Raw genomic sequence first — 44,892 nt, 5'->3', positions numbered from 1 at the left:
GAACCTTTCCGTTTCTACGAATGGGATATTTTTGATTTCATGATTTTCTCGGTCGACAACCCATAGTTTAGAACCACTAAGTAAAACACCTCGCACTGATTTGAGATTTGTCTTTATGGAACCTGTGATCTTACCCGATTTTACATCATACCGGTAAATGCTATTATCCGATGAATCGGATATCCAGAGTGAATCTCTTCCATAACAAATATCACGTGGTCGTGTACGATCCGTAAAAAAACCACCAACTAAGATTGAACTTCCCTTATCAAAAATTTGAACTTTAGATGTTTCTAAATCTAATAAGTAATAAAAATTTCCAACACTGGCAATTCCCGCAATATTTGGAATCGGAATCGAAATTTTATCTGTGATTCCACCAGTATTTGGATCAATCTTTAGTATTAATTTTGGTGCAACAACAAGCAAACGTCCCTCTCTCTGGTCGAAACTAATCCCCCTAAGATTTGCTAAACCTAAATTGAATATTTCTTGTTCCCCAATCTCATTGATTTTAATTAATGCACGTCGGCTCGTATCAATGAACCAAAAATTTACGCCGTCCCATGCTAGACCGTATGCTTTGTCCGTTAGTTTATATTCTTTGCTTTCCTGAGAAAATATAGGAAGCGTAATCAATAGAATAAAAATCGTTATTAAAATTTTTGTATGGAACATAGGTTTACCTCGAAAAAAAACTAATTAAGGAATTAAAAATCGTCTCAAGCATAGTCGGATCGTTCATTTCATTTCCTATCATGATAGGTCTCGGAACAAAAATGAAAATTAATGAAAATATGATTAGGTAACCAAACCATTTTCTCTTTTTACCAATTCCATCCGGGCTATCCATAATGAAGGGATGCTCGATTTTCAGAAGATAATAAATCAAGAATGCCCAAATGAGCCAGGTAAAATGTACTAAGGCAAGGAAAATAAATCCTACAAATAACCAGTAAATCCAGTTTCTATATTTTTCACCAAACACGGCATAAATAATATGACCGCCATCCAATTGACCAAAGGGAAGTAAGTTGATTGCAGTTATCAGTAAACCAACCCAGGCAGCTCTAGCCAGTGGATGAATGCTAACATCCATAAGATGAGAATCGAAAGGACCAAGAATCCATTGGTTTGAGTAATACGTAAAGATACTTTCACCAAAGATAGTATAGTTTTCTAGGTTAGCCATTTTGTCTAAAGGAACTAACTCGGAAAGATAAATTCCGATGATCCAAGCAACCATTGACAATACTAGACTTACGAAGGGCCCCCCGATCCCGATATCAAATAACGCTTTCTTATTTGGTATTGGTTCTTTGATCTGTATCACGGCTCCCATAGTTCCAATAGGTCCAAGGGGAAATGGTATGAAATAGGGGAGAGTGGCCTTTACACCATAATACCTAGCTGGTAAATAATGTCCCATTTCATGTCCCAAAAGAATAGCGAGCAAAGAAAGGGAGTACGGCCATTCAGACTGGAAAAGCAAAACGAAACCTTTCCAATCAAATGTAAAAAGTCCAAAAAATAAAAATTCTCGAAAGGTAAGCGTTAGAAATGTAAGGACAAACAAAGATATATGTAACGCGTAATTGTTTTTCAATGGGGAAACTTCTTAAGGAAAATTGCTATTCTGTAGAATGGACGAGCAGAAACATGGAATCAATTCAATTTTGTAGATGTTTTTACTATTTTCAAATCTTAAAATTGTAATGAATCGTTTGTTAAATCAAAGTTTGCCATGTTTGAAAATATAAAAGTTATCAGAAAATATGATCCAGCAGCGAAATCCTACTTGGAGATCATACTCTGCTATCCTGGACTACATGCCCTTTGGCTGCATACGATAGCCCATATTCTATTTCGTTGTGGTATCCCTCTTCTGCCGCGTATGATCAATTACTTTACCCGATTTCTCACTGGAATCGACATCCATCCTGGTGCTCAGATCGAAAAGGGAGTTTTCATTGACCATGGCACGGGAGTTGTCATAGGCGAAACCGCTATCATTGGAAAAGGATCATTGATCTTCCAGGGTGTGACTCTAGGTGGAACAGGTAAAGAATCTGGTAAAAGACATCCAACCATCGGTAGGCATGTAGTAATCGGAGCAGGCGCTAAAGTTCTCGGAAACATAACGATAGAAGATCATGTTCGGGTAGGTGCAGGTTCTGTCGTGATGAGAAATGTACCAGCTGGTTCGACGGTCGTAGGTATACCAGGAAAAGTGGTAAAAGGTCTAGACACTCAAGATTCCATTGAACAGATGTTAGATCACAATCAAATGCCAGATCCGATCGCAAAAGTATTTTCTGTTTTATTGGAAAAAGTGGAAAGCCAACAAATGCTGATCAATCAACTGATCGAGAAACAGAGAAAGTTTGAACAACCAACCACCATCGAAACCAATTCAAGTGAAGACTTTGACAATAATCGAATCATCCAAGAATTTATCAATGGTGATGGCATCTAAAGATCCTTTAAGATTTCTTTTTTTTTATCTCTATATTCCTCGTCCGTGAGCAACTGATTTCGTTTTAATTCTTCTAAAGTTTTTAATCTTTCGATTACGTCGTTTTTTTGTTTTTTAGTTTCGATCTCATCTATATCGGGTGTTCTGAATAGCAATGGATTTGATAAGTATTTTAAATCCTCAAATATGATGATACGATCGTAAAACTTTACATTATCTCCAACTTCTTCACGATAAATACTGAGATTGATTTGATTTGGTTTTATTTTAATTTCCTGCTTAATAGAAGAGCGAATTTTTGGAATTTGGTACAGTGACCAATCATCAAATTTGTATTGTGTGTTAAATGTTAAATTCTGGTTTAAATCCGGAATGGCAAATATATATCCTCCCTCTGTTTTTATGATCAAAAAACTGCTACGTAAAATTTTAAGCAAAGGTGAAAGTGGATCTTCCCGTTTTAGCAAAACTAGATATCCATAAGCGGGGTCAGCTAGAATCGATTTTGACAACAAATTTTGAATTTCACTCAGTTCCTCTTCTTTGATCAGTTGATCCCAATTTTCTGAGGACAGAACACTCTTTTTATAAGAGAGTAAAGGAACAAAAGTAGATAAATCGATGTTTTTTTCCCATTTTACGGCTGCTTTTGCGAGAGGAGCTGGTAAGATCGAGCCGTAGTCTTTTTCATGAATAGAAAAAACAGCAATTGAATCCGTTGATGAAGTGAGTCTTAGGTCTAAATTTTTATAATTTACTGATTTACATGTAAAAAGAAAAAACATTCCACCGATGCTTATTCTAAGGAACAGAAGATAAAACATGATATCGATTCGTCTCATTCTCTTGTTTTTCATTCCGATAGGCATCCTACCCAACAGTCTTCCTACCTTTTCTTTTCTAGATCAATATGAAAACAGAATCACTTCTAAAAATCTATTAGGAGGTCCTGTTGTCCTATTAGGATGCCAAAAAGAAGATATAGAAATTTGCCGCAAGGTTGGCAGAAAATTATATTGGAAGCTTCAAAATTTACTTTGGAATAATGCATCTAGAGTCAAATATGTAGCCTATTTGAATCTCAAAGAATCAAATGCACTGATTGAAAAATTCATTACTGATTCGAAAAATAGAGAATTCGAAAGTATTTTTTTAGATAGGAAGGGGGAATTAGAATCAGGACTGAAAACTGATTTTGCATTTTTACGAGTATTCAATGCAAAAGGATATGAAATTTATAAAGACTATCTCGATCAAATGACAAATGAAAATATCAATACCATACATGAACTACTTAAAAAAGAACTTAAAAAATAAATTCTTTTTACTCCTTTCTTTGCTTTTGTTATGCTCTTGCTTACAGAAGAATGACAAACAATTCAGATACTGGAAAGACTTTTACTCACTCCAATCCTCTATCAAATCCTCCACTAATTTCAGCCAATACTTAGCACTATCTGGAAATTTAACAAAAGAACGGGAAAAGGATTTAAAAGTGAATGAGGAAAGAAATTTTTATATTGAAATCGGCGGGAAAAAAAACTTAGAAAACTGGAACTTTCAACTATACCCAGCTAAATACGAAAAATTAGATTATCATTCAAAAGTAATTTTTACTCCCGCCAAGTGGGAAGACAAAGAAATCTATACCATCGAGAGAGAAACAAAAAGTAATTGGAATGGGTTCTTTCCTAGAGATTTTTTTACCTGGTTGAATTTATTTTCCTTAAGTGTGGTAGACCATCAGAAATTGCTCCAGCTTAAAAACTCTCTGCCAAGCTTTGTGTTTCTATGTAACACATTCTCTTGTCAGACGACGGAAGAAGCAAAATCAATCTTGCTAGAATTTGCATTCAATGAAATGACAGAATCCAAGTTTCCAAATTTTGCAGAGAGATTTGGAAATCGGCTAAACAAAACCCAATTGGAGATGAGAATTTTCGATGAAGACCATCCCGAAGACCAGATACTCATTTCAAACCAAGGAAAAATTTTACAATTCAGATTTCCCGTTTCACCTCGAAAGGAAATTTTTAAGAATCCAAGATCCCTTCTAGTATCAACGAACATCACGATCAAATCCTATGGTGTTACGTTAAATATCCAAGAAATCAAGTACAGACTCCATCTTATTTCCCAAAAGGATAAGGATGAGTTAAATGGGAAATTTCTAAGTTTTAAATCGCGTAAATTTACCGGAAATTTTTTATACTTTATACCAACTGGAGTTATCGATTTCTTTATTCCAGGCAATATAGATGAATATTTAAGTGACGCGTTAAAATTGTTAATTTACGGAACGCAAGGTAAAGGTGGCTCGCAATTTAAAGTTATTTATAAACGAATTGGAAATTCACAGACCAATATTCTGACCACATATATGGAAAGTCTAAGAAATCGATTTTCTTTGTTTGGCGCTGATGCAAGTCAGATGGATAATCCTGATCAAGATTTTTTTACACAATGGGAAAAAAATTTACTGCTGGATTTAAATTAACTAATTTGTTAAAAAATTCCGCAGCAGAAGTTTTCCTTCTTCCGAACCAAAAGACTCCGGATGAAATTGAACACCTTCAATGCTTAGAGTCTTATGCCGAAGTCCCATGATTTCGCCGAATTTAGTTCCATCGTTCACTCTAGCAGTCACCACCAATTCACTAGGAAGACTCTCTTCTTCCGCAACGAGCGAATGGTAGCGCATAATCTCTATGTTTTGCGTTAGTCCCTTAAACACTCCCAATCCATCATGCACGATTGGAGAAAGTTTGCCGTGCATCGCAATCTTGCCTCGAACAACTTTGCCACCAAATGTGGTCGCCATTCCTTGCATTCCCAAACAAATACCTAGTATTTTAATTTCTTTCCCTAAATGGAGGAGAATGTCACTAGAAACACCAAAATATGCGGGATCTGCTGGATGACCAGGACCTGGTGAAATGATAATTTTATCATACTTACCGTTGACGATATCCGAAAAGGGTTTCTCATCATTCCGAACTACATCCAAAACGAAAGGAATCTCTAAATCCTCTAAAATTTCGCCAATATATTGATACAGATTATAGGTGAAGGAATCGTAATTATCTAATAACAAAACTTTCATTTCTGTGCTTCCTTCATATGCGCCTGCAACGCTTTTTTGACAGAAGCCATCTTACTTATTATTTCGTTATATTCATTTTCGGCTAACGAATCGTAAACGATTCCCCCGGAAGCCCTTGCAAATCCTTTTCCATTGCATACATAAAAACTTCTAATTGGAATGGCAAATGTACAATCTCCGTTGAAACCAAAGCTTCCCACGGCACCACCATACGGTCCTCTCGGGGATTTTTCGATTCTTTCAATTATCTTCATAGATTCAATTTTAGGGGCACCAGATAAGGTACCCGCTGGAAAAGAAGCCGCTAAACCTGAAAACATATCCTCTTTCGATTTTAAAATGCCTACTACTTCGCTAGATATATGTTGGACGTGGCTAAATCTTTTGATATCAAATCTTCGTCTAACTTTCACTGTTCCAAACTTTGCTACGCGCCCAATATCATTTCTATGCAAGTCGATTAACATGTTATGTTCGGCAATCTCTTTGGGATCTGTTAGAAGTTTTCGAGCAAGTTCCGTATCTTCCTCCGCATTCTTACCCCTTCTTATTGTGCCAGCAAGAGGAAAAGACTCCATCTCACCTTGTCTCAATCTGAAGAGTAATTCAGGGCTAGCTCCAAGAATCACTCGATTTTCAAATTTCACATAGAACATATGCGGTGACGGATTAATTTTTCTCAGTGTTTCATAAATAGCTAAAGGATTTCCATCTACATCAAACGTTTCCTCAAAGCCAATCTGACATTGGAAAGTATTGCCTGAACGTACTTCTTCCAAGGTCTCCGCAACCATTTCACTATGTGTAGCCTGAGATACTTTAGTGCCCGTTGATTTTACGACGACCTCCGGTGATCGTTTTTTCGCTGTGGAAACTTCTTCCAAAATTTGTTCCAAAACGTTAGTTCTGTCTTCGCCATTTGTAAAATAAATAAGTTCACCAGTAAATTTATCATAGATCAAGCCATCGAGATAAAGACCAAACTCCATGGAAGGAAAATCTGGATGAGGATCTATCTTGATTTTTGGTTCAAAGAATGTCATCGAGTTATAACTTAAATAACCGACAAACCCTCCCGCATAACTGATACTTAACGAATCAAAGTTTGCCAAATCTCGCAGGGCATAGTATGGGTTTTCAACAGGGTAATTGACTCCATCTATGATCAAATGATTCTTATCACCTATGATTTTATGATTCGGATCAAAACCAATGACGGAATAACGAGAATCATATTGATTATCCCCGGCAGATTCTAATAAAAAGCAAGTTTCAAATTTTAAATCGAAAAATCTAAACAGTTCCCAAAATTCTATATCTTTCGGTAAGTCTAGATGGATGTATTTTGGTTTTTTAGGAATCTCAAATTTTGGTAATTTCATTCAAAATTAGTTTCTGCTAACAGAGGATCTAACAGTTTTCAGCAAATTTAAGATTTCATTATGAATGATTCCATTTGATGCAATTAATTCTGGTAAGCCGGTATAATAGTGTTTTCCATTCAAATCAGTAAGTTTTCCACCTGCCTCCGTTAGGATGACGGAAATAGCTGATATGTCCCAATGTTTGACACTCTTTTCCCAGATAGCATCCATTAACCCCTCGGCAATCCAACAACAGTCTAGTACAAAGGATCCAGTTCTGCGAAAGGATCTTGCGTAAGTTAAAAAGCCTGAGAGATCAGCCATAATCTCTTGGATCATGTGTGCTCTTTTGGTGGGTAGATTGGGGCTAAATATCGCCCGGTTCAATTCAGAAACGGAAGATGTAAATATGGTTTCTCCATTTTTTACCGCCCCTTCGCCTAGCACTGCCGAATAGACAGAATCTTGCGGAGGGATGATCACAACGCCGCCAACGGGTGTTTCACGATGTTCGACACCAAATGAAATGGCATAAAGAGGTAAGCCTCGAACAAAGTTCATAGAACCATCTACAGGATCTATGACCCAGCGAAAATCATTGCTCCCTTCAATCAAAGGTTTGTCCTCACATAGGATGCTATCTTTCGGAAACGCTTTTTGTAAAAACTTAGTGAATATATCACCTAGCACTCTGTCTGCGGCATGTATGCGTTCAAGCTCATCTGCGTCTGATTTGGAACGGATTCCAGACATTTCCTTTTGAATTTTTTTAGCTTCAAGGATAATTCCGTTTGCATTCGATTTGATAAATTCAACACGTTTGATTGTTTCATCGACGGGAAAATTAAGTGTGGGAGAGGAAATGCTCATGTCTTATCTCATTCCCTTGCATCATTAAATTCAGTAAAGTGGATTTTCCAAAGCATATTGCCTGATCTCGAAAGAGTTCTGGAAGTTTCATGCTTGAATAGATATTGGTGGTAGGCTTTGGTAATTTCTGGTGAAACGCCCTCTGTCCCCGGACTCAATATCCGGTAGTATTTGCGAAATTCTCGCATGATTTTAGGTAGAGATGGCTTTAAAAAACGCATTGAGAGAGCAAGATAGTCAATTCCGATGGGACTGTACACTCGGCCCATGGGCCAAATTTCTGAATTGATGCCGAGCTCTTCTCGAATTTTAGATTCTAAATCGGAAAAGTCTAATTCATCAAAGATTTCAGAAAACTTCCTAGGTTTATTTTCTGCCTCTCTGTCACTCTCGATACGAAAAACACCACCTTGGAATCTAACGGACTGAAAATCAGAAACTTGGTCTCCCTCTTCAATAAAACTTTCAACGGGAAATACTTTTGCCTGGAAATAAATGCGATCAGAAATGACACTCGGTGATAAATTTTGAGCGGCCGCTTTTTTAATTTCCTCAGGCTTAGCACCGCCTAAATATTGCATGTCTGTAGAAAAAACATACATAAACTTTTTATCTTCAAAGAGTATCGGTCTTACAAAGAATAATTTTCCCGTCTCCTTTTTTGGTCGGGGCTCAGGCAATAGACTTGTGCCTTCAATTGCTTCCGGTATAAATTTTACTAAAATTTGGACAAAATCAACAATCGCCGAAAATTCAGGTTTCGTTATGGAAGAAGCAGGTATAACAAACTCCTCACTAAATTTTATGTAAGGCGAATGAAGGTTATCAACATAAACCTCGCCTTTTTTATTTTTCCCTTCGAGATTCTGAAGTTGATGATTCAGGGATTTTAGGTCTTTAATTTGCATTGATTTTTTTAATCTTAAATTCAAAAGGCTGCATGCGTGTAAACCCTAACCATTTTATTTGATTCGAATGGTTCATGGTTATTTGGTAATTATATTTTTTTCCCGTTCGATAATGGCGTTCGATATTTTTACCTAAAAAACGGAAAGGAATTCCTGCCTCTTTCAAGACCTTACGGTAGAATAAAACCTGACTAAAGGGATCCAACGAAGTTCCTAGATAATATACCTTTCCCTTGCCAAATGAATTCACGGTGATCATCGGCTTGCCTTTATAAAACTTTTTAGAATCGGAATATCTAGCCACGACTCTTGCTGTGGTCGGCTCTAAGATTTCACAAAATTTTTTAGCAATCAGAGGAAAGAATCCCATTTTGGCTTTCACTTCGCCATTTCCAATTGCTTCAAATTGGTACACTTCCACCCCCGCCATTTCCTGAAACATTCCTGGAACGGGAGTTTCCACCATCCAATGGTCCTTATCTTTGATACCGGCTCGATATCCTAATACGAGAGTACCACCATTTTTAACATACTCACGTAACTTTAAAACGATGCGTTCCTCATACATGGTATAAAGTGGGAGAGACAATAGCTTGTATTGTGTCCAATCCATCTCTGATTCAATGGGTAGAAAATGGGTGTTCACATTCAATACATTTGTCCCAGCAAACCAAGTAGCCATTTCTATATCGTATCCCACCTTTGCAAACGGAACTGGTTCAAATTTTAAACCATCTGAAAGAGGTTGGTGCTTATAATTTCTCGAATTTTCGATATCATGAAGGAGAGCGACTTCTGCTTTATAAGGCACATCTTGAATGTCTTCTGCAAATTCACGAATCTTTTGGATCGTATCTTTTAGTTCATAAAATTTATGGGTCTTCTTTTTTCCATGATCGAGGATACCATAACATAGTTGCTCCTGTCCGAATCGAGCCGTTCGGTAGCGAAAAAAATAAATTTGATCGGCACCATTGACAACCGCTTGCGTTAACCAAAGTCCTATCAGACCTGGAGGAGGTAGGTATCCCAGTGTATCATGGCCCTGTACTCCAGAAAATTGTTCCATGATCGTATACGCTTTGTTTTTTAATCCTCGAGAATATTGCAATGTCGCAGACACTAAAGGATGTGGGTAGGGTTCGCTCTGGTTTCCCCAAACAGGATAATTGTCCCACGAAACATAATCGAGTGACTTAAACATTTCATACATATCAGTTATGGGCAAGAAAGGAGAAGGATAAAGATTGGTTGTAATAGGAATATTTTTGCAATATTTTTTGATGATATCAGCTTGTAGTTTGATATAAGAAATTAATTCCTCAGATTGAAATCTATAAAAATCCTGAATCATCGCAGGATTAAAGTTACTAGCAACATGAGAACCTGGTAAAGGAATCTCTGACCAGTCAGAATAAATAATTCCCCAAAAAACATTCCCCCAACGCTTGTTAAGCGAATCTAGATTTCGATATTTACTTTTTAGCCATTTTCTAAAATTTTTTAATGCTAAAGGGGAATAGTCTAAATCTGAACCTTCATGTCCAGGCTCATTATCTATTTGCCAGCCGATCACCGACGGATGACCTGCATAATGCTTAGCCATTTGCGTCACTACCCTTTCTGTGGCTTTGCGGTAAGCTGGCGAAGAAAAAGAAGCCTGTCGTCTTGTACCTATGATTCTTTTGATTCCCTCTTTGGAGACTTGGGCAATCTCAGGATATTTTTTAAACAACCAAGGGGGAAAGGTTGCCGTAGGCGTGCCTAAGATCGCGGTCATATTCGCTTTTCTGATTTTTTCTAAGATAGCATCGAAAAGAGAAAAATCAAATTTCCCTTCTTTCGGTTCAATCAGACCCCATGCAAACTCTGCAAGACGGACAGAGGTTAGCCCCATTTCTTGCATGTTTGCAAGATCTTCATCCCAATCCTTTTCTGTCCACTGCTCTGGATAATAATCCACACCAAAGATCATATTTTTCCTTTTTACGATTGCCTTATCTATCTGAAAACACAGACTGAATTTGAAAACATTCGCTTTCAATCAAATAATGACCGATCAAGTTATTTTAGGCATAGTTCCCAATAATCACTTCCGATTTTCTCTCGCAGATCTAACAAATACCGCCAGAGAAATCATTCACCTGCATGAATTGAATCGGGAAATGGCTGTCTTCCTTTCAAAAACAATGCTCGGTGCTTTATTCCTCGCGGAAATGACAAAAAACCAGCAACGAGTCAGTATCCAATGGAAGGATGAAACTAACAAATCTGCTTTAGCATATAGCGATCGCTATGGTCGGATGAAAGCAGTCGCCTACGGAGATAAACTCGAAGAGGGAGACATTCGAAATGAATTTATTTTAGGTCAAGGTATAATGAAAGTTATACGCTGGCAATATGATTCTGATTTTTATCAATCTTATACGAATCTAGTTGAAGATACCTTTGAATTTAATTTTCTGAAATATCTTACCGAGTCGGAACAAGTAAAATCGATCGTCGGAATGGATGTGGAATCAACAGATAGAAATCCTGATCATTTTCGAGTCAAGGGTGTTATGTTTGAAGCGCTTCCAGAAGCCACCGAAGAAGATTTCAAATATTTAAAGAACCGTATTGACCCTGTTATTTTAAAAGAAAATTTTTGGATTTTATCTTTAGAAGAAATGAGATCAGAACTTATGATTGCTCTCGAATCAGATTTACTCATTCTCTCGACGGAGGAACCAGCTTTCATCTGTGACTGCTCTAGATTCAAGGTATCAGAAATTATCCTTTCCTTGGGAAAAATAGAAGCAAATTCGATTGTAGAAGAAGTCGGACAAGTAGAGATCACTTGTGAATTTTGTAAAAAAGCATATCAGTTTAACTTAGAGGATGTAGAAACACTTTTTGATAATGAATGAGGAAACGTTTGAACTTCGTGAGGAGGAACTGGGACGATTTCTTAGTCGCTTAACGGCCGTAATCACGAAATCACTCGCCGTTAAACAAAACCCGTCTATTCTTCTTACAGGAGAGTTAGGAGCAGGAAAGACTACATTGGTTAGAGAATGGTTAAAGTATGTTGGCAGTGATGATCTAGCAAACTCGCCTACATTTGCTCTTCACCAAACTTACGAATGGAACCAAATCCCAATCCATCATTTTGACCTTTATCGAATCAAAGAGGCCACAGAAATAGAGGAACTCGGTTTTTCTGAAATTTGGGGACAGGAAGGAATATCTTTTATCGAGTGGTGGAACGTAGCGGAGCTTCTCATACCTAGTGCTGGGCGTATCTATATTGATATCCAATCTATAACCATAGATAATAGATCTTACAGATTGCGGTTCGAGAATTTATGAAACTTTTATTTTTCGATGCTACCCAGGATTGGATTCATATCTCACTCTCAATGATTGAAAGCGCGAAAACAATTAGTATGATTACGGAAACGGTTGCCATGTGTCCCAAGGAATCCTCTTTCCGCCTTGTTTCTGAAATCGATAAAAATTTTAAGATTACAAAATGGGAAAAGCCGGATATCATTGTTTGTTTAAATGGTCCTGGTTCTTTTACTGGCCTCCGCGTGACAGTCTCTACAGCTCGGAATTTATCTCAACTCTGGAACATTCCTGTTCTATCGATCGACAGTCTTGCTTCGTATTCTGCCTATTTTTCGAGTTTGTCCGGGTTGCCAGTACTGATTGCCATTGACGGAAAACAAAATAAACATTACTTCGGCAGACTTAAAGAAGGTTTATTTGAAGGAAGTTATGATTATAAGGAAGAAGAACTTGAGACTGAGGTCAATATCGCCAAGGAAACAAAACATCTGTATGTTTATTCTGGTATAAAACCTCGATGCTTTCCTGCAGATGCTACAAAAATTGAAGAGACTTTACCAAGATCTATGCCTATACTATTACAAAATATAGAAAATATATTGAAGTTAAATCTTCACGAATCTAACTACAATCACATAACGCCGAACTATATTCGTGGGAGTTATGTAGAAACCAACAAGCAATAATGGATATTTACAAATTACAAAAAAAAATCATAGACTATCTCGATTCCAAGGCGGGACGCGAAGTTACCAAACAAGAGATTAAAAACAAATTCATCGATCTCGTCGATAGACCCAAACAAATCGATAAAAAGAAAAAGACTTCCTCAAGAGGAAAAACAAAATCCACTCGAAAGGAATTAGAAACGAGTATAGACAACTTACTTTTCTCACTTGAAAAGGAAGGTTTACTTGAAACTCATAAAAAGGCCATACTTGTCAAAAATCCTTTTCGATTCATGGGCAGGGTGTCCATTTCGAGACGCGGTGATGGCTTTCTAAAACTTCCAAGTAAGAACGAGGTTTTCATACCTGGTCCTCTAACAAATACCGCTATCAGTGGAGATAAAGTAGAGGTACTTCCTTTAGGTATCGGCAGAAAAGATCGTTTTGAAGGCGAAGTGGTAAACATCACACGAAGGGGCCGCCAGCTCTATAGGATGAGAGTTAAGGAAAAGGCAGGGAAATACATTTTCGGAATATTTCTTGATATGTTAGGTGACGAAAAAGAAGGGGTAATTCATACAAAGTCTCTTTTAAAGGATACGATAGATGATATCAATGTAGGAGATATCTTGATCGTTAAATTAAAAGAAGGTTCAAGACCTGATGACAATCTATATGAAGTTAGTTTTGATAGATTCGAATCTGATACAAAAGAAGATCCCGATCTTATGCGTATTTTGATGAAGTATGATTATCACGTTCAACATCCAGATCATATTAAAATAGATTATGAGGAAGAGGTATCTGAGAAAACCGTAAAGGATTGGAACCATCGTACAGATTTGAGAGATCTATATACGGTAACCATTGATGGTGCCACAGCAAAAGATTTCGACGATGCTATCAGTTTTTCTGATGAGGGAAACAAATTAAGATTATGGATTCATATTGCGGATGTTTCTCATTATGTGAAGAAAGACTCCGATTTAGATGAAGAAGCTTATAATCGTGCGACTTCAGTTTATTTATCGGACAGGGTTGTACCCATGTTGCCACCCATACTCTCTGAAAATCTATGTAGTCTTGTCTCAGGAGTCAACAGACTGGCGTTTACCGTGGAAATCGAAGCCAGTAAAGAAGGCGATTTATTTAACGCCATATTCTATAAATCCATTATTAAAGTTAACAAAAGATATACTTATGAAATGGCTGAAGAAGAAATCATTACCGCTGATCCGAAAAATTGGATGTTCCAGATATCACAGTTTACGGATAATTTAAGAAAGAAACGAATTAAGGCTGGTAGAGTAGATCTAAATATTAAGGAGGCATCTGTTTCTTGGAATAAAGATAAAAAAACAAATGCCATTGAAATTAGGGAAAGATTGACTAGCCATCTTCTTATCGAAGAATTAATGCTTTCAGCAAATATGAAGGTCGATGAATTTTTAAGAAAGAAAAAAGCACCAACTTTACACCGTATTCATGAACCTATGGACGAAGAAAAATTGGAAATGTTAAACCAATTCCTTCAGTTGAATGGCCACAACATATCAATCAAGAATATCAGTTATCCTGAAATTATGAATGCCGTCACAGCGATAGAGAATAGTCCTGTGGCGAAAATTTTCAATTATCTTCTATTAAGAAGCTTTATGCAGGCTTACTATGGCGGAGAAACACTCGGTCATTGGGGTCTCGGATTTAAAGATTATTGTCACTTCACCTCACCGATCCGACGTTATCCTGATTTAATTGTTCATAGGGTTTTGCAGTCTGTTTTGCTTGAAGAAAAATTTCCGTATGATAATGGAGAAATCGGAATCATGGGAGTTCATTGCTCTGAGGAAGAAAGAAGAGCTGCCGATGCGGAACGAGATATTATCAAAATTAAATCCTTCCGTTATCTGGAATCTACCGGTATTACCGAATTTAAAGGTTTCATCATTGGAATTCGACCTTCACAAATTTTCATTGAACTTGCGGACACAAATTTAGAAGGAGTTCTAGACAAATCGGAATTTACTGACGAGTTCGAAGTAGTCATCAAATCTGATTTTTCTTTCTATTCGAAAAAATATACCAAGAATTTTTTCATTGGTGATGAAGTCTCTGTTTCTTTAGATCGAATTGATTATGAAGAAATAAAGGTGTTTCTAAAACTCAAGTCTTTTAAAAAGACAACTTAAAACAATCAATCCAAGTCGCCACGATTCCAAACTTTTCGAAAGAATGGTTTGGAATTTATTTTAATAGATTTTATCTTCTCAATAACATCAGCTTCGGAAATTTTATATGCAGACATCACTTCACGATTTAGACTTAAATGGGAATGAGTTATCCATTTAACAACTGATTGCTTTTCTCTCGCTGTTGGAGGAAGGAGTTCTGATAGTTCCTTAAAAAATATCTCATGCGTTAAAAAGGATGCTTTAGATACTTCCGGCATGGGCGCTGCACCATGATCTGCTGTTACCAACAAAATGAACGAATCGCCATAATGAGATCTTAAGAAATCGAATATTTTTCTAATCTCCATATCTGTAGCTATTAAAATCTTTTCTGATTCCTGAGATTCCCAGCCATACAGGTGACCTACAGCATCTGTAGCCTTTAAAGTCAAGAACGCAAGATCTGTTTTTCCATCTTTAAAGGCCTTTCTACTAATCAATTCTGATTGTAAACTATTTCGGAAAGTTTCGCCATCTAGAGCCACTTGAAATTCTGAGGCCTGAAAATGATGGAATTTCCTTGTAAAATCGAGCCTATTTTCTGCCTTAAAATTTGAACTTATATTTTGTTTGTTAGCTTGATAGAATTCGTAAAAATCATATTTGTTTATGCCATCAGGCATGCTATACGCAGGATTGAATGTATCCCAAAGTAGAGATTTACTATTTGCCCAATACACAAAATCCTTATCCGATAAACGATCAGATCTAAGTAATTGGGGGATCAGTAAACCATGCCCAGCCATTCCAATACTTGCACGTGCCGCATAACATTGGCTAATAATAACCGGATGATTATCCTCATCTCTATCCCATACATCTGCCAAGCTAAGCGTACTAAATTCTTCCAAATTAAGTTGCGAATCGTTTCCTTGATAGACAGTTTTTGATGTTACCTTTCCGTCCTTCCAAGCATAAATCTCATTAGAAAAGGTTTTCATCTCTTTTGGAAAACTACCGGTCCCGATTGCTGCATGACCCACTGCGGTATGCGCTTCCAAATGTCCTACTCTCGCATTTTTAAAATATACCGATTCATTCTTTAAAGTTTTCAAAAATGGAAATCCATTTGGATGAGCTTTATAAAGCTGTTCCCCACCTTGATCAACGACAATCGTTACGATAATTTCAGGAATTTCATTTGTATTTTTAAAAATTTTATCATAAGAAGAAATATCCAATACATTCGAAAATTTATATTTTAATATTTTGGAATAAATTGATGGAATGTGCTGTTGGAAAATGGTATCTGGATAAATCCCATTATTGAACCATTTTTGTCCAAAAATCCAAATGGGAATATTAATGTCATAAGAATAGTTAGTATAATGAGATGTATAGTTTACTTCTCGTTCAAAATGTTGTTCCTTTTCGTTCCATCCCCAATCCAATTTTAATTCTTCCCAAGATAAATTATGCTCTAACAAAATTTCTTTTAATTCATCTTTCGTATAATGAGAAAGAGTGATTGATTCTCTTGCCTCCTTATCAAAAATATTATATGGGTAAGGTACCAAAATGAGATCGGTATCAACTTGGAGGGATCTTTTTGCTGCGGCTTTGTAACTATCTTCCCAACTACATGCCGCTAGATTGAAAAGTATGATGAAACTTATTATGACAAAACAATTACTAACGATATTCTTCATCTTTTCCAACCTGATCCTGAATTGTACTACCTTCTCTCTTCGAGCAAAGAAAAAGCAAGTGAGAATTACGGTGGTCGGAGATATCATGTGTCATAGTTCCCAATTAAACTCATACTATAATCCGAAGACAAAAAATTATGATACTTCTAGGAGTTTCGAATTAATTAGAAACCGTTTCGAACAATCCGATTTGGTGTTGGGAAATCTGGAAACCACTTTAGTCAAAAATCCTTCGGATTACAGTGGTTATCCAAGATTTGGGTCTCCCATAGATTTGGCGACATCCTTAAAAAATGCAGGTTTTCATGTCCTATCTACTGCGAACAATCACTCCGCGGATAAGGGAAGCCCTGGAATCGATATTACGATAGAAACAGTAAGAAAAGAGAATATGGTTCCCATCGGTTCCTATCAATCGCAGCAGGACTATGACTTGCGGCGTCATTTTTCTGTAATAAAAAACAATTTAAAAATTGCCATTTATAATTATACATATTCAACAAACGGTATTAAGGTTCCTGATGGACGTATAGTACGTCTCATTGATGAAAAGACAATAACTGAAGATATGGAGCATGCTAAATCTATCGGAATGGATTTAATTATCGTCTGGTTTCATTTTGGGACGGAATACCAAATCAAGCCGGATGCTTCCCAATTGCGTTGGGTAAATTTTGCGCTCAATCTCGGGGCAGATGTGATTTTAGGTGGTCATCCACATGTCGTTCAGCGAATCGATAAAATTAATGACCAGTTAGTGGCATATTCTCTCGGTAACTTTCTCTCCGCTCAGAATCATCCATTTACAGATGGTGGAATCATTTTAAATTTCAATTTTTCTATCGATGGAAATGGACAAAAATTGATAACAGATGTCGCCTACGAATCTGTTTGGATTTATCCCCATGGATACCAAATTATTCCGATAAATGAAATTGATAGAGAAAATTTTAAAATTCCACTAAACAAGCATTATCGTAAAAAGGCTTCCGATTATAAAATGCAATTTGATAAGGTCATGTCGGAAAATAAGCTTTAAATTTCATCTTGGATCAAGTCGAAACCAAGACCTTCTCGGATCACTTTAATTTTGTCTTCAGTGCAATCTAGTATGGTAGAGACTTCCACCTTTACGATACCTCCGTCTATAATGGAGGCAACAGATTTTCCATAGATAGACTCTAAATCATCGATATCGATAATGAACTCGTCTTCTGTCGACGCCGATGCTGCCGTGATCGGTGAATCATGAATCTCTAACAAACTCTGCAAATAGATTTGGCCAGGAAATCGAATGCCAATATGTCTGTCTTTATGATGTGCAAAGGAAGGTTTTGGAAGGTTTTTACTAGCTTTTAGAATAAAAGTAAAGGGTCCTGGGGTAATTTTTTTCATTAAACGATAAGTGGGATTTGGTAAGTACTCTATCATATGGGAAGCCATCGATATATCCTTGCACAAAAGTGATAAAGGCTTATCTTTAGGTAACTTTTTCAACTTGTATAATGATTCCACGCCTAACTTTGAATTTGCATCAGCAATAATCGCGTATACTGTATCCGAAGGGAAAATAAATAATTCACCGTCTTTCAAGCGGTCCGAAATTTGTTTTAATTTACGAATCTCCGGATTTTGCGGATGCAGATACTCTATCATATTATTGTGCTGTTAACCCACCATCGATAACAATCGTTTGGCCAGTCATATAACTTGATGCATCGGAGACTAAATACTGAACAGCCCCTAGAATCTCTTCTGGTTTTCCAAGCCTTCCCATGGGAATGCCTGCCAATACTTGATTCATGATATATTCTTTATTTTTTATCATATCGGTCATTTCCGTGTCAATGAGTCCTGGACAAATGACATTGACACGATAACCTGAATTGCACCATTCAATGGCCAAAGCTTTTGATAACGAAATCACAGCACCTTTCGTACCGGAATAGACAGATGCTAACTTAGAGCCCACTAGACCTAAAACGGATGCAACATTGATAATATTTCCTCCGTCTTTTTTATGGTGTTTGTAATAGGCCTGGCAGCTTCTAAAAACTCCTGTATAGTTAGTCTGGATGATGTTTTGCAATTCCTCTTCCTTAAAGCCGGAGGCAGGTGTATTTGTTGCAATACCAGCATTATTGATCAGAGTATTGAGTTTTCCGTGCGTTTCTCTAATTTTACCGATTACCTGGAAGGCATCTGATTCTGATTTCACATTCAAGACCACACCCTGAATCCCTTCACCTGACATCCATTCTATTGATTCGGGACGGGAACCTGCGCCGTAAACAATGGCACCTGCATCTCTAAGTCCAAGTGCCAAATTTTTACCGATTCCACGACTAGCGCCCGTTATTAAAACTGTTTTACCTTTAATGTCAAAAATATTCATTTTACCTCATGATTAGCTGGATAGCATTCGCTATTTTCTGGTTTCGCATCTTCTAATAGTTTTTTATAATCTAGATTTCCATCGTCAGTAACTAAATCTCTTCTTATGTAATGAGTTTTTCCGTCATAATAATCAGCAATGGGATTGCAAGGATCCATGGGATCCTTTTCACGACAGCTAATTTTTACACTCATTGATTCAAAAGAATAAGTTCGATTCCAGAAATTGTGCGTGAACGATTCGCAGTCTATAAATTGAATCGTATTATTTTTACAACCTAATGTTAAATTGCACATGACTAGAAGGATAATGAGCGGAACTCTTAGAAACATATACTAAAGTTTTTATGACAATATGAGAAAGGCAAGAATTTGTTTATTTTAAAAAGTCGATCCCCTCGGCGGATAGAGATATTAAAAAACTTGGGATTTCAGTTTCAAATTGATCCCGAGGACATTGATGAAGCACAATTAGAATCAGAAACACATTTAGATTATCTAGAGCGAGTCGTAACCAGTAAATTGGGAGAGACTTTAAGATTTTCTAGGGAGGATTTCATCCTTGCTTGCGATACAATTGTAGTTCTAGAGGGAGCCATCCTCCATAAACCGAGCAATGAATGGGAAGCAATGACCACTCTCAGACAATTGAATGGCAAATCTCATTCCGTTTTCTCCGGTTGTATCCTTTTTCATAAGGGAACCTTAGATTATTTTTTCGAGGAAACTAGAATTTTTTTTAAATCTTGGAGTGAGGAGCAAATCAAAGAATACATTCAAAGATGCCTACCTTACGATAAAGCAGGAGCCTACGGTATACAAGACGAAAGAGGACCAGTTTTAAGATGGGAAGGATCGTATCAGAATGTAATGGGTTTTCCCATCCGAAGTTTTTTGAGCAGAAACCAAATATGGAAATCTGCTTGGAGTTAATTCTTGCTTGCTTTAAGCGTAAAGATTGACTAAGTCACCAGGCTTATACGTAGCTTTATCTTTGGGAGAGGACTGAATCGTCTCTGCCTTAGCACTTGTATCCTCAGAGGGAAATTTTGGCTTGTACTGGTTCGTTTGAATCGCTTCAATTTTCTCTACAGGTTGTGTATTGAAACTTGGAGAAATATAAGTAAGGGGTTCACCCAGACCGGAAACTCTTGCCACACCGCTTGCTATATCCATATTGTGATTATCGCTCCGAAACTGTCCAAAAATTAGACCTAAATAGAAAAATGGATACAAAAAAAAAACCTATCGAGATTTCTTCCCTTTTCCAGCTCCTCAAGCTAGGGGAAAAGGACTTACCGGAAGTTTTTGTCTACGTTGGAGAGGATTCCTTTGAATTCGAAATCGCTGTAGACCATTTTAAAGAAAAATTAGACCAACATGCTGATAAACTAGATGTTGTCGTGATCGTTGCAGAGTCGGGAGAGCATACCAATCTTTTTTCCGAACTTTTCACAGCGAATATGTTTTTTCCCAGGAAGCTGATCATCTTAAAGAGTGGTGCCGCTTTCTTTAAACCGATTCTTGAAGCGAAGCCCAAATCCGAACTGGCTGATTATGTCGCAGGCTTTAAGAAGAACATTCTGTCCATTTCGGACAACACGAACCTTTTGGTTCATTATGATGGGAAGGATTTACCTGCTAATTTCTCCGATCTCTTTCAAAATCATTATTCTTTTTATAAACCTAAGACAATTTATCAAAATGATATACCGAAAACATTAAAGGAAGTTTTAGACAAAGAATCAGTTCAATTAGAAGAAGATGCACGTGATGAATTCATCCACAGAATACCAGCAAATGTTGGTTCTTATATAAAAAGTATCCGTAAACTCAAACAGTATTTAAACAAAAATAAATTTTCTCTTGCGGATATCCATTCCATCCTCTTCTCACAAAATGAGATGAATGTTACCACTCTTGTGGATTCACTCATCCAATCTAAGAAATCTGAATTCTATAAAGAATTTACAAAATTTTCAGACGAAAATTCGGAGATCTTAGCTTTTTTAACACGCCTACTCTACAAACTAGATGAAATCCGAAAAATTAAAGTCATTCGTTCAAAACATAACGGAGAAATACCCATACCCATTATGGATGAATTATTAAAGACAGGTGGTTTTTCTGAGGCAAGAAAAGGATTTATGCGTAGGCAATTGGTGAACGATGCAAAATATTTTACAGAAAAAACTTTAAACGAATTTTATGATATTTTGATCGAGATGAATATTAAATACAAATCAGGTTTAAGAAACGAGGAAGGTAGAGTCTACTTCATTCAAAGAACTATGGAAATGTTTAAAATCATTCATGCCTCTTCTTCGAGCTGAAATTCTTTAATTTTTCGATAAAGATTTCGTTCTGAAATACCTAAGAGTTTTGCCGCTTTGGTTCGATTACCGTTAACCAATTTCAAATTTTCACTTATGATCGCCTTTTCATAATCACTTAAAGAGATTCCGGTTCTTACAGGAATAATGCTATCATGATTTTCAAAAAGGTGAATGGGTACTTGTTTTAGTTTGATTTGCTTCTTGGAAGAGAAAGCAACGAGTGAATATATAAAGTCTCTTAGTTCGTGTAAATTGTGTTTAAAATTTCTTTTCGTAAAATAATGATGAAAGTGCACATCCATGGAAGAAACGCTCTTTTTTAAATCTTTATTGGCATTTTCGAGAAAGCTAAGAACAAAAAAAGTTATATCAGATTGTCTTCTGTGCAGAGGTAGCAACTGAAAAGCAAACGATTTCATTTGATCAAAAAAATCTGATAGATATGGTAAAGATTCTATTTTCTTAAGCTCACCTGATTGGATCTCCCAGTAAATGTATAGACTTTCATCTAATAAATATTTCTTTTCCTTCCACCATTGCATCCAATTTCTAATTTCAGATTCTGATCCCAAGGACAGATTTTCCCAACAAAGGAATGTCAGTTTATGGGCATCAAGTTTCCGCATCGTATTCTCAAAAAAATCTGGTTTAAGCGAATAGTCCACTTTTACTAGCTGATATTTCTGCTCTCCTGCTCTTTGAGCGATGGACCTTTCAATCCAAAAAGTTTTACCAACACCGGAGTCACCTACGATAACTAACGGCAGTTTTGTTTTAGATGCTTCTAACCACTGTTCCTTTAATTTTTTACTTTCACCAAAATTTGCTATCCAAGTAGAGTTCAGATCATTTTTTTTTGACAACAGATACCACTCCTTGGATATAACCAGAAAATTGTTTCACTTTATTCTCTTCTAAAAATTTCTTCGCTTTGGATGGTAAGATGACAAGTGTTCTCGGATAGGATGCATTTGGTTTCATTAAAATGGTCTCGTTAGCAATGTTTTTAATCCCCCAACTCGAAAATGGATCTAACATGACAGATGTGCGAACTAAGTATTCTTTTCCAGATATTATATTCATCTCAAAAGGTATTTTTAACCAAATTGCTTCTCCGCGAGCTTCTAGTAGAATATTTTGGTAACGACCATCGTCGATATCAGATTTAATAATTTCGGATCCAATCAAAGATTCAATATTTGTATTTACTTCACTTCTTTCCAGAACCTTTTTCTCAGATATTTTCTCAAAAGCCTCTGCCATATTATAAGGAGTCACTACTTCAACGGCCGCACGTACTAAGGAAGCATCCCATTTTTTGAAAGGATCTACATCTAGTTGAAATGGCTGGGTTACTTCCTGATTCGTAAAATACAAGTTGAACTGATTTAGAAAAATTTGTTGGTAACCCTCTTCTGTTCCAATTCTCTGATAATCAGTAACGCCAAGAATTTTTGCAGAAGAAGATCTCGCAATTTTTTGCAATTCACGAATGACCGTTAATTCGGAATGATTTGGAATGATAACGTAAATTTCGATTCCCAATTGTCTGAGTTCATTGAGAGCTAAAATAATGGAACTACTCTTATCCTTTGCGGAACCAGAGAGAAGGAGAAAGAGTTTCTTAGAGGTTTTTTTACCAGAAGATAATTTTAATCGCAACGATTGGATCGCTTGGAGGACAGAATCTGCTTTGTTAATGCCTGACCAACTGACATCATCAAAAACTTTTTTTATATCTCCATGTTCAAGGGCAGGTGGTAGGGTAAGGATTTTGTCTTTTCTGATGACTGTGATCCCAAGAAATAAATTCTGATGATTCATCAAAGAATCTAAAGATCTAGAAAAATCTTTTCTATAATACGAATAGGCTCCGTTTGTATCGAAAAGAAAATGAACTTCATGGTAGATATTGTCATTCTTTAAAGTCCGATCATAATATTTCGGAGCTAAAAATCTGAAACTTTTTTCTATATGTTTTTCGATTGCGAGAACAAAATTAGAAATGATTTGGGATTGGATCACCTGACGTGATTTGTTTTTACAATTAAATATCTCAGTTTGGATTAAGGTGGGTTTCCCGAAATCAACGCTATCTTTTGTAATAAAACTGCTATCCCATTCCACACAAAGGACGTTTAGCGTGGATTCGGTAAGTTTCGTCTGCGAGGAGAGATTTTCTGTCTCGCTGAAAGTATTCACAGAATTTTCGTCCGTAATCTCCGTTAAGTAGTTTCTCTTTAAATAATGCCGAGTGAGCCTTGCGATTTCTTTGCCTGCCTCTTCTTCATTTCTTAAATAGGAAGGAATTTCCCCCGATACCGCGGCTGGCAGTACGCTGATTTCCTTAGCGTTTAGTGGATAAATTAGGAGAAAAAAGGAAAAGACCCAAAAAAAGCGTAAAGAGTTCCATAAATATGCACTTTTTTTAATGTTTAGAATGATTTCAATTTGAAGCACTATTGCAGTTTCCTTTATTCTATCAGTTTTTATTCGCAGAGAAAAGATTGACAGCTACATTTCTTGCCTATTTAATCTATCGGAAAGGAGTAGATTCTTTATGAAGAAATCGCTTATCGTATGTATCTCATTGCTAGCTTTCGTTGTAGCCTGCGGTTCCAGTGATGGTAGAAGAGATGCCACAACTGTTGGTAAAAATGGTTGGATTTTTGAAGGTTGGGCATGTGCCCCAGATGCGGCTGCTGGTGCGCGTGGTGAAAGCCCTGCTCAGTATTGCAAAGGTAAAGAAAAAGAATTCGATTATCTCTACATGAAATTTTCGGCTCGTGCTTCAGACAAAGCGATCAAAGCTAATTCTGTTGCTATGAAGCAGTCAACTTGCCGTGAAGCAGCTCGTCTCCAAGTAGCTGGTGACGGATTAAAGAAAATCCTTGGTGAATACCTAGAACAAGCTTCTGGTGTTTCTGATGGCCAATCAACTGGTTCTGTGATCGTATCAGAATCAAAAGGTTTAATCAAAGGAATCGGGGTCTATGACTGTTGTTCCCTTAACAACGAATCAGGAACTTGCGCAAATGTCGGCGAGCCTGAAACTTGGGAAGAATGTCAGTGTGTTGGTTACATGAAGTACCAAGGCGGACAAAAAGCTCTAGAGACAAAAGCTCAAGCTGCTCAATAATCTCAGTTTCTTTTAATTGAGTCAAAACCTCTCCGAAACGAGAGGTTTTTTTTTACCTACGCAAGAAAGCTTTCGCAATTTAAAATTTCGTCATCGATTCCAATTCCGAATTTCTCAAACTGAGTTTCCAATTCTGTAGCTTCAAGTAGTTCTACGAAATGATTAATGGAACTCGACTGTAATAAATCACGTTTCATTTTTTCGGGAAAGGATAATCCCTCTATATACCTCACAAAATGTTTTCGAAATAAAATGAGGGCATATTCATCTTTACTAGGATAAAATTCATCCATAGAAAATAAATGTTTCAAAATGACTTTTTTGATCTCAGTGAATCCTTGTTTGGTTTTCTCGCCCTTGGAAAATATCCATGGATTACCAATTGCCTTTCTTCCGATCAATGCCAAATCAACACCATATTTTGAAATTTTTTTTTCTGCATCCGCGAAGGAAGATATATCTCCATTCCCAAAAATGGGAACCTTCGCAAACGATTTAATTTCTCCTATAGCATCCCAATTGGCGACTCCTGTGTATCCCATTGATTTGGTCCGTCCATGAACAGAAATTGCTGACACACCTGAGTCCTGTAATGCAGAAACTGTATCTCGGAAATTTAAACTCTCTTGATCCCAACCCAGCCGAATTTTTGCAGACACAGGTACAGAGACATTCTTTCGAATCCCCTCAATCATTTTTGAGGCTAATCTTAAATTTTTTAGCAATCCCGCACCTGATCCGTTATGTGATACTTTCGCAACGGAACAACCCATATTAAGATCAATTACGTCCGGTCCTAGTGGTTCAATTCGCCTTGCTGCTTCAATTACCTTATGTAATTCTGAACCAAAGATTTGAAAGAATATGGGACGTTCCATTTCTCGAAAACGGAACATATCGATAGACTTTTGATTCCCGAGGCAAATTTGATCTGTTGATACAAACTCTGTATAAGAGAAAGCAGACCCGAAGGACCTCGCTATCTGGCGATAAGGACTATCAGAGATGCCCGCCATAGGAGATAGGGCAATATTTCCTTCAATATTGACATTGCCCACTCTCACCATTAGGTAGTTACTCTGTGTCTTTTACTATGGCAAAATCTTTTACGAAGTCATCATCCTTCGTATCAACGATTTTAACACCCATTGCAGATCTTCCAACCATTGAAATTTCTTTGGCGCTCACTCGAATCGACATTCCGGATTGTGTGATTACCAGCAATTCGTCTTCTTCTCTCACCGAGCAGATACCGACGGATTTTCCATTTTTCTCACCTACTTTCAAGTAAGTCATGCCTTTTCCCGCACGACCTTTTGTAGAAAATTCTTCGAAGTCGGTCCGTTTCCCAATGCCATTTTCCGATATGCACATCAAACTGGTGTTTGGTTCCACTTTGGTCAATCCGACGATCTCATCTGATTCCGCCAAACGCATAGCAGTTACACCCGAAGCAGTTCGTCCTTGGGACCGAAGTTCATTGAGGTTCATTCTGATTGCTAAACCATCCTTACTTGCGATGAAAACATCATAGCTTTCGCGATTTGATAGAACATCTTTTAGTTCATCGCCATCTCGCAAGCCTATCGCGATAATTCCAGATTTTTTAGTGTTTGAAAACTCATCTAACTGGATCTTCTTGACAAATCCACCTTTTGTCACCATGAGGAGCGCAGACTCATCAAATTGTCTAAATGCAAAAAGTGAAGTTATGATTTCATCTTCCGTTAAACTAATGATAGCTTTTAATGATTTCCCTCTGGCTTCTTTTGTAGCAATAGGAAGCTCATACACTTTAAGTAAAAAGGCTCTACCTTTATTCGAAAATAGCATTAGATTATCATGAGTCATAGCAATGCTTAATTTTTTTATAAAATCTTCGCGCTTAGTGGAAATTCCTTGGATACCTTTTCCGCCTCGCTTTTGCCGTCTGAACGTATCCATAGGCAATCGTTTGATAAACATATCTTCCGAAATTTGAACCACGACCTCTTCATCAGCAATCAAATCTTCTGCATTAAAACTAGAAGACTCTAGAGATTCCAAACTAATTTCAGTGGTCCTATTTGAACCAAAGGATTCGGCAACTTTCGTTAACTCATCACAAATGATTTGTTTAACACGTTCAGGTTTTGACAAAATATCTTCTAGGTCCATGATATGGAGACGAATCTGTTCTAATTCTTCGATTATCTTTTGAACTTCAAGAGATGTTAACCTTTGCAGTCTCATCTCTAAAATTGCATCTGCTTGCAATTCGGAGAGTGCAAAAGTACTAATCAATTTTGCCTGAGCTTCTCTAGGGTCCTTTGAAGAGCGAATGATTCGAATTACTTCATCGATATTATCGAGCGCTATCTTCAATCCTTCTAAGATATGAGCGCGTTTTTTTGCTTTATCTAAATCAAATTCTGTACGTTTAACAACGACTTCATTTCTATGAGTCGCATAGGCCTTCAAAATTTCTTTTAACGGGAAAATTTTGGGACGATTGTCCAAGATCGCAAGCATCGTAATTCCATAACTTACTTGAAGTTGCGTTAACTTAAATAGTTGGTTTAATATAACTTGAGCATTAAAATCCTTTTTAATGTGAATCTCTACCCTAATGCCTTTTCTGTCGGAAAGGTCCAAAATTTCAGTGATACCTTCAATGATCCTTTCATTAACTAAATCACCTATTTTCTCTAACAGATTTCTCTTATTTACTTGGTAAGGAATTTCATTGATAACTATGATCTCGCGACCTTTATTGTTTTCTATTATATCAACTTTCGAACGGATTCTTATCGATCCCTTTCCAGTCGAATACGCTTGATACAATCCCTCTCCACCAATGATCGTTCCACCTGTTGGAAAATCTGGACCTGGAATGATCTTCATCAATTCATAAAGCGATATTTCAGGATTTTGAATCAGCGCCACAACTGCATTGATTGATTCTCTTAGATTGTGCGGGGGAATATTCGTAGCCATACCCACTGCAATTCCAGAAGATCCATTTACTAAAATATTAGGAAAATTTGCAGGTAGAACATCAGGTTGCTGTCTTGTATCATCGAAGTTTGGCGAGAAAGAAACTGTATTTTTCTCGATATCCTTCAATAATTCCTCGGCCAATTTTGTTAATCGTGCCTCCGTATAACGATATGCGGCAGCAAAGTCTCCATCGACAGACCCGAAGTTACCCTGACCATCTATAAGTGGTTCACGCATGGAAAACGTTTGAACCATACGAACCATCGTATCATATACTGCTGTATCACCGTGAGGGTGATAATTACCGATCACTTCCCCTACGATCTTAGCTGACTTGACATAAGGCCTATCACTTCTCCATGCCCTTTCATTCATTGCATGTAAAATTCTTCTGTGAACCGGTTTCAAGCCATCTCTTACATCTGGTAACGCTCTGCCTACGATTACACTCATCGCATAATCAAGGTAAGCCTCTTTCATTTGGTCTTCAATTTCGACTGGAATTACTCTTACACCAGCCTTTAGTGCTCCAGCTATATCCGGTCTTCCAGATAAGTTTAGAGCTAATGTTTTAGTTGATTCGTTTTCTTGGCCGTCTATTTCGGTCATTTATTTTATCCGTAGCTATTATAAGTCTAAGTTCGCAACTTTATAAGAATTCTCTTCGATGAATCGGCGTCTAGGTGAGACGTCATCTCCCATTAATACGTTAAAAGTGTCTTCTGCTTCCACAAAATCCGCTAATTTAACTTGTAACATCACTCTGGCTTTCGGGTCCATAGTCGTCTCCCAAAGCTGCTCTGGATTCATTTCTCCTAATCCCTTATACCTTTGTATGACTACCTTATCATTGGGACGACCTTTTAAGATTTCTTCTTTCTCACGATCAGAATAAACGTAAATTGCTTCTCGTCCAAATTTAAGTTGGTATAACGGTGGTTGGGCTACATATAAACTTCCTCTTTCGATGATTGCCTTCATATATCTAAAAAAGAAAGTTAAAAGCAAAGTTCTAATGTGAGATCCGTCGACATCAGCATCAGTCATGATGATCACTTTGCGATATCTTAATTTCTCTACGTTAAATTCATCGTCGCCGATACCTGTACCCATTGCAGAAATTAAGGTTCTGATTTCTTCATTCGCAAATATTTTGTCTAAGCGAGATTTTTCTACGTTAAGAATTTTACCTTTCAACGGAAGGATCGCTTGAATGTGACGATCTCGTCCTTGTTTCGCAGACCCACCGGCTGAATCTCCCTCAACTAAAAAAAGTTCACAATGTTCGGGATCTCTCTCTGAGCAGTCAGCCAATTTTCCTGGCAATCCCCCGCCCTCTAATACTGTCTTTCTTCTAGTAAGATCACGTGCCTTTCTTGCCGCCTCACGCGCCTTTGATGCAAGTATACCTTTTTCTAGGATCTTTTTTAAGACAGCAGGATTTTCTTCAAAAAATAAATTCAAACCTTCTGCTGAAATCGTTTGCATCAACCCTTTCACTTCTGCATTGACAAGCTTTTCTTTTGTTTGGGAATTAAACTGTGGTTGAGGAATTTTAATCGAAATTACAGCGCAAAGACCTTCTTTTACATCATCTCCAGTAAAACCGTTAGGTTGTTTTTTGAAGAGGTTTTGGTCTTTTTTTAAATGATCATTGAGTGTTCGAGTCAATGCGGCACGAAAGCCTTCTAAGTGGGTTCCACCTAAGTTGTTATTGATGGCATTCGTAAAACAAAATACGTTTTCAGAATAAGTGTCACAATACTGAATCGCAATTTCAGCCCAAACATTTTCCTTTTCTCCCTCGAAATGTAATACCTTATGAAGAGGATGTTTAGACTCTGTTAGGTATTCCACGAATGAAACAATTCCACCCTCGAACTTAAATTCGTGTTTTGCGATGTCTTCTCTTCTTCGATCCTCTATTCGGATCAATAGCCCCTTATTTAGGAATGCGATTTCTCGAAATCTAGAAGTTAGTGTTTCAAATACGTACTCGGTTGTAGTAAAAATAGAACTATCTGGTAAAAAACGAACCGTTGTTCCGTGACGATCCGTGTCTCCGATGATTTTTACATCCTCTACTGGAATACCCGTTAAATATTTTTGGTAATGAATTTTCCCGCTCTGGTGTACTTCTACTTCCAGCCAGGTAGACAATGCATTAACGACAGAAACGCCAACACCGTGTAATCCACCTGACACTTTATAAGCATCATTCTCAAATTTTCCACCCGCATGAAGTATCGTGAGAACAACTTCTATCGTTGATTTTCCTTTATCGGGATGGATCCCTGTGGGGATCCCTCGACCATTGTCTTTAACTTCGATGATGTTTTCTGGTAAGATTGCGACGTCGATTTCAGAACATTGTCCGGCCATCGCTTCGTCCACAGAGTTGTCAACAACCTCATAAACCATTTTATGTAGGCCTGTCTCATCCTGGGTGCCAATATACATCCCAGGTCTCTTTCTAACTGCCTCTAGACCTTCTAGAATCTTAATTTTTGAGGCTGTATACGTATTTTGAGAAGGGTCGTTTGTCATGAAAAAATCTTATATCCTATTGGAAGTATCCTCAGACTTGCCCTTAAGGGCAAGTGAAAACATCATTTGATAGCAATACTTATTTCTTCAGATTTGGAGAATTGCCGGCGCGGAAGATTATTTTTTTGATAGAAATGGGAAGCTTCTTATCCAGTATTTTTCGAAGGATTTCAGACCTTGCAAAATCCAATTCTTGGGCAATTAAAGAGTGTTTGCAGGATACTAGTAATTTTCCATCCTTTAAACTCTGTGGCAATGAAGAATCGCCTAGAACATCTCCCACAAGATCATTCCAATCACGACGAATGATTTTTAAAGTTTGATCGGCAAAGATTTCTTCTTTATCAAAAGTAAAATTTTCTAAGCTTTGAAATAGATCTGCAAGTTCAATTTTTTTCATACTCGTTAAACCTTTGTTACTTTTCCATCGCGAACTTCAAAAATTTCTCTGTCTAAATCTTTACTTCCGATATACTCCTTTATGCCTTCTAAGTCTGTCGTAGTAAAAAATACTTGTCCACACTCGGATATCAAATTCACGAAATATTCTCTACGTTTTACATCGAGTTCTCTAATAATGTCATCTATTAATAGAACGGGAGCCTCACCTGTTTGATCTCTAATCATCTGAAATCCTGCAGTCTTTAAGGCGATGACGGCACTTCTCTTTTGACCCTGCGAACCAAAATGGCTCAAATCTTTATCCTCAAATCCAATTGGGATATCATCTCGATGGTTTCCACAACTTGTATAACCAATTGCAAGATCTTTACGTAAATTTCGCTTTAATTTTTCAAGGTGTTCCTCCTTATTTGAAACATTTGGTTTGTAGGCGATCTGAAATTGATCCTTACCTTGACTTAAAGAAATCAGATTTTTGTAGAAATATTCACTTAGTTGATCTATGGTTCGTTTTCGCTCTTTAGAAATTTCAGCTTCTCTTTCTATGAGAGGAGCATTCCATATCTCAATTTCTTTTTCTGTCGCATTATCTTTTTTTAAGGCTGAATTTCTCTGCTTTAAGATATGATTGTATTCAATGAGATGATTTAAATACCCGGAGTTGGTTGAAGAAATAAAAGCATCAATGTATTTTCGTCTCTCTATATTACCCGCCTCAATAATTTTAATGTCAGGCGGACTTAAAATAACAGATCTAAAGAATCCGACAGAGTCTGAAATTCTCTTAACTAATTCCCCATTAATTTTAATTTTTTTTCTCTTTGAAATGGGTCCATTTTGAATTCCAAATTCAAATAGATAATCTTCATTCCCAGCTTCGAACTCGGCTTTAACGAATGTAAAAGGAGAATCCCACATGAGCAATTGGTTCTCATCTGATTCTCGAAAACTTTTAAGATAAGATAAAAGTGAAATAGATTCCAGGACGTTAGTTTTTCCTTCTCCATTATTGCCAATGAAAAAGATTAAACGGGATTTAAATTCTAAATTTGTTTCGCTATGATTTCTAAAGTTTGTAAGCGAGATACGCTTTAAATACATTAGAGTTTCATGGGCATAATTACTGAAACAAAATCACTGTCTGAGGGGTCTTTAAAAAGAACTGGCGCACTCGAGGAAGAAAATTCTAGAATGACTTCTGGATCATCAATGACTTTAACAACATCACTCAGATAATCACCTTTAAACGCGATCGTTATCTGTTCACCAGAATATTCAACTGGCATATTATGATCAAACATCATCGTTCCCGGGTTAGATGAACTTATATTAACATTTCCATTTGAGAAAATTAATCTTATTTGCTTAGATGGTTCTTCTGCTGATATCAATGCCTGTTTTAAGAATGTGAGAAAATCTGCTTTAACGATCCTAACTGATTGTGATGCTTGTTTTGGAATCACTTGTTCATAGTCCGGAAAATTACCATCGATCAATTTAAATAATAACTCAATATTTCCAGAAGATACATAAATCTGTTCTTCAATGAATCCTATTTTTGCAGTTTCTTTTCCTTCCATCATTTTCAGCATTTCTCTCACAGCTTTATGTGGAATGATCACTCCATTTTTAAACGGGAATTCTTTTGGAAATTTTCTAACAATTTTTGATAAGCGTCTGCCATCCGTTCCTACAACAATTAAATCCGTGTTTTCTGGTTTTAAAAATAATCCATTAAATACAAATCTTGTCTCTTCGACTGCCATTGCATAAGAAGTCTTTCTAAACATCTCTCTAATCGTCTGACACGGAAATTCAACAACGTTATCATCTGATACAACCGGAATCGTTTTTATGTCTTCCGAATCGATCCCGTTCACTTTAAATTTTGTATCCATTTTTCCGCTGGCATCTGTGATCAAAGTTTCTGAAGACTCATTATTTTCGTTAGTTGAAAGACTCGTCGTATCAAAATTCAAATTTTTAAAAATACTTGAAAGTTGTTTTGCGGGAAGGCTTGCGGATCCTTTTTGTCCGACTACTGAATTAACAGATGTTTTGATCGCAATTTCTAAGTCTGTCGCTGAAAGATAAACTGTAGAGTCAGAGGCTTGTATTTTTAAATTTGATAGTGCGGATTTAATTTCTCTAACAGAGATTACACCATCCACTGAATTGATTGCCTTTAAGAATTCCGTAGTATTGACAGTGAACTTCATATTCTTCCTCTTATTCTTTTTATATATTTATTAATATATATTATGTCGTCTTTGTTGTTTCTGTCAGTATGTCGATAAAGCCAGAATTCTTCAATTTTTATTGAATTATGTCTTATATTTTCATTCAATTTCATGTTCAAAGTTATGTCACTTTTACAGCTTTAATCATACATAATCCGAGAAACTTGGCTGTTATGTCCTATACACAACTTATGAACAGGATACAGACAAAGAAATTGACAACTATTGAAAGGAAATCTGGTGTTTTATCGACTGGTAAAGATCGGCAAGGTTTACATCGCCTGCCATCTTTTCTTGAATCTTATCGATCCCGTGGATCACGGTAGAATGCTGGGCTGAAAAAATCCGTCCGATTTGAGCCTTAGGTAAAGAAAGTATTTCATGTAGGAGAAACATACATAGGTGTCTAGGTGTTATAAAATCAGCCTTTCTACTTTTTCCCAATAGATCTTTTCTCGCAATGTGCATTCTTTCGCATAACAAATCGATAATTTGATCGGGATTATATCCTATCCTTTTTCGATTTGTTTGCAATCTAGCGTTCGCGATTTCCTTTATCTTATCCTCTGGCAGTACAAAATAATCGTAAGCTTTTTTGAAGAGGATCAAATCATTCATGATTCCGAGCAGAGCACGAGAGTCACCTTCGCTGTTTGCTCCAAGCCATGCCAGCATTTCATCACTCATAGGAATATCATACAATTTCGAATATTGCCGGAACATACCAATACGTAATTGGAGATCGTGTTCTTTGATATCGGCCTGCAAGCCGTGAACAAATCTTGATTTTAATCGGTCATGTAATGGTAATTCATAACTTGGTCTGTCGGAAGCGATTACTATCTGCCTTTTCCTTTCGTATAAAAAATTAAATAGAGCGAAGAACTCCTCTTGCGTCTTTTCTGCACTACTATTTAAAAATTGTATATCATCAAATAATAATACGTTATATGACTGGTATCTGATTTTGAAAGATTCTAAGCTATCTCTATTATTTTGTCTTACCGTAAAGATGAATTCATTCAAAAACGATATGCTATTTACGTAGCGAATGGTTTTCCAAGGATCTCTTCTTTTGATTTCATTTCCTATGGCATGCAAAAGATGCGTCTTACCGACACCTACCGGACCAAAAAGATACAAAGGATTGAATTTTGCAGGAGATTCACTGATGCTTTTTGCCGCTGTGTAAGCTAATCGATTGCTATCAGAGGTGCAATAATTGTCGAAAGTATATTCTTCATTCAACTCTGTATCGGATCCATCAAATCTGCTTTCGATGGCATCTTTCATCTTGAACGATGATTCTTCTTTATCGAGAAGTAAAATCAGTTTAAAGGATTCACCTTTGATCTGATAGGTTGCCGTTTCTATGGCTGAAGCATATTTTGCTTCCACATGTGTTTTGATTGCAGAGGAAGGGGCGGAGAGATAGATCTCTTGTCCTTCAAATTTCCGGAACTGCAAAGGCATTATAAAGTTTTTAAAATAAAATGGAGGTACGAGCTTTGACACTTCCTCTAAAATTTGTTCCCAGCTCAATTCCAATGATAAAATTCCTTTTTACAGACCGGGTACTATACTTCCATTCAGTAGGTAGAATTCAAATGAAAAATCGAACTCTGAATTAAAACAGGAAAAATGTCGCTGCTAAGTAAGAAAACTATGTCTCATGTACAGTTGAGGGAGATTGGTTTCACCTAACGAGAGTAGGTGCTTAGTTTTAGAAAGAGTTGGGATAATAGAAAATATTCAAGAGCCGGGATCCCATAATGCAATTTCGTCTTAAAATCAAGAATTGCTTGCACCTTTCGAATGTTAGAATCAAAATTTTCTGTTCTGTATTCAAAAATCAAAAGCAAACAGATCATTTCTAAAAAATCTACATTCTCAATTTTAATTTTTTTACCTTTGCGATCCGTCATTTGTTCGCGAACCCAGTTTTCTAATTTTAAGATTAGAATTTGGTCATGACAATGCTCTCTAACAACCTCATGCCATTCTTCAATGACATCCTCTGGTATTTCAAAAGGATTTAAAGATCCCCCATAATATTCTTTGAATGTCTTATCAAGTCCGCTCGTTAGAGATCGAATCATGTTTTGAGGAATGTAATGAAAAGGTATGCAGACAGCTCTTGATACGATTGTCTTTTTTAATTTATTAATATCGTTTACTATGAGTATGAATTTGGTATGATCCGGCGGTTCCTCAAATGTTTTGAGAAGAGTGGTTTCAGCCTCATTATTGATTCGTTGAGCCTCGGGAAACAGTACAATTCTTTTTTGTGAAACATGAGGTTTAAAAATAATTCTGTTTCCGAGTAACCACCGGATGGTAAACTCTTCAGGATCTTTATCCTTTCCAATGGCGATATTTTTATTTCTAGGGAACTGGATGAAATCTGGATGTTCCCCCCTCATAAATAATCTGCAAGATTCACAAATACCACAAGAGTTTTGGTCAATACAAAGCAATTGTCTCGAAAATCTTTCGGCCGCAAACCATTTGCCAACTCCATCTGGACCATGGAAAATCAATACTCCTGGAATCTTGTCTGGATGCTTTAAAAATGATTTTAAATAAGTAAGAGCAACCTCCTGACCCTTCACTTCATCCAACTGAAAATAATCAGGACTTACTTGCATATTCGCTTATCAGTAAACTGGCGTTAACCAAGACATATATTCAGATTTTTCGCCACGAACGATTTGAAAAAATAAAGTCTGTAATTGTTTAGTGATAGATCCAATTTGGCCCGCAGCAATTTTTCGGCGATCTACTTCTTTCACCCATGCTACCTGAACCCCTGTTCCTGAAAAAAAGATTTCGTCTGCAATGTATAGCTCTGATCGACTGATATCTCTTTCTGTTACTTTGATACCTAAGTCGGAGGCGATTGTTAGGATCGACTTTCTAGTGATTCCCTCGAGTATCGAAGAAACAATGCTAGGTGTCGATATTTCATTATTACGAACTAGGAAAATATTTTCAGCGGATCCTTCGGAAACAAAGCCTCGAGAATCTAAAAAGATAGCTTCATCCAAACCATTCTGTACTGCCTCGGATTTTGCCAGTGCAGAATTTACATACCCACCGCTTGCCTTAGCCAAAGTTGGTATTTGGTTATCAGAAAACCTTTGCCAAGTACTCACCATCGTAGTTAGCCCGTTTTGTGTATCGAGATAGTCATCCAACTTTAGAATGTAGATAGCAATTTCTGTTTTTACATCATGGAATCTGGGAGAGAGCTGCAGTGCCGATGTATAAATGATAGGTCTAATGTATATGTTTTGCTTATAGTTCGATTGTTTTAATAAATCTAAAGTAATGCTAACGAGTTCTCTCGGAGTTTTATCAAACTGCAATTGCATGATTTTCGCAGAATTCAATAAACGTTGGAAATGATCCTCAAGTCGGAACATAAAAAGATTCTGCTTACTTTCGTTGTAATACCCTCTGATGCCACCGAAGACAGCTGTGCCATACTGAAAGGCATGAGTTTGGATGCTGATGTTTGCTTCCTCGGCGGGAACGATCTTTCCTTCGAAATAGGATAAATTTTTTGTATTGGTGGTCATAGAGAATCCTGGACTTCCAGATTTTAGAACTTTCGTTTTTAGAAAATGAATTTTATCTTTTTTTCAATAGTAGGATGAGGCAGAAAATTTGTTATCGTTCTAGGTAGATGCAATTAAAGTTCATCGCATCTTAAGGATTGTTAGAAGACATAATATGAGTACACCTTTTTATCCTGATCGTTTTGATTGTATCGTTGTTGGTGCGGGGCACGCCGGAACCGAAGCTGCTTACATTTCTGCAAACGGTGGTTTGAGAACTTTACTCATTACCATGAATTTAGATACCATAGGACAGATGAGTTGTAATCCTGCGATTGGTGGGATAGCTAAGGGTCATATGGTCCGAGAAGTAGATGCACTCGGCGGCTTGATGGGAAAAGCCATAGATGCCACAGGCATCCAATTCAAAATGCTTAATACCTCCAAGGGTCCTTCTGTTTGGGCTCCAAGAGCACAAGCGGAGAAGAAACAATACCAACTTCATATCAAACATCAGTTAGAAAAAATTCAGAACTTATCTATAAGACAAGATACGGTAGAAGACTTAGTTGTGGAAGGAAATCAGATTGTCGGACTCATTACTGGACGTGGGTTTGAATTTAAAACCAATCATGTGATCCTTACGACAGGAACTTTTCTTTCCAGCGTCATCCATATAGGTACGTATCAAAAAGAATCAGGAAGGATTGGCGAGCCTACGACCAAAGGTCTTTCGGCCACGCTTGCTAGATTTCAATTTAGATTAGGACGTTTGAAAACGGGAACACCAGCACGAGTTCATAAAAATTCGATCAACATTCCTATCCTCGAAGAGCAGCATGGTGATGAATCTCCCAAACCATTTTCTTATTCTACAAAGAAAATCGAGAGAAGACAAATCCCTTGTTACATCACTTATACAAATGAGAAAACGCACGCATACATCCGTGAAAATTTGGAATTTTCTCCGATGTACTCAGGCCAAATCAAGAGCATTGGTCCTCGCTATTGTCCTTCGATAGAAGACAAGGTTGTCAGATTTGCGGAAAGAGAGAGGCACCAAATCTTTATTGAACCAGAAGGATACGATACGAATGAAATGTATTTGAATGGTGTTTCTACTAGTTTACCAGAAGAAGTGCAATGGAAGTTTTTAAGAACAGTACGTGGCCTTGAGGAAGTTGAGCTCATGCGTCCCGGTTATGCAATTGAATACGATTTTGTAGATCCGACAGAACTATTTCCTACTCTTGAAACCAAAAAAATAAAGGGTCTCTTTCATGCAGGTCAGATCAATGGAACGACAGGTTATGAAGAAGCAGCCGCACAAGGTTTAGTTGCGGCCTATAACGTGATCCAATCATTCAAAAAGGAAGGACCCATTCTATTTCCAAGAAGTGAATCTTATATCGGTGTGCTTGTTGATGATCTTGTCCATAAAGGCGTTGAGGATCCGTATCGTATGTTCACAAGTCGTGCAGAATATCGTCTACTTTTAAGACAAGATAACGCTGACCAAAGGTTGATGAAGTATGGATTTGAGATGGGCCTTGTAAAAGAAGAAACCTTTGAAGCGATGAAGGCAAGATATGAACGTATAAATATTTTAAAAAATCAAATCCTTACATTGCCCATGAAGCCCTCTATTGAACTTACAAAACTTTTGGAAACAAGAGGCATTCTAAATTATAAATTTGGTCACACGGTGGCATCGTTTCTGAAACGTCCCGAAATCAAAATCCAAGATTGTGAGATTTTACTCCCTGAGTTAAAAGACCTTTCTGAGGAAGACCAGGCAGTCCTTGAGATGGAAATTAAGTATGAAGGATATTTAAAACGTGAACTAGAAACGATCGAATATCGTAAAAAATTTCTAACTCTTCCCATCCCTGAAGATTTTAATTACGGAAGTGTGAAAGGATTGAAGACGGAAGCAGTTTTGAAATTAGAAAAACATAGACCCATGAATTTAGAAAAAGCTGCTCACATTTCCGGAGTTGATCCATCGGATGTGGACCTTCTCTTGTACCATCTTGTGGAAAAAAAATAAATCAAGATCTCGTCTCTCGCTTATTTACCCGGTCTTTCTGTGAGGAGATTGAGTTCAGTGGGACAGTAGGAACGAATGATATTGTTTCGATTTTAACAGATCACCGAAGACCTACTCCCCTTGAATCTAATCTTTTTTTGATACTTTATTTTTGCTCTTATCTTCGAACACAAGCGTGTGTGTTTTTTCAATCATCCATGTATCACCTTGTTTCACGTGAAACGTAAAACTCTCAAGGGATCCGTCAGATTTGTATTTTAATTTATGAACACGGTGGACATCACCTTGGAAAAATTCTCTTTCTACAAGGTTACCTTTTGAATCATATTTGAAATGAATTTCACCTAGGGTCTTCTTTTTATCATCAAGCAGTGTTTGAATATGCACATTAGGTCTTTTGGGATCGATGATAAATTTGAAAGACTCGATATCATTCGATTCTGAATTTTTACCTTCACCCGAAATGATCGAACCGTCTTTGTCAGCTGTGAGATGATACTGGATTTGGATTTTTCCTTCTCCATCCCGGGTGATGAGTTTATTCAGAGTTTTGTTTTTATAAAAATATTCTTTTTTTTCGACGAGAGTGTCGTTTGCACCGTAACTTTCTTCCGCGATGATGTTTCCTTCTTTATAACGAAAGACTGTTTTTCCGTCGGACTTACCTTCTTTGTCAGAATATGTTTCCTGAATCAGATGCCCATTTTCATCATAAGAGTATTCTGCAACATAGATCACCACCCCTTCTCCATTTCGGATGATTTCTTTCGAGGGTCCGTTGTTTGCTTTGCTTAAAGTAAATTGATCTTTGTAGGACCATTTTCCAGGTGTATAGGCAAGGAGGGGGATGTTAATAAAAATAAAGAAAAGAAAGATAGATTTCATAGAAAAGATTTCTCCTAGATATCGCATCGACTAATTTCAGAAATTAAGTAACTGAATTATGTCAGAAAAAAAAGCGCTCGAGCAATTAAAAGATTATGTCCCACAACTCATCCTCTTACTGGAATCAGATTTTCAATGGGATCGTATTGATCGTTATCTTGGATTTTTAAAGAGAGAAAATGAAAAGGGTGGATTCTTCTCGAAACAGGATGCGACCGTCATCTTGGAAAGACATGTCCTTGATTGTTTGGTTTACGTTTGGAGACTAAAAGAAGAAGGCTTTGTTTCACGTGAAACAGATTTGGTCGATGTTGGAACAGGCCCTGGTTTGCCTGGGTTTCTATTTACTTGCCTTAAAGAAACTCCGAAGTCCGTCACCCTTCTTGATTCACAAAGAAGGAAACTCGGTTTGCTTGAAGAGGAAGTTTCGCTTAGAGAATTGTCTGATGTCAATGGTAAGATTCACTTTATGTATGAACGTGCAGAAGATGTAAGAAAGAAATTCGACGTTGTTACTTCACGCGCTGTCGTACCTTACCCTTATCTCGCGGAAGTAGTAACAAACTTAGTCAAGAAGAAAGGTATATTATGTCCCTTCTTGGGCCAGATTCGTTTTGATGAAAAAATAGAAGAACGAGTTCTTTCTTACTCTGGCTTTAAAATTAAAAAACAAATGGAGCTTTCGGAATTAAGCTTTTTAGGAAAGAGACATATCAAGATACTGCAAAAGGATTCAGAACCAAAACCTGGCTATCCCAGACCTTGGAAGGAAATCGTAAAGGAGACTAAGCAATCGAATGGGTAAAATCGTTTCAATCAGCAATCAGAAAGGTGGAGTTGGTAAGACAACAACAGCGATCAACTTAGCGTCAAATCTGGTTGAGCTAGGAAAAAAAATCTTACTCGTTGACATAGACCCCCAAGGCAACTCAGGCTCAGGTCTCGGGCTTGAAGTACAATCAATCCAAAAGACAACTTATGAACTTCTCATTGGTGATCTATCCGCTAGAGAAGTGACTCATAAAACTTTTGTTCCTAATCTTGATATCATTCCTGCGAACATTAACCTTTCAGGATTGGAGGTTGATTTTCTGGGAATCGACAAAAAGGAATTCAAACTTAAAGACGCGCTCGCAAGCATTCAAGCAGACTATGATTATATTTTAATTGATTGCCCGCCTTCACTTGGCGTTCTCACGATCAATGCATTGTGCGCCTCTCAATCAGTGATGATCACTCTACAAACCGAATACTTTGCCCTGGAAGGTTTGTCTCAATTGATGCGAATCATATCTCTCGTACAAAATCAATGGAATCCAAGTTTGGAGTTAGAAGGTGTACTGCTTACGATGTATGATAAGAGGACAAATTTAGCAAACCAGGTAGCGGAAGATGTCCGAAATTATTTCAAAGAGAAAGTATACCAAACCATCATCCCTCGTAACATTAAATTATCGGAAGCACCGTCTTTCGGTAAACCGATCAATCATTATGATCCCGATGGCATTGGGGCAAAAAGCTATCGTAGTCTGGCAGAAGAAATTGTAGGAATGGGTTAATATCGTGGCACTTGGAAAAGGAAAAGTTTTGGGTCGCGGTCTGAGCAACCTGATTCCCGTTAATGAAAAAAATGAAGAAATTTCTAAGGAGGAGATGAATGGACTCCGTGAAATCAAACTAACAGAGATTCAGCCAAATCCTCACCAACCGAGAAAACATTTTTCTCAAGAAGCCATCCAAGAATTATCTGTTACCATCCAACAGCATGGCGTCATCCAACCTATCGTTGTGCAAAAAAACAATACGGGAGCCGGGTTCATTTTAATATCTGGTGAGCGGAGATTGCGTGCCTGCAAATTGGCAGGTTTTATAAAAATTCCCGCGATCGTTAAAGAAGTATCAGAAGCAGATATGATGGAGCTTGCTCTTATCGAGAATCTCCAAAGAGAAGATCTCAATTCTTTGGAAGAGGCGCAGGCATACCAAAACCTTATCGACAAACGGGGATTAAAGATTACAGATCTTGCAGCAAGAGTAGGTAAGAACCGTTCCACAATTACGAATTTAATTCGTCTCCTTGGACTTCCGAAACAAGTGCAAGATTGGATAAAAGAAGGAAAAATATCCGAAGGTCAGGCTCGTCCTGTATGCTCGCTACCTGATGCGCGAAAACAAATTGAAGTCGCAACGAAGATCATTGCTGAGAATTGGACGGCTCGAGAAGTTGAAAATTTTGTTTCCAATATTCTGAATCCTGATAAGAAATCCAAGAATGAAGCTGGTGGTGGAAAAGATAAAGATGCGAGCATCGTTAAGTTGGAAGGGAAACTTCGAAATAAATACAGTTCAAAAGTCGAAATTTCCCACAACGAAAGCAATGGCAAAGGAAAAATAGTATTCTCTTATGGTAACCTATCTGATATGGAACGTCTGTTAGAGCTCCTCGGTTTGAAATTGTAAACTCGCGAGCCTAGCGTATAGGTCGCTATTTTTCAGAAGCTCCTCATGGGTTCCTTGTGAATCTACCCTGCCCTGATTTATGACAATAATTTGATCACTTCTTACAATGGTGGCCAGTCTATGCGCAATGATGAGTGTCGTTCGATCTTTCATTAGCTCATCGAGTGCCTTTTGAACCATACGTTCTGATTCAGAATCTAAGGCTGATGTTGCCTCATCTAATAAGAGAATTTTTGGATTTCTTAAAATAGCGCGTGCAATCGCAATTCTCTGCTTTTGACCTCCGGAGAGTCGAGCGCCCAGATGTCCTAAATCTGTATCCCAGCCATCCGTAAGTTGTGAGAGAAATTCTGTTACATAGGCTTGTTCGGCGGCAATTTTGACTTCCTCAAAAGATGCACTGGGATTTCCGAAAAGAATATTCTCACGAAGGGTTCCAGAAAATAGAACTGGCTGTTGCGGTACAAATCCTATGAGTGAACGCAACTGTTTCAATGTAACTGATCTGATATCAGTTTCATCTATTTTGATTTTACCAATGGAGGGATCATAGAAGCGTAAAATTAATTCGAATAGTGTTGATTTTCCACCACCTGAAGGACCAACTAGAGCAGTCGTTTTGTTAGCAGGGATCATCAGATTAAATTGATCAATGGCGTTACGATCAGGTCTTGAAGGATAATGAAAACTCAGATTTTCAAATTGTATTTGGCCAGATGTTGGAAACGGGAAAGATATCGGATCTTCAGGATCAAGAATATTTGATTTCGATTCTAATAATTCCATAAGTCGCTCGGTCGCGCCAGCAGCTCTTTGTAAATCGCCGAGGACTTCTGAGATGGCTCCGAGTGAACTAGCAACCATAATCGCATAAAAAGCAAAAGCAATCAGTTCTCCACCCGTGATTTTCCCATTTAGAACATCCATTCCCCCAACCCATAACATGAAACTGATTCCAACTAATATTAGTAATATGACTGTCGCAATTAGTAAGGATCTTTGTTTGATTCGAGAAATTGAAACGGCGAAAGCATCCTCGACTGTGATTTTGAACTTATGTTTATCTATCTCTTGGTGGAAGAAACTTTGGACTATTTTAATATTGAATAGACTTTCACTCACGAAGGAGCCTACGCTTGCAATTTTATCTTGTGTATCTCGAGAGAGATTTCGCACTCTTCTTCCGTAATATAGAATCGGAAACACAATAAATGGAACGGAGAGTAAAACGATGACTGTTAACTTAACATTTGTAATAAATAAGAAAATAATACCACCAATGAACATAAGTATGTTCCTGAGAGCTATGGAGGCCGAGGAACCGATGACTGATTGCAAAAGTGTTGTGTCGGTAACAATTCTTGATTGGATTTCACCTGGAGAATTAGATTCAAAAAAACTTGGATGCATTTCGATGACGTGAGCAAAAACATCATAGCGAATATCTGAAGAAACTCTTTCGCCTATCCAAGAGACTAAATAATGCCTGAGATAGGTTCCGCAAGCGAGTAGGATTCCGATAAAAATAATGGCAACCAAGGAAACGGCTAGTTCCTTTTCGGAACGGGCTGTGAAACCAGCGTCAACTAAATGACGAAGTCCTTGTCCAAGAGAAAGTGTGACCCCGGCGGTAAAGAGGAGAGCTATGGAAGAAACAAAAATTTGTAAGCGGTAAGGAGCTAGATATCTGAAAGTATTTTTAAGAACATTTAAATTTTTACTCTTCGGTCTGTTGGAATCGCGCAATGAATTATCCTTTTAAGTCAATCAATAGACCCCGGATCTCATCCAATTGTTTCAAAATACCGAAAGCCGAATTTGTTGGTGAAAACATCGTATTGGCGAGTAGATCAAGTTTATCGTCTATGATTTTCACATAGCGAATGTCTTTCGTATCATTGCGACCACGTGCTGGAGCTTGGATTACCTTATAGTTTTTCTTTAATATCAACTCTGCAATTTGTTTGATATGTTTTTTGTATTCACTAAGATTTTTATGGTTCGGATTTGCGATGAGCGCCTTTTCCAAATCAGGAAGATCCTTCCATAGCTCATTGAGTTCCCTGGTGCTTTCTTGGTTGGAAGGTACGATAGATTCTAGGATATCTAAGAAAGTCTGATGAGAAGGTACGGATTCCTTTTCCTTCAATCGGTCACTCGCATTTTTGCGCGAGGATGTAGACGATGGTTTGCTTTGGGTTGTCTGTACGAACATATTCCTCTCTCTAGTGGCGAGTAGGATTGACCGTACACTTTCCGTGAAAAATGACACCCTCTTCGACTATAAGTCTTGGGGTTACGATATCACCATCGAGTCGGCAACTTGATAAGAGTGTCACTCTCTCTGTTGCAAAGATATTCCCGCGGATTTCACCGCCGGCAACTACCACTCGCGCTTTGATATCTGTATCGACGATTCCCGTCTTTCCAATGAGTACCTTTCCTTCTGTTTCGAGCACACCACGGAATTTTCCGTCGATTCGTATCAAGCCAGGAAATTTAAACTCACCGGTAAATTCAGCACCCTCACCGATGACACTATTGATTAAAAACTCTTCTTCGTGTTGGTCTTTAGACATTATTCTTGGATTTGATTGAGAAATGAAAATGGATTGAGAGCTTGCGTCCCGACATGGACTTCATAATGTAAATGATAAACTGGATTCTCTGGAGTCTTACCTACGTAACCAATGACATCACCTTTTGAAATCTTTTCGTTCTTTTTGACTTTCACTCGGTCAAGATTTGAATAGATTGTTTTCCATCCGAATCTGTGAGCAAGTTTGATATAATAACCAGTCGCAGGCGAGAAACCAGAATCGAAAACAATGCCAGGAGCCGTTGCTAGAACTTCTGCACCAGGAAAGGATCCGATATCCAATCCTTTATTCATTTCCTCTTTTCCAGTGATCGGAGATAAATACTTACCAAATGGGAATAAGACGTAACCTTTTGTAGGCCAGATCGAAGGCGTATTTCTGATGATGCTCTTTCTTTTTTTGATGAGCTTGATGATTTCATCAGATAGTTCCGATGAAAGTTTTAGGTTATGTATGTCCTCTTTGATTCGGAAGGATTCATCCGTTATGTCAGTTTGAGGAGACCCTTGCATGGAAAGGAATTGATTGGAACCACCCATACCCTTTGAAACTCTCGATGGATCTCCACCAAGTTTGATGTAGAGACTGGAAATCTTTTCGTAGTAGTATTGGATGGTTTCATGAAGAGAATTAACCTCTTCTTTCATCTTGGATGATTGTCGAATGAAGTCTTTATTCGTTAAGTTGAGTTCTGTTAG

Annotated in this window: 43 protein-coding genes and 1 pseudogene (1 of these 44 running past the window's edge); 15 read left to right on the top strand and 29 right to left on the bottom strand. The window is 37.4% G+C overall.

The window, feature by feature from the left end:
- Together EHQ58_RS01740 and EHQ58_RS01735 are read right to left on the bottom strand one after the other, a co-directional pair.
- Positions 1–678, bottom strand: a 678-nt coding sequence (locus EHQ58_RS01740; RefSeq protein ID WP_476737868.1) for an NHL repeat-containing protein, incomplete at its 3' end; no start/stop codon positions are given.
- A 4-nt stretch (positions 679–682) separates the two neighbouring features.
- Complete coding sequence (locus tag EHQ58_RS01735) at positions 683–1,576, bottom strand: site-2 protease family protein (protein ID WP_135621620.1); 894 nt, start codon at positions 1,574–1,576, stop codon at positions 683–685.
- A 168-nt stretch (positions 1,577–1,744) separates the two neighbouring features.
- Between EHQ58_RS01735 and cysE the strand changes: the two are divergent.
- Positions 1,745–2,342, top strand: a pseudogene (cysE, locus tag EHQ58_RS01730) (serine O-acetyltransferase); the annotation flags it as partial.
- Positions 2,343–2,472: 130 nt separating this feature from the next.
- Here cysE and EHQ58_RS01725 read toward each other — a convergent pair.
- Complete coding sequence (locus EHQ58_RS01725) at positions 2,473–3,318, bottom strand: SHOCT domain-containing protein (protein WP_135621607.1); 846 nt, start codon at positions 3,316–3,318, stop codon at positions 2,473–2,475.
- Between EHQ58_RS01725 and EHQ58_RS01720 the strand changes: the two genes are divergently transcribed.
- Positions 3,299–3,793, top strand: coding sequence for a hypothetical protein (locus EHQ58_RS01720; protein ID WP_135621606.1), 495 nt, complete (start codon positions 3,299–3,301; stop codon positions 3,791–3,793). The genes EHQ58_RS01725 and EHQ58_RS01720 overlap by 20 nt on opposite strands.
- Positions 3,741–4,973, top strand: a complete 1,233-nt coding sequence (locus EHQ58_RS01715) for an LIC10025 family lipoprotein (RefSeq protein WP_167883500.1) — start codon at positions 3,741–3,743, stop codon at positions 4,971–4,973. Before EHQ58_RS01720 ends, EHQ58_RS01715 begins: the two co-directional genes overlap by 53 nt.
- Here EHQ58_RS01715 and EHQ58_RS01710 read toward each other — a convergent pair whose 3' ends face one another.
- Genes EHQ58_RS01710 through EHQ58_RS01690 form a run of 5 tightly spaced genes read right to left on the bottom strand, consistent with a single transcriptional unit; the run spans position 4,974 to position 10,696 of the window.
- Entirely contained in the window at positions 4,974–5,579 is a 606-nt protein-coding gene (locus tag EHQ58_RS01710; RefSeq protein ID WP_135621604.1) for an anthranilate synthase component II, read from the bottom strand.
- Entirely contained in the window at positions 5,576–6,961 is a 1,386-nt protein-coding gene (locus EHQ58_RS01705) for an anthranilate synthase component I family protein (protein ID WP_135621603.1), read from the bottom strand. The genes EHQ58_RS01710 and EHQ58_RS01705 overlap by 4 nt, the downstream gene beginning before the upstream one ends.
- A 6-nt stretch (positions 6,962–6,967) precedes the next feature.
- Entirely contained in the window at positions 6,968–7,813 is an 846-nt protein-coding gene (locus EHQ58_RS01700; protein WP_135621602.1) for an inositol monophosphatase family protein, read from the bottom strand.
- An 8-nt stretch (positions 7,814–7,821) separates the two neighbouring features.
- Entirely contained in the window at positions 7,822–8,721 is a 900-nt protein-coding gene (locus EHQ58_RS01695) for an LIC_10030 family protein (RefSeq protein ID WP_135621601.1), read from the bottom strand.
- Complete coding sequence (locus EHQ58_RS01690) at positions 8,711–10,696, bottom strand: beta-galactosidase (protein WP_135621600.1); 1,986 nt, start codon at positions 10,694–10,696, stop codon at positions 8,711–8,713. The genes EHQ58_RS01695 and EHQ58_RS01690 overlap by 11 nt, the downstream gene beginning before the upstream one ends.
- Positions 10,697–10,772: 76 nt before the next feature.
- On the opposite strand from EHQ58_RS01690, the gene hslO reads away from it, so the two are divergent.
- Genes hslO through EHQ58_RS01670 form a run of 4 tightly spaced genes read left to right on the top strand, consistent with a single transcriptional unit; the run spans position 10,773 to position 14,911 of the window.
- Complete coding sequence (hslO, locus tag EHQ58_RS01685; protein WP_135621599.1) at positions 10,773–11,630, top strand: Hsp33 family molecular chaperone HslO; 858 nt, start codon at positions 10,773–10,775, stop codon at positions 11,628–11,630.
- Positions 11,623–12,072, top strand: a complete 450-nt coding sequence (tsaE, locus tag EHQ58_RS01680) for a tRNA (adenosine(37)-N6)-threonylcarbamoyltransferase complex ATPase subunit type 1 TsaE (RefSeq protein WP_135621598.1) — start codon at positions 11,623–11,625, stop codon at positions 12,070–12,072. Before hslO ends, tsaE begins: the two co-directional genes overlap by 8 nt.
- Positions 12,069–12,740: a tRNA (adenosine(37)-N6)-threonylcarbamoyltransferase complex dimerization subunit type 1 TsaB gene (tsaB, locus tag EHQ58_RS01675; RefSeq protein WP_135621597.1), complete on the top strand. Its 672-nt coding sequence runs from the start codon at positions 12,069–12,071 to the stop codon at positions 12,738–12,740. The genes tsaE and tsaB overlap by 4 nt, the downstream gene beginning before the upstream one ends.
- Positions 12,740–14,911 carry a ribonuclease R family protein gene (locus tag EHQ58_RS01670; protein ID WP_135621596.1) on the top strand — a complete coding sequence of 724 codons (2,172 nt, stop codon included), beginning with the start codon at positions 12,740–12,742 and terminating at the stop codon, positions 14,909–14,911. Before tsaB ends, EHQ58_RS01670 begins: the two co-directional genes overlap by 1 nt.
- Positions 14,912–14,916: 5 nt before the next feature.
- Here the strand turns inward: EHQ58_RS01670 and EHQ58_RS01665 are convergent, their stop codons facing one another.
- Positions 14,917–16,602, bottom strand: coding sequence for an alkaline phosphatase family protein (locus EHQ58_RS01665; RefSeq protein ID WP_135621595.1), 1,686 nt, complete (start codon positions 16,600–16,602; stop codon positions 14,917–14,919).
- Between EHQ58_RS01665 and EHQ58_RS01660 the strand changes: the two genes are divergently transcribed.
- The gene (locus EHQ58_RS01660; protein ID WP_246047032.1) at positions 16,571–17,641 is read left to right on the top strand and encodes a CapA family protein; all 1,071 of its coding nucleotides are present in this window, start codon (positions 16,571–16,573) and stop codon (positions 17,639–17,641) included. The two genes, EHQ58_RS01665 and EHQ58_RS01660, sit on opposite strands and share 32 nt — an antisense overlap.
- On the opposite strand, the gene EHQ58_RS01655 is transcribed toward EHQ58_RS01660, so the two are convergent.
- The 3 genes from EHQ58_RS01655 to EHQ58_RS18870 are packed head-to-tail and all read right to left on the bottom strand — an operon-like array spanning position 17,638 to position 19,329.
- Positions 17,638–18,258: an L-threonylcarbamoyladenylate synthase gene (locus EHQ58_RS01655; protein ID WP_135621593.1), complete on the bottom strand. Its 621-nt coding sequence runs from the start codon at positions 18,256–18,258 to the stop codon at positions 17,638–17,640. The genes EHQ58_RS01660 and EHQ58_RS01655 overlap by 4 nt on opposite strands.
- 1 nt (position 18,259) lies before the next feature.
- Positions 18,260–18,997, bottom strand: a complete 738-nt coding sequence (locus EHQ58_RS01650) for an SDR family NAD(P)-dependent oxidoreductase (protein WP_135621592.1) — start codon at positions 18,995–18,997, stop codon at positions 18,260–18,262.
- Positions 18,994–19,329 carry a hypothetical protein gene (locus tag EHQ58_RS18870; protein WP_246047029.1) on the bottom strand — a complete coding sequence of 112 codons (336 nt, stop codon included), beginning with the start codon at positions 19,327–19,329 and terminating at the stop codon, positions 18,994–18,996. Before EHQ58_RS18870 ends, EHQ58_RS01650 begins: the two co-directional genes overlap by 4 nt.
- Positions 19,330–19,368: 39 nt before the next feature.
- On the opposite strand from EHQ58_RS18870, the gene EHQ58_RS01640 reads away from it, so the two are divergent.
- Positions 19,369–19,929, top strand: a complete 561-nt coding sequence (locus tag EHQ58_RS01640) for a Maf family protein (RefSeq protein ID WP_135621591.1) — start codon at positions 19,369–19,371, stop codon at positions 19,927–19,929.
- A 12-nt stretch (positions 19,930–19,941) separates the two neighbouring features.
- Here the strand turns inward: EHQ58_RS01640 and EHQ58_RS01635 are convergent, their stop codons facing one another.
- The gene (locus EHQ58_RS01635) at positions 19,942–20,172 is read right to left on the bottom strand and encodes a hypothetical protein (RefSeq protein ID WP_135621590.1); all 231 of its coding nucleotides are present in this window, start codon (positions 20,170–20,172) and stop codon (positions 19,942–19,944) included.
- A 50-nt stretch (positions 20,173–20,222) separates the two neighbouring features.
- Between EHQ58_RS01635 and holA the strand changes: the two genes are divergently transcribed.
- Positions 20,223–21,329, top strand: a complete 1,107-nt coding sequence (gene holA / locus EHQ58_RS01630) for a DNA polymerase III subunit delta (RefSeq protein ID WP_135621589.1) — start codon at positions 20,223–20,225, stop codon at positions 21,327–21,329.
- Here holA and EHQ58_RS01625 read toward each other — a convergent pair.
- Both EHQ58_RS01625 and EHQ58_RS01620 read right to left on the bottom strand, forming a co-directional pair.
- Complete coding sequence (locus EHQ58_RS01625) at positions 21,308–22,195, bottom strand: helix-turn-helix domain-containing protein (RefSeq protein ID WP_135621588.1); 888 nt, start codon at positions 22,193–22,195, stop codon at positions 21,308–21,310. The two genes, holA and EHQ58_RS01625, sit on opposite strands and share 22 nt — an antisense overlap.
- Positions 22,179–23,792, bottom strand: a complete 1,614-nt coding sequence (locus EHQ58_RS01620) for an LIC10012 family protein (protein WP_246047027.1) — start codon at positions 23,790–23,792, stop codon at positions 22,179–22,181. The genes EHQ58_RS01625 and EHQ58_RS01620 overlap by 17 nt, the downstream gene beginning before the upstream one ends.
- Positions 23,793–23,892: 100 nt before the next feature.
- On the opposite strand from EHQ58_RS01620, the gene EHQ58_RS01615 reads away from it, so the two are divergent.
- The gene (locus EHQ58_RS01615) at positions 23,893–24,471 is read left to right on the top strand and encodes a lipoprotein LipL21 (protein WP_135621587.1); all 579 of its coding nucleotides are present in this window, start codon (positions 23,893–23,895) and stop codon (positions 24,469–24,471) included.
- Positions 24,472–24,527: 56 nt separating this feature from the next.
- On the opposite strand, the gene EHQ58_RS01610 is transcribed toward EHQ58_RS01615, so the two are convergent.
- The 9 genes from EHQ58_RS01610 to EHQ58_RS01570 all read right to left on the bottom strand — a co-directional run bounded on the left by EHQ58_RS01610 (position 24,528) and on the right by EHQ58_RS01570 (position 36,220).
- Entirely contained in the window at positions 24,528–25,538 is a 1,011-nt protein-coding gene (locus EHQ58_RS01610; protein ID WP_135621586.1) for a tRNA dihydrouridine synthase, read from the bottom strand.
- 7 nt (positions 25,539–25,545) lie between these two features.
- Positions 25,546–28,059 carry a DNA gyrase subunit A gene (gene gyrA / locus EHQ58_RS01605; RefSeq protein WP_135621585.1) on the bottom strand — a complete coding sequence of 838 codons (2,514 nt, stop codon included), beginning with the start codon at positions 28,057–28,059 and terminating at the stop codon, positions 25,546–25,548.
- Positions 28,060–28,077: 18 nt separating this feature from the next.
- Complete coding sequence (gyrB, locus tag EHQ58_RS01600; protein ID WP_135621584.1) at positions 28,078–29,997, bottom strand: DNA topoisomerase (ATP-hydrolyzing) subunit B; 1,920 nt, start codon at positions 29,995–29,997, stop codon at positions 28,078–28,080.
- A 79-nt stretch (positions 29,998–30,076) separates the two neighbouring features.
- Positions 30,077–30,397, bottom strand: coding sequence for a DciA family protein (locus tag EHQ58_RS01595; RefSeq protein WP_135621583.1), 321 nt, complete (start codon positions 30,395–30,397; stop codon positions 30,077–30,079).
- A 5-nt stretch (positions 30,398–30,402) separates the two neighbouring features.
- Positions 30,403–31,500, bottom strand: a complete 1,098-nt coding sequence (recF, locus tag EHQ58_RS01590) for a DNA replication/repair protein RecF (RefSeq protein WP_135621582.1) — start codon at positions 31,498–31,500, stop codon at positions 30,403–30,405.
- Complete coding sequence (gene dnaN, locus EHQ58_RS01585; protein ID WP_135621581.1) at positions 31,500–32,618, bottom strand: DNA polymerase III subunit beta; 1,119 nt, start codon at positions 32,616–32,618, stop codon at positions 31,500–31,502. Before dnaN ends, recF begins: the two co-directional genes overlap by 1 nt.
- Positions 32,619–32,861: 243 nt before the next feature.
- Positions 32,862–34,187, bottom strand: coding sequence for a chromosomal replication initiator protein DnaA (gene dnaA / locus EHQ58_RS01580; protein ID WP_135621580.1), 1,326 nt, complete (start codon positions 34,185–34,187; stop codon positions 32,862–32,864).
- Between the two features lie 152 nt (positions 34,188–34,339).
- The gene (locus EHQ58_RS01575) at positions 34,340–35,287 is read right to left on the bottom strand and encodes a hypothetical protein (RefSeq protein WP_135621579.1); all 948 of its coding nucleotides are present in this window, start codon (positions 35,285–35,287) and stop codon (positions 34,340–34,342) included.
- A 9-nt stretch (positions 35,288–35,296) separates the two neighbouring features.
- Positions 35,297–36,220: a branched-chain amino acid transaminase gene (locus EHQ58_RS01570; protein ID WP_135621578.1), complete on the bottom strand. Its 924-nt coding sequence runs from the start codon at positions 36,218–36,220 to the stop codon at positions 35,297–35,299.
- A 154-nt stretch (positions 36,221–36,374) separates the two neighbouring features.
- Between EHQ58_RS01570 and mnmG the strand changes: the two genes are divergently transcribed.
- A complete protein-coding gene (gene mnmG / locus EHQ58_RS01565) occupies positions 36,375–38,249 on the top strand; it encodes a tRNA uridine-5-carboxymethylaminomethyl(34) synthesis enzyme MnmG (RefSeq protein WP_135621577.1) in 1,875 nt (624 codons plus the stop codon).
- A gap of 126 nt (positions 38,250–38,375) precedes the next feature.
- On the opposite strand, the gene EHQ58_RS01560 is transcribed toward mnmG, so the two are convergent.
- Positions 38,376–39,134 (bottom strand): hypothetical protein, encoded by a 759-nt coding sequence (locus EHQ58_RS01560; RefSeq protein ID WP_135621576.1) that lies wholly within the window; start codon positions 39,132–39,134, stop codon positions 38,376–38,378.
- A gap of 58 nt (positions 39,135–39,192) precedes the next feature.
- Between EHQ58_RS01560 and EHQ58_RS01555 the strand changes: the two genes are divergently transcribed.
- The 3 genes from EHQ58_RS01555 to EHQ58_RS01545 are packed head-to-tail and all read left to right on the top strand — an operon-like array spanning position 39,193 to position 41,594.
- Complete coding sequence (locus EHQ58_RS01555) at positions 39,193–39,939, top strand: 16S rRNA (guanine(527)-N(7))-methyltransferase RsmG (protein WP_135621575.1); 747 nt, start codon at positions 39,193–39,195, stop codon at positions 39,937–39,939.
- On the top strand, positions 39,932–40,693 hold the full coding sequence (locus EHQ58_RS01550; RefSeq protein ID WP_135621574.1) for a ParA family protein: 762 nt from the start codon (positions 39,932–39,934) through the stop codon (positions 40,691–40,693). Before EHQ58_RS01555 ends, EHQ58_RS01550 begins: the two co-directional genes overlap by 8 nt.
- 4 nt (positions 40,694–40,697) lie before the next feature.
- Positions 40,698–41,594, top strand: a complete 897-nt coding sequence (locus EHQ58_RS01545) for a ParB/RepB/Spo0J family partition protein (protein ID WP_135621573.1) — start codon at positions 40,698–40,700, stop codon at positions 41,592–41,594.
- On the opposite strand, the gene EHQ58_RS01540 is transcribed toward EHQ58_RS01545, so the two are convergent.
- The 4 genes in view from EHQ58_RS01540 to EHQ58_RS01525 are tightly spaced (at most 10 nt apart) and all read right to left on the bottom strand, a layout consistent with a single transcriptional unit that may run on beyond the window.
- Positions 41,568–43,340: an ABC transporter transmembrane domain-containing protein gene (locus tag EHQ58_RS01540; protein WP_135621572.1), complete on the bottom strand. Its 1,773-nt coding sequence runs from the start codon at positions 43,338–43,340 to the stop codon at positions 41,568–41,570. The two genes, EHQ58_RS01545 and EHQ58_RS01540, sit on opposite strands and share 27 nt — an antisense overlap.
- A gap of 4 nt (positions 43,341–43,344) precedes the next feature.
- Positions 43,345–43,809, bottom strand: coding sequence for a YaaR family protein (locus EHQ58_RS01535; RefSeq protein ID WP_135621571.1), 465 nt, complete (start codon positions 43,807–43,809; stop codon positions 43,345–43,347).
- Positions 43,810–43,819: 10 nt separating this feature from the next.
- Complete coding sequence (locus tag EHQ58_RS01530; RefSeq protein WP_135621570.1) at positions 43,820–44,173, bottom strand: bactofilin family protein; 354 nt, start codon at positions 44,171–44,173, stop codon at positions 43,820–43,822.
- On the bottom strand, positions 44,173–44,892 hold the 3' portion of the coding sequence (locus EHQ58_RS01525) for a M23 family metallopeptidase (RefSeq protein WP_135621569.1). 267 nt of this gene lie beyond the right edge of the window; 720 of the gene's 987 nt are visible here — the last part of the coding sequence; the start codon falls outside the window, past its right edge — the gene reads right to left on this strand; its stop codon occupies positions 44,173–44,175. Before EHQ58_RS01525 ends, EHQ58_RS01530 begins: the two co-directional genes overlap by 1 nt.

Source organism: Leptospira ognonensis, from assembly GCF_004770745.1.
Lineage (GTDB): Bacteria > Spirochaetota > Leptospiria > Leptospirales > Leptospiraceae > Leptospira_A > Leptospira_A ognonensis.
The sequence above is the reverse complement of the archived record's forward strand: the minus strand, read 5'-3'. Positions and strand labels throughout refer to the sequence as shown.

Excerpts from the sequence above, each read along its gene's own strand:
- EHQ58_RS01720 (WP_135621606.1), top strand. The coding sequence starts at position 3,299 with ATGATATCGATTCGTCTCATTCTCTTGTTTTTCATTCCGATAGGCATC.
- EHQ58_RS01725 (WP_135621607.1), bottom strand. The coding sequence starts at position 3,318 with ATGAGACGAATCGATATCATGTTTTATCTTCTGTTCCTTAGAATAAGC.
- EHQ58_RS01715 (WP_167883500.1), top strand. The coding sequence starts at position 3,741 with ATGAAAATATCAATACCATACATGAACTACTTAAAAAAGAACTTAAAA.
- EHQ58_RS01710 (WP_135621604.1), bottom strand. The coding sequence starts at position 5,579 with ATGAAAGTTTTGTTATTAGATAATTACGATTCCTTCACCTATAATCTG.
- EHQ58_RS01705 (WP_135621603.1), bottom strand. The coding sequence starts at position 6,961 with ATGAAATTACCAAAATTTGAGATTCCTAAAAAACCAAAATACATCCAT.
- EHQ58_RS01700 (WP_135621602.1), bottom strand. The coding sequence starts at position 7,813 with ATGAGCATTTCCTCTCCCACACTTAATTTTCCCGTCGATGAAACAATC.
- EHQ58_RS01695 (WP_135621601.1), bottom strand. The coding sequence starts at position 8,721 with ATGCAAATTAAAGACCTAAAATCCCTGAATCATCAACTTCAGAATCTC.
- EHQ58_RS01690 (WP_135621600.1), bottom strand. The coding sequence starts at position 10,696 with ATGATCTTTGGTGTGGATTATTATCCAGAGCAGTGGACAGAAAAGGAT.
- hslO (WP_135621599.1), top strand. The coding sequence starts at position 10,773 with ATGACCGATCAAGTTATTTTAGGCATAGTTCCCAATAATCACTTCCGA.
- tsaE (WP_135621598.1), top strand. The coding sequence starts at position 11,623 with ATGAATGAGGAAACGTTTGAACTTCGTGAGGAGGAACTGGGACGATTT.
- tsaB (WP_135621597.1), top strand. The coding sequence starts at position 12,069 with ATGAAACTTTTATTTTTCGATGCTACCCAGGATTGGATTCATATCTCA.
- EHQ58_RS01670 (WP_135621596.1), top strand. The coding sequence starts at position 12,740 with ATGGATATTTACAAATTACAAAAAAAAATCATAGACTATCTCGATTCC.
- EHQ58_RS01660 (WP_246047032.1), top strand. The coding sequence starts at position 16,571 with ATGACAAAACAATTACTAACGATATTCTTCATCTTTTCCAACCTGATC.
- EHQ58_RS01665 (WP_135621595.1), bottom strand. The coding sequence starts at position 16,602 with ATGAAGAATATCGTTAGTAATTGTTTTGTCATAATAAGTTTCATCATA.
- EHQ58_RS01655 (WP_135621593.1), bottom strand. The coding sequence starts at position 18,258 with ATGATAGAGTATCTGCATCCGCAAAATCCGGAGATTCGTAAATTAAAA.
- EHQ58_RS01650 (WP_135621592.1), bottom strand. The coding sequence starts at position 18,997 with ATGAATATTTTTGACATTAAAGGTAAAACAGTTTTAATAACGGGCGCT.
- EHQ58_RS18870 (WP_246047029.1), bottom strand. The coding sequence starts at position 19,329 with ATGTTTCTAAGAGTTCCGCTCATTATCCTTCTAGTCATGTGCAATTTA.
- EHQ58_RS01635 (WP_135621590.1), bottom strand. The coding sequence starts at position 20,172 with ATGGATATAGCAAGCGGTGTGGCAAGAGTTTCCGGTCTGGGTGAACCC.
- holA (WP_135621589.1), top strand. The coding sequence starts at position 20,223 with ATGGATACAAAAAAAAAACCTATCGAGATTTCTTCCCTTTTCCAGCTC.
- EHQ58_RS01615 (WP_135621587.1), top strand. The coding sequence starts at position 23,893 with ATGAAGAAATCGCTTATCGTATGTATCTCATTGCTAGCTTTCGTTGTA.
- EHQ58_RS01610 (WP_135621586.1), bottom strand. The coding sequence starts at position 25,538 with ATGGTGAGAGTGGGCAATGTCAATATTGAAGGAAATATTGCCCTATCT.
- gyrA (WP_135621585.1), bottom strand. The coding sequence starts at position 28,059 with ATGACCGAAATAGACGGCCAAGAAAACGAATCAACTAAAACATTAGCT.
- gyrB (WP_135621584.1), bottom strand. The coding sequence starts at position 29,997 with ATGACAAACGACCCTTCTCAAAATACGTATACAGCCTCAAAAATTAAG.
- EHQ58_RS01595 (WP_135621583.1), bottom strand. The coding sequence starts at position 30,397 with ATGAAAAAAATTGAACTTGCAGATCTATTTCAAAGCTTAGAAAATTTT.
- recF (WP_135621582.1), bottom strand. The coding sequence starts at position 31,500 with ATGTATTTAAAGCGTATCTCGCTTACAAACTTTAGAAATCATAGCGAA.
- dnaN (WP_135621581.1), bottom strand. The coding sequence starts at position 32,618 with ATGAAGTTCACTGTCAATACTACGGAATTCTTAAAGGCAATCAATTCA.
- EHQ58_RS01575 (WP_135621579.1), bottom strand. The coding sequence starts at position 35,287 with ATGCAAGTAAGTCCTGATTATTTTCAGTTGGATGAAGTGAAGGGTCAG.
- EHQ58_RS01570 (WP_135621578.1), bottom strand. The coding sequence starts at position 36,220 with ATGACCACCAATACAAAAAATTTATCCTATTTCGAAGGAAAGATCGTT.
- mnmG (WP_135621577.1), top strand. The coding sequence starts at position 36,375 with ATGAGTACACCTTTTTATCCTGATCGTTTTGATTGTATCGTTGTTGGT.
- EHQ58_RS01560 (WP_135621576.1), bottom strand. The coding sequence starts at position 39,134 with ATGAAATCTATCTTTCTTTTCTTTATTTTTATTAACATCCCCCTCCTT.
- EHQ58_RS01555 (WP_135621575.1), top strand. The coding sequence starts at position 39,193 with ATGTCAGAAAAAAAAGCGCTCGAGCAATTAAAAGATTATGTCCCACAA.
- EHQ58_RS01550 (WP_135621574.1), top strand. The coding sequence starts at position 39,932 with ATGGGTAAAATCGTTTCAATCAGCAATCAGAAAGGTGGAGTTGGTAAG.
- EHQ58_RS01535 (WP_135621571.1), bottom strand. The coding sequence starts at position 43,809 with ATGTTCGTACAGACAACCCAAAGCAAACCATCGTCTACATCCTCGCGC.
- EHQ58_RS01530 (WP_135621570.1), bottom strand. The coding sequence starts at position 44,173 with ATGTCTAAAGACCAACACGAAGAAGAGTTTTTAATCAATAGTGTCATC.